Here is a 57,671-nt window from a genome sequence, read left to right on the forward strand (position 1 = left end):
GGTTTTGCATGACCGCCTATCGACTGACTACCGCAGCCTTCGCACCAGACGGCGATATCATGTGGGGGCTTGGAACAGGAGTATGTGCGGCAATTCTTGCGGTTTTCATGCTGAAAGCCCTATTTTTCACGAAACGAAATGAGGACGATGCCCGGGTTGAGGTCAGCGAGACAGACGAGCCCGTATTGTTCGCGTTCCTAAATCGTCTCGCCGACGACGCCGGCGCCCCAAGGCCCCACAAGGTCTACATCACGCCCGAAGTTAATGCCGCAGTCTTTTATCACCTCACTTTCTTCAACCTGCTGTTTCCGTCAAAAAAGAATCTGGAGGTCGGACTGGGGTTAGTCAATGTACTCAATCTGTCGGAACTGAAGGCCGTCCTCGCCCATGAGTTTGGCCATTTTGCGCAGAAATCGATGGCCGTTGGCACTTGGGTTTATGTTGCCCACCAGATCGCTATGCACCTTATCCACCAGCGCAATGCGCTGGACAGCTTTCTCGACGGACTCTCAAGATTCGACCTTCGGGTGGCCTGGGTTGGCTGGATACTGAAGCTCATCGTGTGGAGTATTCGCTCACTGCTGGACACTATTTTCCTGCTTGTTGTCGCAGCGCAGCGCGCACTTTCGCGTGAGATGGAGCTACAGGCAGACCTTGTTGCGGTATCAGTGACTGGTTCAGATGCTCTCGTTCACGCTCTCCACAAGTTACACGCAGCAGACGAAGCGTGGGAAAGAAGCCTCTCATTTGCCGCTAAAGAGGCGGCAGATGGACGAGCCGTCGGCGATATGTACGCAGTTCAAAGCCGGATCATCGAACATCTCGGTGTAATACTCGATGATCCTGGATTCGGTCAGATACCACCGTTGCCTGATCAGGAGCGCGAGCAGCATCGGGTATTTACCCGCGCCATCGCCTCACCACCAAGAATGTGGTCGACCCATCCGGAAAATGCCGCACGGGAGGAAAATGCCAAACGGCATTACATCGCCGGAGTGATCGATGACCGCAGTGCTTGGATAGTTTTCGCCAATCCCGAAAATTCTCGTTCGACACTGTCTGCGCAAATCTATCGCAAAGGTGAGCTCGAAACCGTTACCACAGAGCAAACTCTTGAAAAACTCGACGCGCAGTTCAACCGAGCCTACCTCCTTCCCCGGTTCCGCGGTGCATACCTTGGCCGGACGGTGGTGCGGCACGAGGAGAGTCCGGAAGCACTCTGCGACACCAGAGCGATCACCGGTGACCTTACAGAAATCCTGAAATCCCTGTATCCGGAGGATCTTTCCAGAAATCTGGATACACTGGGAAACCTGCGTGAAGAACTCGAAGTTTTGCAAGGCATACAAGAGGGCTCGCTATCGCTAAACGGTGCTGTAATTCGGCATCGCGACCGACAATTGGAACGGCATGAACTGCCAGACGCTATCACGGAATTGAAGACCGAGATCCTCGAAGCCGAACAGAAAATATACCTGCACGACAGTCTCTGTCGTGGCGCACACCGCTTGGCCGCGCGCCAGATTGGTGGAGATTGGGAGCAGCAACTTGCAGCCTTGTTGGCGCTGCTCCATTACGCCGACCATACCGAAGCCGAATTACTGGACGTTCACGGTATGCTCCGCAATGTGGTTGCTGTTATTACGGCAGACGGTCACGTAAGCAGTGGTGAACTGAATCGGCTGATGGGTGCCGCGAAAGAGGCATTCAAAGCCCTTGCACAGGTATATGATCAGGCAGAACAGGTGGACTTGGGTCAGTTAACCGCGACAGCGATGGACGCCGAAACTTGGAAAAGTACTCTGGGAGAGTTCGAATTACCGGCACCCAGTAATGACAACATCAACAACTGGATGCGGGTGATCGATAGCTGGCTCGGCAGTACAGCCAATGCTCTCGCCACACTGAAGATGGCCACTCTGGAGCAGCTGCTTGAGACAGAGAGCCGGGTTACTAAGCACTTCCTTGAGGGAACCTCCCCCGACGCAGCACCGCGCCCGCCATCGGTTCCCGAGAATTACACCACAAGAGTCACCGGAACCGAACGCAAGCTCCAGACACGCCTGGACTTTTGGGACCGATTCCAGACTGCCACCGGGCTCTTCCCCGCCCTGCTACGCTTTGGCGTCGCTGCGTCCATTATCGGTACGGTGATCGTGGCCGGTTACTTTACAGGCGGTGCGAACATCAGTGTCTACAACGGTCTGGCAACACCTGTACGGGTGGAAGTCGACAAAAAAGTGGCTCACGTCGCACCTTATGCAACTAGTTCGCTGCGCCTTCCCCACAGCGGGGAGATCGAGGTATCGGCTTATGATCTCAGTGGCACCCGCATCGAGACTTTCCGCGCAGACGCCTCTCAGCAGTTCGGTCGCTATGTTTACAACGTGGCAGGTGCTAGCCCTCTGGTGCAATGGACCCAGGTCTACGGGGAAGGTGTAGATAAGCCGCCCCTAGAGTTGGGGACCCCGCGCTGGGCGTCAACCAGAGCCGACATTTTGTTCGAAGAGCCTCCAGAAAGTGTGACTATATCCGACTACTCACGAGGGACTGTGCGTACAGTGCTTGACGGCTTCGGTGGGCTGAATCCCTTCCAGCAAGCCAGCATGGTCGAGGACCAGCAACAACTTTCGAACATGGTAAGTAAACATGTCGAGTGGGATAGTCCAGACTCCCCAACTATTGCTCTCTGGTTGGAGTTGGCCAGAAAGGTCTTCGATGACGACGTCATTCAGGACCTCAACGCAAGACTGACACACTATCCCAATGATGTTTTTGCCTTACGGTTACAACAGGATATTGCCAGGGGATCGCCTGAATATGCTCAGGTATGCACGAGGCATCAGCAGCTGGCCGCGGCCGTTCGTGATGACAGCAATCTGCATTACATTGCTGCACGCTGCTCCGAGAATGATGCCGACGCGGACCAGAAAATGCTTGAAGGCGCCGAACGCTGGCCAGAAAACCCCTGGTTCAACATGGCCAGTGGTTACGTGCTGGCAGAGCACGGACAGTGGTTTGAAGCCACTGCGGCGTGGAAAAAAGTTCTGCAGAGCAGCAATGCCTTCGATGACTGGGTCAGCCTAGACCTTGCGCGTCTCCTGCGCCTCGATAATGCAGAGCACCCTGACCTCGACCAACTTGTAAACAAATCAGAGCAACTTGGCTTCATGTTAGCTTTGGAACAAAATCAGGCACCGGAGCAACTTAAAGCCTACACCGAGCTGTCACAAGGCAACTTGGAAGCAGCCAAGTCAGCATCGCACGCGCACAAGCAGCCCCGGGTACTTCGCCTCATTGCCGCATCCGATGGAGCGGATAACGCCATCAAAAGTGAAGCACTGTTACTTCCTGCACTGGAAGGTCTGGACCATGACACGGTGTGGCTCGCATGGAGCCAGGCTGTGCTTGCGGGGCAAGACCCCGCACCGTTCGAGGAATGGGGCAAGCAGGAGTACCGACATGGTGAGCGCGCCCTCGCGTTCCTGCGTCAGATACACCAACACGGAAACACCGGCAGAGTCTCAGACGAATTGAAGGGGTTTGGTCCTCGCGAACGCGGGCAACTTCTCGCCGCCAGCCTGGTGCTACTGCAGGATAAAGCACCCAACGAATGGCGAGAGCAAGTAAGAGCACTGCTCTTTGCGACGGAGCGACCCTATTTTGATCACTCGCAGAAAACATCGCTCCCTGCCGGCTAATATCAAGAGCCTAATTCAACACCCCAGCGAACACCTTGGGGAGTTGGACCCTCAATAGTTCAAAGAAAAAGCCCCAGGATTTTCCTGGGGCTTTTTGGTTACACAGTAAAGGGCTCGGGAAATTTCCGAACCCTTTTTCTAGCGGCGCTAGTGTACGCCGTGCCGTTACGCCGAGATCGTTGGACTTAGTGCAGCACGATCACCTCATTGGCATCCAGGTTCAGTACTGCGGAGCCGCCGCTCACATTCACAGAGTCTCCGCCCACCAGGCTGCTGTACTGGCCATCGGCCAGTACCAGGTTGCTCACATTGATCGAAGTACTGCCACCGCGGTTGACCGCCACAGTGACCACATCGCTTCCGGAAACACGCTCGAATACCAGCACGTCCTGGTTGATCCAGCGCTGCTGGTAAGCCCCTGACGCCAAGGCCGGGCTCTGCGCGCGCAGGTTGGCCAGTGCGCTGATCATGCTGAATGCGGACGTGGTCTGGCTGAACGAGGGCATGCCTTCACGGTTGTAAGGGTCGTGCCCTACCTGGCCGTCGCCATTGGCGGTAAACCAGGTGCTGTTCTGCTCGGTGCCGTAGTAAATGGTGGGAATGCCCGGCAGGGTCATAACCAGCGCCATCCCCAGGTTCTGGCGCGCATCCGCCAGAGACTTGGCAAAGCCCTTGCCAGTGCGGCCGTTGTCCACCGGGCCGGTGGTCTGCAGGAACACACTGGTGCGGGTGGCATCGTGGTTGTCGAGGAAGATGGGCTGCCAGCTCTCGCGGCCGTTCATAGCCGTCGCGCGCGATTCCACATGGGCGTTCAGCTGCACCATGGAGATATCCCCGGCGATAGTCTGCTCGATATGGTTGCGCAACTGGAAGTCCAGCAACTCGGAACCGCGGCCCTCGTTCAGGAACTGCATCGACAGGCTCTCGCCGGCGCCGGCGCCGTACCACTCACCGAACACATACACGTCGGGGTTCTGCGCGCGCACCGCGCTGGTGAAGCGATTGATGAAATTCGGCTCGATATGCTTGATGGCATCGATACGGAATGCATCCACACCGTGGCTCATCCACTTCAGCGCCGCGTCAATCAGGTACTGGTCCGCCGCGCTGTTTCCGTTCACACCGTGGTTGAAGTCGGTGAGGTTGAACAGGGTCTTGTTGCGGAAGGCCCAGGGATCATCCCACTCACTGCCACAGGTGGTCGCCGGGTTACTGTCATAACAGTCGGCAATCGCGCCGTTGTGGTGATACCAGGTGCCGTTGTCCTGGTTCACGTTGGTGAGGAAGACTCCCTCCTTGTACAGCGCGCCGAATTCGTACTGGTCGTCCTGGTTGGAGTGGTTGAGGGCGATATCCAGCACTAGCTTCATGCCGCGCGCCTCCATCGCCGCATCGAGCTGGTCCACCAGCGCCCAGTCACCCAGGTGCTCGTCCACTTCATAGAAATCGCGGCCCCAGTAGCCATGGTAGGCGCCGTCGGATCCTGAATTGTCGATATTGTCGTTCAGCGGGGTAACCCAGATGGCGGTGACGCCGAGAGCTTGCAAATAATCGAGCTTGTCGATCAGCCCCTGGATATCGCCGCCCCAGTATTTTTTCCACTCGGACAGACCGCCGGCGGATTTGCTGCTGGAGGTGGCGGCGGCATTGTTGCCGTTGTCATTGCTGGTGTCGCCATTGCTGAAGCGATCGACAAACACAAAGTACATACTGCGATTGCGGAAATCGGACAGCGGCGGCTGTATTACTTCGCAACCTTCGGCGTCGACACTGGCACCTGCGGGCGTGTTGGGGCAACTGTCCTGGCTGTCAGGCACACCGTCGCCATCCGTGTCGGGCTCAACGGCACCGCAGTCGCTTCCGAGATTGGCGATAACGCTGACCAGCACGCCGCTGTCGGCGTCGACGACGATGTGAGTCCAGCCATTCGCGGGTTCATCCTGGGCCGGGAAGGCATCGCTACCCCAGCCACCGTTCGGGTCAATTTTGAAGCGCGGGCCTCCGTTGGCATCACCACTGGTAAAGTTGCGGCAAGCCTCATATTGGTTGGAGGTGCCGTCGACCAGTGTCAGCAAGTCGCCCTGGGCCCAGCTATTGTGGGTGCCGCGCAGATGCAGCGCAGCCTCAACCACAACCGCGCAACCATTGGCATCGACATTGCTGCCGGCGGGGGTGTTGGGGCAGAGGTCGAGGCTGTCGGGCACACCGTCGTTATCGGCATCCGACACGCCGGCACCGCAGTTGGCAGCCAGATTCTGGGAAGTGGAAATGGCGTTGCTCGCGGCGTTGAAGGTGATTTCTACCCAACCGGCGGCAACCGTGTAGTCCTGCACGGGTACCGCGTCGCTCCCCCATCCACCGTTAGGGTCGACCTTGAAGCGTGGGTTGGTATTGCCGGTGAAATCCTGGCAAGAGGTATAAAGGTCGCTGGTGCCCTGCCTGGTCATCAGAGTACCTTCTGCCCAGCTGTTGAAGGTACCACGCAAGTGGTAACTCACCGAAGGCGTGGTGGCAGGCAGTATCTGGTAGTTATGGGTATCGGTGTAGAACTTGATATCCCAGGTACCGGCGGCGACCGGGATATTGGCGCCACCTTGCGCGCCATTCAGACCGAAATTCTCACTCCAGTCTCCCCAGCGGTCGAACTTGATCTCACCGGCACTGGTAAAGACCACATCGTCGGCCAGCATGGTGTTGCTGCCCAGATCCTGCATCTGGTCGGCCTGCCAGTTGTTATGGGTACCGCGCAGGTACCATTCAGCCTGGGCGGACGCGCTCGCACAGAGCAGCAATCCGGCCAGCACCAGAGTTTTCTTCAACATTTTCATCATCTCGCGGTGGATTATTTTTATGTACATCGCCAGGCCAGAGAATGACCCTGTCCGGATGGTCGCGAATTCCGATGGGTCACTGCCTCCTCCCCGGGTGGGGCGTGGAGGAAATACGCGCCAGGCCAGAAGCGGGAATTACTGCAAGCACTCCCCCTCACCGGAGGGGGATAACAGCCGCCACGGCCTTGGGCACAATGGAGAAAATAACTGGAGACCTGCTCTCCTAAATGGCTCCAAACCGGTCAAACAGGTGCCCGCCATGTCCAAGCCCACAAGCCGCCTGGCCGCCAGCCTGATGTTTACGCTGACGTTCACCCTCCACCCAGCCTTTGCAGAGGCTGTACCGAGCCCGCAACTGGAGCGTGCCGAGCCGCCCTTCTGGTGGACCGATATGGCGGAGCCCAACCTGCAACTGATGCTGCACGGGCGCGATCTCGCCGGTGCTGAGGTCAGCCTCGATTACCCCGGCGTGACCATTACGAGCACCGAGCGGGAGCAGAACCCCAACTACCTGTTTATCAACCTCGCGGTGGGCGAAGACGCAAAACCCGGCACCCTGCAGATCCAGCTGCGCCAGGGTGACTGGCAGCAGGTACTGGGTTACGAGCTGAAACCGCGCGCCGCCGGTTCCGCCGAACGCAAGGGCTTCGATACCAGCGACGCCATCTACCTGATCACCCCGGACCGCTTCGCCAACGGCGACACTGGCAACGACCGCACCGCGGATACCCTCGAGGGCCCCGATCGCGGCAATCCCGGCGGCCGCCACGGCGGCGATATTGCCGGCATGCAGCAGCACCTCGACTACATCGCAAGCATGGGTTTCACCCAGGTCTGGCCCAACCCGCTGCTGGAAAACAACCAGCCCGCCTACTCCTACCACGGCTATTCCGCCACCGATTACTACCGCATCGACCCGCGCTTCGGCAGCAATGAAAGCTTCCGCGCATTCGTGGCGGCGGCGAAGAACAAAGGCATTGGTGTGATCCAGGATATGGTGCCGAACCATATCGGCAGTGGGCACTGGTGGCTCAAGGATCTTCCTGGCAACGACTGGCTAAACGGCAGGGGGATTCAACCGGGCGACTTTGAATACACCAACCACGCGCGCACCGTGCATATTGACCCCTATGCCAGCCACCGCGACCACCAGCTGTTCACCGACGGCTGGTTTGTGGATTCCATGCCGGACCCCAACCAGCGCAATTCGCGCATGGCGAACTATTTGATCCAGAACGCCATCTGGTGGGTGGAGTACGCAGACCTCTCCGGTATCCGGGTGGACACTTATGCCTACTCCGATGCGGATTTCCTCACCGACTGGTCCGCGCGCCTGATGCGGGAATACCCCAATTTCAATATCGTTGGCGAGGAGTGGACCCGTCAGCCCGCACTGGTGGCCTACTGGCAGGCGGGCAACAAAAACCGCAACGGCTATGTCTCGCATGTGCCGAGCATGATGGACTTCCCTCTGCTCTACGGCCTGCGTGACGGGCTGGAATTGCCGGAAAGCTGGAATACGGGCCTGGTCACTCTGTACGAGGCGCTGGCCAACGATGTGCTCTATCCCAACCCCAACAATCTGGTGATCCTCGGCGGCAACCATGACATGAGCCGCCTGTACAGCCAGCTGGATGAGGACCTGGGCAAGTTCCGCATGGCGGTGACCTATATCGCCACCATGCGCGGTATCCCGCAGTTCTATTACGGCGATGAAATCCTGGCGACGAGCCCGAAACAGCGCGACGACGGCACAGTGCGCAGCGACTTCCCCGGCGGCTGGGCCGGTGACAGGGTGAATGCGTTTAACGGCAAAAACCTGAGCGGCGAACAACAGCGCGCACAGGACTTTGTACGCACCCTGTTCAACTGGCGCAAAGACAAAGAAGTTATCCACCGCGGCCAGCTCAAGCACTTCGCCCCCATCGACGGCCTGTATATCTATTTCCGTTACGACGACCGCGACACGGTAATGGTCGCGATCAACAAGAGCGACAAACCGCGGGAGCTGCCGCTCGCGCATCTCGCGGAAATGCTCGGCGACAAACGCACCGCCACCGACATTGTCGGCGGCAAACCCCAATCCCTGAAAAACCTGGTGATCGCCGCCGGCGATGCGCAGGTGTTCGAAATCCAATAACTCCAATTACCGAAAAAAGTTCGACGATGAAAGAGAAAGCCAACACAAAGCCCACCGCACTGGTGAAAAAACTCGGCCTCGGCCTGTTCCTCGCCGCCGCGCTGCAGCCCGCTATTGCGAGCGAAGTGCGGGAATACCGCCAGCACCACATGCAGGACGGCGCGCTGGTAATCGACACCAGCGACAGCCAGGTCACCCTGACGCCGCTGAACAGCGCTGCGCTGGAAGTGCACTATCAGCGCGATGGCATGAAGCAGTTGCCGTCCTTTGCCATTGCCCCCAAAAACTCGACTAAAACTGCGCAACTCAAGGCGGATGTGCAGGCGCAACTGAGCGTATCCGAAGATGCCCTGCGCCTGGCGCTCGGCGACCTCACTGCGGTTATCCACAAGTCGCCCTTCGCCATTGAATTCGAGCGCAACGGCGAACCGCTGCTGGCGGAAGAACACGGTTTCTTCGCCAACCAAACCATGCGCGGTTTCCGCTTTGCGCTGCAGGAAAATGAAAAACTGATCGGCGGCGGCCAGCGGGTGCTGGGTATGGACCGTCGCGGCCAGCGCCTGCCGCTCTACAACAAGGCCCACTACGGCTACACCACCGAATCCGAGCAGATGTATTTCGGTCTGCCAGCGGTGATGAGCAGCAACAAATACATTCTGCTGTTCGACAACAGTGCCACCGGCACAATGGACCTCGGCGCCAGCGAACAGGACGTGATGCAGTTCGAGGCGGTGGCCGGGCGCAGCAGCTACATCGTGGTCGCCGGCAACACCTATCCGCAGCTGATCGAGAACTACGTGGACGTCACCGGCCGCCAGCCGATGCCGCCGCGCTGGGCCTTCGGCAACTTCGCCTCCCGCTTCGGTTACCACTCCGAGCAGGAAGTGCGCGACGTGGTGGAAAAATTCCGCGAAGAGGATTTCCCGCTGGACGCGCTGGTACTGGATCTGTACTGGTTCGGCCCGGATATCCAGGGTCACATGGGCAACCTGGCGTGGGACAACAAGGCGTTCCCCACCCCGGTGGACATGATGTCGGACCTGAATCAGCAGGGTATCAACACCATCCTGGTTACCGAGCCGTTCGTGCTCTCCACGGCCGAGCGCTGGGACAGCGCGGTGGCCGCCAATGCCCTGGCCAAAAACCTCGCCGGCCAGCCGAAGAAATTTGAATTCTATTTCGGCAACACTGGCCTGATCGACGTGTTCTCCGAAGACGGTCGCGACTGGTTCTGGAATATCTACAAAGATTTGAAAGAACAGGGTGTTGCCGGCTGGTGGGGCGACCTGGGCGAGCCGGAAGTACATCCCTCCGACACCGTACACGCGGTGGGCATGGCGGATGAAATCCACAACGCCTACGGCCATCGCTGGGCGCAGATGCTGTTCGACAACGAAAGGGCCGCGAGTCCCGAGGAGCGCCCGTTCATCATGATGCGTGCCGGTTTCCCCGGCTCCCAGCGCTTTGGCATGATCCCCTGGACCGGCGATGTCTCCCGCGAGTGGGGCGGACTCAAACCACAGGTGGAACTGTCGCTGCAGATGGGCCTGCTGGGCTTCGGCTACACCCACTCCGACCTCGGCGGTTTTGCCGGTGGCGAAAAATTCGATCGCGAGCTGTATATCCGCTGGCTGCAATACGGCGTATTCCAGCCGGTGTACCGCCCGCACGCGCAGGAGCACATCGCTCCGGAGCCGGTATTCCACGACCTCAAGACCCGCAATATCACCCGCGAGTTCGTCAAGCTGCGTTACCGCCTGCTGCCCTACAACTACACCCTGGCATTCGAAAACAGCCAGACCGGCATGCCGCTGATGCGCCCGCTGTTTTTTGACAATGAAAACGATCTGGCGCTGATGGACAACAAGGATGCCTACCTGTGGGGCAACGACTTCCTGGTGGCTCCGGTAACCGATGAAGGTGCCAGGGAAGTCGCCGTACAACTGCCCGGCGGTGTGTGGTTCGATTACTGGAACGACAACCAGTACGGCGGTGATATGGCACGAGTTAAGGTCGATCTGAAAACCATTCCCGTGCTGGTTCGCGCCGGTGCATTTATCCCCACCGTGCCGGATATGCGCAATACCCGCGAATACTCCAGCCGCAACCTGCGCCTCGATTACTACGCCCACGAATCCGCGGCGCAATCTTCCGGTTATGTCTACGAAGATGACGGTGTAACTGCGGACGCGTTTGCCAAAGGCCAGTATCAGAAACTGATGTTTGCCGGTGAGCGCAACGATGAGGCCACCCGCTTCACCTTCACCCGCGAAGGCGACGGCTACACTGGCGCACCGGAAGGCCGGAGCATCGAACTCGTATTGCACAACTGGCAGCAGGTACCGACCGCGATCAACGCGGGCGAACAGCCACTCACTATCGTGAGCAGTGAAAAGCAGTTGAGCAATAACGCGGCCTGGTTCGACAAGCGCGCTAAAACCCTGCACGTGAAATTTGCCTGGGACGGAAGCGAGCTTCCTCTCACCGTCAGCCACTAAAACAGAACGACACTGACCATGAAAAAATTTTCCCGACTGATTCTGGCATCGAGTATTGCCACTGCCCTGCTCACCGCCTGTGGCCCCGAAGCTAATGCACCGGCGCAAACCAGCGCGCCGGCGACATCCACTGCCGCTGCAGAGAATGCAGCGAGTGTTGCACAGGTCTTCGGCAAACCGGTGATCTACCAGGTGATGACCCGTCTGTTCGGCAACACCAACCCCACCAACAAGCCGTGGGGCACCATCGAAGAAAACGGCGTGGGCAAGTTCAGCGACTTCACCCCGCAGGCGCTGGCAGAAATCCGCGCTCTGGGAGCGGATTACATCTGGTACACCGGTGCCCTGCACCACGCGCTGGTGCGCGACTACACCGCTTACGGCATCGCCAACGACGACCCGGATGTGGTCAAGGGCCGCGCGGGTTCCCCCTACGCGATCAAGGATTACTACAGCGTGAACCCGGACCTGGCCAGCGATCCGTCCCAGCGCATGCAAGAATTCAAGGCGCTGATCCAGCGCTCCCACGATGCGGGACTCAAGGTCATCATCGACGTCGTGCCGAACCACGTAGCGCGCAACTACCAGTCCCTGGCGAAGCCCGAGGGCGTGCGCGATTTCGGTGCCGATGACGACACCAGCGTGGCCTATGCGCGCGACAACAATTTCTACTACGTGCCCGGCGAGCCCTTCCAGGTGCCGGTGGCGGAAGACGGCTACCAGCCACTGAACGGCGAAGCCAATGCGCTGGTAGACGGGGAATTTTCCGAAATGCCGGCCAAGTGGACCGGCAACGGTAGCCGTGCGCCACAACCCGAGCAAGGCGACTGGTACGAAACGGTAAAAATCAATTTCGGGGTGCGCCCGGACGGCAGCCACGACTTCGCGGCACTGCCGGCGGAATATGCGCAGAGAGACTACCGCGCCCACGCCGGGTTCTGGGCCGACAAGGTTGTACCGGACACCTGGAAGAAATTCCGCCAGATCACCGATTACTGGCTCGCAATGGGCGTGGACGGTTTCCGCTACGACATGTCCGGCATGGTGCCGGTCGAGTTCTGGAGCTACCTCAACTCCAGCATCAAAATGCAGAAGCCGGACGCCCTGCTACTGGCGGAAATCTACGAGCCGGAGGTGTACCGGGATTACATCCGCCTCGGCAAGATGGACTACCTGTATGACAAGGTGGGCACCTATGACGCCATTCGCGCGGTGATGGAAGGCAAGGCCGGTACCGATCCTCTGGTGGAGATCCAGCAGAGCCTCGACGGCATCGAAGACCATATGCTGCGCTTTATGGAGAACCACGACGAGCAGCGCATCGGCAGCCCGGAGTTCGCCGGTAACCCGCGCGCCGGTATCCCTGCCATGGTGGTCTCCGCCACCATCAGCGGCGCCCCCACCCTGGTCTACTTCGGCCAGGAACTGGGTGAGCCCGGCTCTGGTGACGCCGGCTTCGGCAAAGCCAGCCGCACCACCATTTTCGATTACTGGTCCGTGCCCAGTATTCGTCGCTGGAACAACGACGGCCAGTTCAATAGCACGCAGCTGAGCGAAAGCGAACAGTCACTGCGTGCGTTCTATAGCAAGCTGCTGAACTTCTCCCACCAGAGCCCGGCGCTGACCGGCGAATATCTGGACCTGCACCGCTACAACCGCGAGCACGGCAAAAACTACGCTGAGCAGCAGTACAGCTTTGCCCGCTGGAACGGCGACGATCGCCTGCTGGTGATTGCCAACTTTGAAGATGCCGACACTAACAGCACCCTTAAGCTTCCTGCAGAGCTGACCAAGTCCTGGCAGCTCGCGCCCGGTAAGTACACCCTTACCAACCAACTGCAGACAGGCAGTGTGGAACTGACCGTAGCGGAAGATCTCACCGGCTCCATCGAACTGTCGCTCCCCGCGCTGTCCGGCCAGGTGCTGAAACTCACCCGCTAACAATCTCTCCGAGAAGGTGCTGATAGTGGGTGCCACCTTGCGCGACCGTCTGCGGCCAGGACGGCCGCAGCCGAGCCCCCAGGGATGGGTTTACGGCGTGTCGCGCAAGGTGGTACCCGCTAGCTGCACCGCCACCAAATTCTCCGAGCACTATCCCAAACCCCCATCTACCAGAAACCTTCCCAGACTGATACTGTCTTAGACCTCACGGTCAGTGCATTACACTGACTTTTTTGACTTGCGGGATCAACGGGAGGAAATCGACGATGGGAAGTACGTTCAAAGACTGGCTGCTCGCCTTGGTGGTGTTGGCGGCGGTGATATTTGGTCTCTACTGGTTTGTAGTACGGGAAGCCCCCAAACCCGAAGCGCCCGCCCCCATTACCGAACCGGCGCCGCAAACCAAACCTGCCGTCGATCTCGAAGAACCCACCGAGCCGGTCATTCCGCCGACACCGGAGCCCGCCGCGCCCAAAGAAGCCCCGCGCAAACTGCCCGACCTCAACGACAGCGATAGCGAAGCCCGCAAAGACATCATCAGCCTGTCCGCCGATGGCGCCCTGGCCAATTGGATCGTATCCGATGAAGTGGTGCGCAAATGGGTGGCTGCGGTCAACACCGCCACCAAAGGCGACCTGATGCCAAAAAACCGCCCGTTCAATAATCTTGAGGGCAACATCGCGGTCAAGGAACTGGAAACCCGTGCCGACGGGCAGAAGGTGTATGTGCTGTCGCAGGAAAACTATCAGCGCTACGACCAGCCCGTGCGCCTGTTCGCGATGGTGGATACCGACAAGGCGGTTGGGCTGTATCAGTTCTGGTACCCGCGTCTGAAACAGGCTTACGGCGAACTGGGCCTCAAGAACAAGAACTTCCACGCCGCCGTAATGGCCGCCATCGACCAGGCTCTGGCGGCACCGGAAATCGAAGGCCCGATAAAGCTGGTGCGCCCCACGGTCTACTACAAATTTGAAGATGAGAAGCTGGAAAAAATGCCCGGTCTGCACAAACTGATGATCCGCATCGGCCCGGATAATGCAGCGCGGGTGAAAGAAAAACTGCGCGAGCTCAAGGCCAGCCTGCAGAACCTGCCTAGTGACGAATAAAGTAAATGAGATAACAAAATGGATTCCGGTGGCGTTCGCCACCGGATTTCAGAAGCTAGAAAAACTCGTATTCCCACAGTAACCGCAGCGACTGGTCCGGGCTTTCATCGGTGATCCCGAAAATCAGGCCGGCCTCCCAGCGAAACTGGCGTCCCTCCCCTAACCGCCAGGCACCCAGCGCCACCGGGCCTATCCCGAGCAAATCCTCCGCGGCATAGAGCTCCACCGCCGGCTCAAATTTTTCGGTGTAGCGATAGCGTATCTGGCCGCGAAATTCTGTTTCAAATTCGTCTTCTTCCCGACCCCACTCGTAGATAAGCGCGAAGTTTCCGGTACCGGTCCAGCGACCCCACTCTTTCGCAACAAGTACCGTTGCTGCGGCTTCCCACTGGTTTTCCTCATATTTGCGCTCGAGTTCGAACAGCATGCCCCAGTCTGCAGAGTACTCACCCTGTTCGCTCAGCTGCCATTTTGCTTCGAGCTCTGCCGCTTCTATGTCGAAACCCTCACCCGGCCTTTTCTCGCCGATGGCATAGATTTCGCCAAACCAGTGTTCGGAAAAACCGTAACCGACACTGAAGTGGTGCTGCCACAGCCCATTCAACTCTTCCTCGTCGGTATCTCGTGTGCGCACGGCACGCCATTCGATTTCCGTTTCCTGGTATTCCACGTAGGGGTCATAAACCTTGTCTACCAGTTTGCCGTCCGCCAGCGCCGGAAGGCTGGGCAAAAGTGCCGCCATCCAAATTAGCCTTCGCAGAATCATCCATTTAATCCTTTTCTGGCAGCGAGCGTGATTTGGCCCAGGCCGCAAACAAGAGCGTCGCCATCAACAACATTCCGCCGAGGTAGGCCGTAACAGCTATACGTGTGGGTGTGGCTTCATAGCCAAGCAGGGAATAGAACAGCTGGCCCAGCAGGGAATTTTCCGACAACAGTGCCGAGGTATCCCACAGAGGTGATTGCGCCGGAAGCCAGTCCGCCTGCTCGAGCAATTGTGTCGCCTGCAGGCACAGTCCGGCCCCCACCAGGGTGAGCAAGACCAACACAACCAGCAGACGCCGGTTTTTCGGCAGCCCCACCAGCAGATAATAGAACAGTGCGCCGATACTAAAACCGATGCCGCCACCAATCAGGGCGCCCAGCAGCACGCTTTGCAGAAGGTCGGTCTGGTGACGGAACGCCATCAGATACACATAGACTTCCGACCCTTCACGCAATGCCGCCAGCGCCACCGCCAGCACCATGCTCCACTGCAACAGCGGCAGAAACTGCTGCCTGCCGGTGCGATTCCAGATCAGCAGAATGCCCACCACCAGCAGCAGCCCGTAAATGGCAAACTGCATCGTTGCATTCATCAGTTCCTGGCCCATACCGTCAAACGCTTCCGAAACCACGCCAATTCCGGCCCCGTAGGCAATGGAACCGAGAATCCCGCCAGCCAGCGCCATGAAAATCCAGCGCATCTGCAAGCCCAGGTAATGACTCATGGCGAGCAGGATACTGAGCAGCAGCGCCGCCTCCAGTACTTCGCGCAGCACCAGGATGACACTGGTCAACAGCATAGGCTTTTCCTCCGCATCATCATTCTGCAATCACCTTGCCCTGGGCGGTCTTCGGATTGAACTCGCCAAAAAACGGGTATTCACCCGGGGCCAGCGGTCCGATAAAAATGACCGCCTTCTGTCCGCCCATGATCACTTTCTCGCGGTTGAGCTCGTAACTTTCAAACTCTTCCGGGGTGGCATCGCGATTCACCACGATCAGTTTGATTTTGGTATTGGCGGGCACTTTGAGTACCGACGGATAGAACAGGTGATCGCGGATTTCGAGTTGCAGTTCCGGATAAGCGGCATTTACCGGCAGCGCCGACGCCAGCGCCAGCCCAGCGATAATTACGATCGCGAGATTACGAAACCAGGTTTTCATCAGCGACCCTTTCATGCTTGATTCCTCGCTCAACGCTTTTTTGCACGGGAAAACGCACCGCTACCGCGAGCCCCGGCGCCTGTGCATCGCGAAGGGATGACGGCCCGAGTTCGACCTGTGCATGATGCAGCTCGGCAATGTGATGCACGATGGAAAGCCCGAGGCCACAACCGGGCACGCGGCTTTCATGGCGGTCGCCACCCACCCGGTAAAAGCGCTCGAACACCCGCTCGCGCTCTTCCTGGGGAATACCCGGACCGGAATCCTGCACCTGCAGCACCACCGCATCTCCCTGCCGCTGCACATCCACTGCGATCCTGCCGCCCTGCGGTGTGTATTTACAGGCGTTGTTCAGCAGGTTCTGCAGCAACAGTACCAGTGCGAACTGATCGCCATCGATATACGCGGTATTTCCCTGCAACTCTATTTCCTGCTCGCGGCGGGCAAATGCCGGATAGAGTTCGGCAATCACGTCCCGTGCCAGCCGGTGCAGGTCAATGGATTCGAAACGCGCCGGGTAATGCTCCGGGGTCATCCGGAACAGGTTGAGCATCTGCTCCACCAGGTGCGCCATGCGCGCAATGCTGTCCTGCAACTGTTGTAGGGACCCGGGCGCCACCACCGCACTGTTTTGCAGTTGTGTCGCCAGATTGTCCGCGTGTACCTGGATTGCGGCGATGGGTGTGCGCAGTTCGTGGGCGGCATCGGCGGAGAAGCGCCGCTCGCGGTCAAACGACGCCTGCAGGCGTTCGAGCAGCGCGTTGGTGGAACGCACCAGTGGCAACAGTTCTTCCGGTGGCGCCGCCAGAGTCAGCGGGGCCAGGTCTTCGGCGCGTTTGTGGCGCAACTCGTCGGCGAGTTTCTTAAGGCTGGCGAGACCGTGACCAATCACCAGCCAGATCAACAGTCCTGCCACCGGCAGGCCGATCAGGATCGGCATCACCGACTGCAGCACCACCTCATCTGCGAGGCGAAAGCGCAGGTCGACCCGCTCGGCCACCCGGATCGAGCGGCCATTCGCGGAGGGACTGCTGTACACCCGCCAGCGGAACCCGGAAAAATTCTGCTCGCTAAATCCCTCCTGTGCGTCACCAATGGGGGTTGCCGGTGCGTTGTCGGAGCGCATCAGCAATTGCCCGTCGGCGGACCACACCTGGAAAGCCTGCAGGTCGTTTTCCTCTACCACCTGGGGCGCAGTCTGGTCTATGGGGATAGCCGCCAGCAGCAGTGCGGTACCCGCGACCTGGCGATCGAACAAGCGCTCCGCCTCTTCCATACTGGCGCGATAGCCGTGCAGCGCGGCGATAAAGTTCACCAGGGTAATGGTGGACAGCAGCGCGATCAGCAGGAAGATACGGATGGATTTCAACGGCTAGGCCCCAGCTTGTAGCCGACGCCGCGAATGGTGTGGATAAAATCACTGCTGATTTTTTTGCGCAGGTTGTGGATGTGCACATCCACCGTGTTGCTCGCGACGGACTCGCCCCAGCTGTAGAGCTTGTCCTCGAGCTGTTCGCGGCTGAGGATATGTCCGGGACGCTCGGCAAGAGCACGCAACAGGCTGAATTCACGGCGCGAAAGGCGTACCGGATTTCCCCCGTGGGAAACCGAGTGGGTGGCGAGATTGATGACCACATCGCCGATGACCACTTCGGCGGAACCGCCACTGGCACCGCGGCGTTCGAGCGCGCGCAGGCGCGCCAGCAACTCATCCACCGCAAAAGGCTTGGTGAGGTAGTCGTCGGCACCCGCGTCCAACCCCTGCACTTTCGACGGCAGGTCGTCGCGGGCGGTGAGAATCAGTACCGGGGTTTTTATCTGCTGGCCGCGCAGGGCTTTCAGTACCGCCAACCCGTCCATATCCGGCAGGCCGAGATCGAGCACCACGAGGTCCGGCTGCGCCGCCACCGCGAGCGCGACACCCTTGCTGCCGGACGGGGTGTGGTCAACGGCATAACCGGCGTGACGCAATGCGGTGGTGATTCCTTCCGCCAGGGAATGATCGTCTTCAATCAACAGTATCCGCATGCATCACCGTCGGTCGCTATTCCTTTGTTAATGCAGCTTCTGCTGGATTTTCGCCTGCAGTTGCTTGATCTGGCCGAGACGTCCTTCGCTCGCCACCGGGCGCTCCAGGTCCGCGGGACCATGCTCGGCGCGATTCGCGTAGGCCATCGCCTGGGCGTAGTCCTTCTGCTGGAAAAGATAGTCCGCATAAAAGTAATTTGCGTCCATATCGTCGGCGCCGAATTCCAGCCCCTTCAACAGCAAGGTCTGTGCCTTTTTATCATCACCAAAGCCAATGGGCCAGCCAGGCACCTGATAATACAAGGAGCCGAGGCTGGTGTAGGCCGCGCCATCCAGCACACTGCCATCCAGCGAGATGGCCTTTTCCAGGTCCGCCTTCGCCGCCTTCACGATCGGCAGCGCACCGATTCCACCCTTGGCACCGGCGTGGGAGGCGCGAATGATTCCACTCCAGGTCCACACCGCTGCGTTATCCGGGTAGCGGGCCGTCACCGCACTGGCTTTTTCAGACAAAGCGGCGAGTTTGTCGGCGCGCTGCTTTTCCGGTGTGCGGTACTGGATTTCCGCCCAATGGCGCTGTAAATCGTGAACTTCCTGCTCGGCGGTCTGCGCCAGTGATGGCATCGCCACTGCGCCGACCAGTAAAAACAGCAGGCTGCGCAGACAGGTGGCGAGATTCACTCTGATCCCGGTGAACTGAGTCATCATGGAGTTTCTCCTTGTGGATGCTGTAGATGGTTTTGCTCTGCGAACCGGCGAATTACCGGCATTTTTTTGACAAGTGCACTGTCTACCAGCGACGGCAGCAGCGCATTGACCTTGATAAACAAACGCTCCGGCCAACCCATAAAGCGACGCGCACTGCGCCCGCCCTCGAGCAGTGCCACACACTGCTCGGCCACCAGTTGCGGGGAGTCCGCGTGATTGCCCAATGCGCGGTTGAGGCCTACCACCGCGTCCGTATTCAGTGAGGTATCCACCGCGCGCGGGGCAAGATAGTGAACCCTGACGCGGCTGTCGCCGAGTTCCCTGCGCAAAGCTTCGGTGAAACCGTGCAGGCCGGATTTACTCGCACCGTAGATGCTGAAGCCCGGGTGGCCGATATGGCCGAAGGCCGAACCGATATTGATAACCGCCCCCTGTTTACTCTGCTGCAGCAGTGCCAACAGATCGCGGGTGAGCGCCATCGGCACCAGCAGATTGGTTTCGAGAATCGAGCGCATGGCGGCATCGTCGGTATCGCCAAGCAGCGCAAAGCGCGCAACGCCCGCGTTGTTGATCAGCACATCCACACCACCGGGCAGGGAACGGCAGGTGCGCAACAGTTCGAGGCGCTGTTGCGGATCGAGCAGGTCTGCGGGCACCACCAAATGTCGGTGCGCATCGGGCAGCGAGTTGCACAGCTGCTCCAGAGCCATTTTATTGCGCCCCTGCAGTAGCAGGCGGTGTCCGCGCGCGGCCAGGCTGTGCGCAAGCGCATGGCCAATACCGCCACTGGCGCCGGTGAGCAGGATGTTCAATTCGTTACTGGCTTTATTAGCGGCACGCATATCAGGCGACCTCCGCCAGCGCGCAGTTGGCCGCGACTTCGCGGAAAATTCCCGCGTACAGGCGATAGATGGCGCGCGCGCTGTGCACGATAGCCTGCTGGTCTTCGGGGTTTTCGATCTTGTTCATCAGTCCCTGGAAAAATGCCACGTGCCCCACATCCAGTGCGCCGTGGGAGCTCAGGTAGCTGAATGCCTTGCTGGGCAGGTTCAGGGATTTCTGGATGGCACCGGCCGCCATATCCGCGAGCTGGATACTGGTGCCTTCCAGTACATTGACCATGCCGAAGAAACCGAGGGGGTTGCCGCGGGCGATGGTGTCGTAGGCATAGGCCACCATCAGTTCGGTACTGAAATTCGGCTTGCTGCGACGCACCGCTTCGGCGTCGGCGCCACAGGCAGCGATGTCATTCAGGATCCACTCCTGGTGGCCGATTTCCTCCTCGATGTACTCCGCCAGCGCGACCCGCAGCCACTCCTGACGCTCGGTCAGGCGACTGCCGCAGGCCATCATCAGCGGGACCGTGTGCTTCACATGGTGGTAGGCCTGGGAGAGAAATCCGACATACTCCTCGAGGGTGATTTCGCCGCGCGCGCCGCGCTGGATCACGGGAAGACTGAGCAGTTGCTGACGCTCGGATTCGGTCTCACGCTGTAACTGGTCGAAAAAATTCATCAGGCAACTCCTGGGTTTTGATCACCGGGAATAGACGCCGGTGCGCTAGAGAAAGTTTTTTGTGCATTTGCTTGATCGCGATCACCGCGATAGAGGCCTTCGATCACCGCGGCATAGCGCTCGGCGATGCGATCGCGGCGCGGACGACCATTGGCGGTGAGCAGGCCATCGGCAAAGGTGAGCGGTTGCGTAAGTGGGGCCCAGCGGCGGATGCGGGCGTAATCCGGCAGCACGCGGTTGACCGACTCGATCCATCGTTCGATCTGCGTTGCGTCGGTACCCGGTCGCGGCAACAACAGCGCGCTGCAATAGGGGCGCGCATCGCCGACCACCACGCACTGCAGTACTTCCTGCGCGCGCAGCAGTTCGCTCTCGATCCACTCCGGGGAAATGTTGCGGCCGTAGGAGCTGATCAGAATGTTTTTCTTGCGCCCGGTGATATGCAGGAAACCATCGCTATCGCGGGAGCCCAGATCGCCGGTGGCGAGCCAGCCGTCACGGCTCCCACTATCGTCTTCTGTCCCCCCCAGATAACCGAGATAGCGCGGACCGCGCACCACGATCTCGCCATCCCGCAGTGCAATTTCACAGTGCGGCAGCGGTTTACCCGCGGCGCCCTCGCGCACCGCGCCGGGAAGGTTCAGCGCGACCACCGAACCGCATTCGGACAGGCCATAGCCCTCGTACACCGGCAGGCCACGACTGGTCGCTTCGCGCAGCAGATCGGCGGAGACCTTGCCACCGCCCACCGCCACAAAGCGCAGGGTGGGCGGCGGCTGCCAGCCGAAGTTATCCACCTGATCCAGCAGCGACTTCAGAATCTGCGGCAGCAGGATCAGGCTGTCGGGCTGGTGTTCGTCGATGCAGGCACACAGGCGCTGCATATCCAGTTGCGAGCTGCCGGAGAAACCGAGCCTTTCCAGTCCCGGCACCAGTGCGGTACCCCCCAGCAGCCAGCAGGTGTAGGCTCCGGCGACGTTTTCCAGCAGGGTCGCCAGCGGCAGCAGGCACATGTGGGTGGCACAGCGCAGCGGTGCCAGACTCACCGCCAGCGCCTCGGCGGTGGCGAACTGGGTCGCATTGGAAAGACACACGCCGCGCGGGGTACCAGTGGAACCGGAGGTGAAGGTGATCTTGGCGGTGTCCGCGGGCAGTTTCGCCGGTTGAACCTGGGTACAGGGCAGCAGGGTCATACCGGCAAATGCCTCACCCGCGCCGAATACCGGGGCGTCGGCAAAATAACCGGGCATGTCCGTCAGCAGTGCCTGCAGGCCACTGGTACTGATGGTGTGCTGCAGCTGTTGCGGGGAAAAAAAGCCAGGCAGCGGCACCAGCGTAACCCCGGCCAGCTGGCAGGCGAGATCCACCAGCAGCCAGCGGGGACCGTTGTTGGCAAACAGGCCAACCACCTGCAAGTCGCGGGCATTCAATGCGGCGGCGATGGCGGTCACTTCCTGCAGCAGCTCGCCGTAGGTAAATCCCTCGTGGTCGCCGAGCAGCGCGGCGCGGCCGGGATAGGCTTCCGCGGTAGCGCGCAGGCTCTCAAGCAGCGGGGAGTTGGTCTTCGAGATATCGGTCATACGCTCGCCTCCACCAGCTGCCGGGCGAAGGCGGCAGCCTGCGGCCGGCACACCTCCAGCAGCTCGCTGATCAGCGGACGCTCCAGGCGCCGCTCGCGCTCGGCCCTGACATTGACGGCGACTACCGCGGGGCGGGTGTTGTAGTAGGTCCCCCAGTCCGCCAGTTCCGCGCCCAGGCGGGCGCCATCGGCACGGCACAGCACCAGCTGGTCGTCGGTGAGCTTTTGCAGCAGGTGCTGCACTTCGGGAGTGGCGGTGAAGATGGCCCAGGTGAGGTCGGCGGCGGCAAACAGCTCCGCCAGCATCAGAAACAGCAGGCGGCTGCCGCCGCGGGCCGTGGCCACCAGGTTGCCGATCTCGACGATATCCTCACGGTTTACCGGTACACCCGCGCGGGATTCCAGCAGGGACTCCACCGGCTCGTCGAGATACTGCTCGAGGAACAGCGGCTCACTGCCTGCCCGGCGCATGCCGAGTACCCCGTGTATCCGCTGGCCCTTACCGTAGGAGAGTAACCAGGGCATGTAGTGCCGCAACTGGGCGCCATAAACCTGCTGGAACTGCCCGGCAATACAGGATTCCACCGCGGCGCGCCCGGCAGCGCCAGTGCCGCTGAACTGGAACGCGAGGGGGGAGCTGGCCTCACTGTCCTGGCTGTCGGGGCTCACTTCGCCATTTGTGCCAAAGCGCTCGGAAACCACCGGCTCGGAACCAAAGGTGTTGAGATAGCCAGCAAACTCACCGGACCGGGGCTGGAGTGCATACTGCGAGCGGACATCCACTGCCATTTCCTTTTCTCCTGGTAGAAATCGGATATGAGCAGTCTACGGGGGCTAAATTAAGACAAACTTAAGATTCCCAATCTGGCGCCGGATCCCGCCTACGCTGTGGTCCCGAGCTAACCCGCCGGCTCCAGCAACACCAGGTCGTAGCCGGTATCCAGGGTCACCGTGTCGCCGGCTACCGTGGCCTCCGCCCCGGAATAGGCGTCCCGTACGGCAGTGCCCTCGTCGAATACACCGGATACCGGTATCACCTTTTCCCCCGAAGCTAGATCCAGCGCGACCAGTACCCTGTCGCCCTCCAGCGTGCGCGAGAAGATCAGCGGGGCCTGCCGGTGAACCCTGTGCTCACCGGCGCCTATGGCGGGATGTGCGCGGCGGAAATGCAGCAGTTTCTGCCAGTGGGCCAATACTTGCTGCGTCGCCGGATCGGCAAGTTCGTCCCAGTTCATAGGCGAACGCAACTGTGCATCGTAAATCGCCTGCGCGTCCGTCAGCCTCCTGGCGGTCTCATCGCCGTAATAAACCTGCACTGCACCGGGCGCCAACAGCAGTTTGGTGGCGGACTCAATGGTGCGGCTGCGATCGCGATCGAAGCTGTCGAGATCATCGTGGGAACTGATGTAACTCAGTATCCCGGCCCCTTTCAGATCCCCGTCGATCAGGTCGACCGCATACTGCTGAAACAGGTCGGCGGGAGATTGCTCCGCCTGATGCACGAAGCCCATATTGATCAGGCTGTCGAAACCGTACTGGTAAAAATCTACCTTGCGGTCGCCGAAGTCGTACTGGCGACCATCGCTGTTCCAGAAGTTATCCACACCGAAACCGTACACCTCGCCGAGCATAAAAAATGGCTTATCGTCGATTTTTTTGTCCGGGTATTGCTGCCTCCACTGGGCCAGCGCGTCCTCCGCTTCCAGCTTCAGCTCCGCCCAGAATTCCGGTTCCACATGCTTGGCGGTGTCCACGCGAAAGCCATCGACGCCGTATTCCCGCACCCATTCGGTGAGCCATTTCATCAGATGATAGCGGGGCGCACGCGGGTGTCCGGTGCGGGCAAAAAAACTGTTGAGCTCCGCAAGCTCCTGTTCCAGACGCCCTTCCTGCTGCCATTTTTGCTGCAGGAATGGCGGAACCTCCACGGTAGCATCGCTTTCCGTGAGTATGTCCGGCAGGTGATCGGTCAGGGTGCAGGTGACATTGCCGGCAAACCCGGACCAGTCGCACACGGGTGCCGTGCGCACCCAGTCCGATGGCCACAACGGGTCCTGGGATGTTTCCGGGCCGGTGTGGTTAGCGATCACATCGAGCAGTACACGAATGCCCTGACTGTGGGCTTTGTCGATCAATTCCTGCAAATCCGCCTCACTGCCGAAATTGGCATCGACGGCCGTCCAGTCTTTTGGCCAGTAGCCGTGGTAGGCGTAGGTGCGCCCGGAGCTTTCCAGGTAACCGTGGATATTCTCCACAATCGGCGACATCCAGATGGCGTCGATGCCCAGCGCGGAAAAATAACCTTCATCCAGTTTGTCGATCACGCCGCGCAGATCGCCGCCGAGAAATCCCCGCAGCGGCGCGCCATCGGCCTGGCGGCTGTAGGCGAGATCATTGGTGACATCGCCGTTACTGAACCTGTCCGGCAGCAGGAAATAGATACTCGCATTGCGCCAGTAGGGATCGATGGAAATTTCCGGGAGTGGTGCGGGCGCCGGCGCAGGCACGGGCGTTGTAGGTGCGGACGCTGAATTCCCGTCGCCTCCGCCCGAGCCACAAGCGGCGATAAAACAGCAGCAGAGCAACAACAGCCATCGTTCGATTCTCATCACGTAACCCTTCCTTGACAGATTATTTTTAAAATTTTGGCGATGCGCGGGCAAAAAAAAGCCGGTATCAGGCCATATCTGATACCGGCAAGCCTTTCGACGAAGAAAGATAAGGTTGGGGAGTCACATGCAGCCAGCGGCTGCCATCAAGAGATCATTACCAGGTAAATCCGTATTACTGATTCGCACTCAGCTCGGTTTGCTCCGGGGCACCCAGCAGCAAGACATCGAACTCGGTATCGAAGGTCAAGACGCCGTTTTCGACTCGCGCTTCAACACCGGAGTAATAGTCTTTTACCAGTGCGCCTTCCGCAAACACATCAGCGGCCTTCACCACCTTTTCCCCTGCGGGCATATCCACAGCCACCATCACGCGGTCGTTATCCAGCGTGCGGGAAAAGACGTAGGGCGCGGCACTGATCTGCTGATGCACACCCGCGCCAACCGCAAGATGAGACTGGCGGAATCGCCCCAGCTTCTGCCAGTGAGCGAGAATATCGCTGGTGTTGGCGTTTTGCAGGCTGCTCCAGTCCATCGGCACACGCATGGAGGCATCGCCGTAAGCCTGTTCATCGATCATCGGGCGCGCGATCTCATCGCCGTAATAAATCTGTGCCGCGCCCGGTGCCAGCATCAGTTTCAGCGCGGCACTTTTTACCTGCTTACGCTCGCGGTCGTAGGAACCCTGGTCGTCGTGGGAGCCGAGGTAATTCAGCACTGAAACGCCTTCCAGGGCGCCGCCGTGCAGGATGCCGGAGTAAGTACTGAAAATACTTTCCATATCCTTTGCGGCGTGGGAGGCGAAGCCCATATTGATCAGGCTGTCGAACCCGTAATTGAAGAAGTCCACCTTGCGATCGCCGTAGTCATAGAAACGGCCATCGCTGTTGGCAAAATTATCCACACCGAAGTGATACACCTCGCCGACCATAAAAAACTCGCGGTCGTCGAGCTTTTTGTCGGTATTGGCCGCCTTCCACTCCGCCAGCGCGACGCTGGCCTCTTTCTTCAGGACCGCCCAGATTTCCGGCTCGGTGTGCTTCACGGTATCCACGCGGAAACCGTCCACACCGTACTCGCGCACCCAGTCGGTGAGCCATTTGACGATGTAGTACTTGGGCGCGCGCGGGTAACCGGTGCGTGCGAAGAAGGCATCCAGCTCCGCCTGCTCCTGATCCAGGCGGCCTTCACCGCGCCACTTTTCAACCAGCTGTGGCGGCAGCTCAACCGGTGTTTCACTCTCGGTGAGAATGTCCGGCAGGTTGTTGGTCAGTGCGCACTGCACATTCTGTGCGAAGCTGCTCCAGTCGCACTGGGGATTGGTGCGCACCCAGTCGGCGGGCCACAGCGGGTCTTCGCTGGTGACAGGGCCGGTGTGGTTGATGATCACATCCATCAGGATGCGTACACCCTTGTTGTGGGCCTTTTCAATCAGCTCTGCGAGTTCGGCCTCACTGCCGAAGTTCGCATCCACATTGGTCCAGTCTTTCGGCCAGTAACCGTGGAAGGCGTAGGTGCGCTTGTCACCCTCATCATAGCCGTGGACGTTTTCGATGATCGGCGACATCCAGATGGCATCCACACCCAGATCGGTGAAGTAGCCCTCTTCCAGCTTCTGGATAACACCGCGCAGGTCGCCGCCGAGGAAGCCGCGCATATGGGCCGCGTCATTTTTGCGGCCATAGGACAGGTCGTTGTCCGGGTTACCGTTGTAGAAGCGGTCCGGCAACATGAAATAGATTGTGGCGTTGTTCCAGAAGGGGTCCGCAGAAAAATTATTGACCTGGGTCAAGGCGGACTCGGCCACCTCCGGTGAAGATACCGCGCGAGCCTGATCAGCCGGGCCTTGGGATTCACTGTCGGAACAGGCGGCCAGGGCAAGTGCGGCCGCGGACATGACGGCACTCAGGCCGAACATTTTTCTCATTATCGTCTCTCCGCCGTTATGGAACGGTCATCACTGCAACCTAATGTACGCACCTGCGCCAGAGTTTCCTCCTCCCGCCACGGGGCGTAGATGAAAGAAGGCGCAGATGAAAAGAGCAGCGACCGGTGACAATCTCGACCCTTGGGTCACAAAACCCTCCACGGGCCGCGACTCGGCCATTAAAAAGAGGGTGGCAACCGAGAGAGCCGCAAGGCAGAGAGAAAACTTAGGGATTGGATTTCCAGATAAATAAGGAGTAACCATGCAGGACAAACCCGTCGTATTCGTAGTCGTCGACCCCAATGACGATCGCCACGTAGCCCTGGAGCGCGCACTGACCACCGCCCGCGAGCGCAACCCGCAGCCGAAACTGGCGGTATTCGTCGCCGTGGATGGCGAAGCGGTAGACACCCGCGCGGTAAACGATCACCTGTTCCGCGATGAATTCTGGTTTCGCGACCAGATCCGCACCCCGATCAAACAGGCCGGCGTCGAGTTCGAGATTACCGTGTGCTGGTCCAGTGACTGGCAGGGGGCCATTATTCAGGAGGCCAAACGCTACAACGCGGAAATGATCTACCTGCCGGTACACGCCAAAACCAGCCGCCGCTTCACCTTTGCCGAATCCAAGTGGCAGGTGTTGAAGCAGGCCAAATGTCCGGTGGTACTGATCCGCCCGGGCGCCAGGGATCGCCGCAAGGTGGTGCTGGCAACGGTCAACTACCAGGCCCAGAGCACCCAACAGCGCCAGCTGAATCGCCAGATTACCGAGCGCGCCAGCTACATCGCGGAGGTGTACGGTGCCGAACTGCACCTGGTAAATGCCTTCCTCGATTCCATGCGCTATCCGGATCGCGGCCAGCTGGCAAAACTGGCGGACAAAACCGGCGTGCCTACCGACCGTATCCACGTAATGCACGGCTACACCAACGAAGTGGTTGCCGAGATTGCGAAAGAAATCGATGCGGACGTGGTGGTGATGGGCACCCTGAACCAGTACGGCGAAACCGGTTCGCTGCTGCGCGGCAATACCGCGGAGCGGGTGATCGGCTCTCTGGATATCGACGTGATGGTCTGTAACGCGTTTACCACCACGGCACACTGATACGCCTGCCCGGGCCCCGCAGTGCGCGGGGCCCCTCCCATATACCCCTCCTCCCCAGCCAAGGCTGAGGCTCTCCCGCGCGAGTCGCTGGATACTGGCACCCTACCCCTGCCACGGAGAGCCATAACAATGCACAAGAAACTCGCGCAGGCGCTGGTCATGCTACTCGGCGCAACGGCACTACACGCTGCCGCATCACCTACTGCAGCATCTACCGCACAATCCAATGTACACGTGATGCCGGCGATTGCGATGGACACATTGCAGCGCGAGCGTACCTACCGCATCTACCTGCCCACAGATTACCAAGATTCCGATAAGAGCTACCCGGTGCTGTATATGCACGACGGCCAGAACCTGTTCGACGACGCGACCTCCTACGTGGGCGAATGGGGTGTGGATGAGAGCCTCAACCTGCTGGCACAGACCTGCGGCCTGGAAGTAATCGTGGTAGGCATCGACCACGGCGACAAGCTGCGCATGACCGAACTGAATCCCTACGACAACGAGCGCTTTGGCAAGGGCGAAGGCAATGCCTATGTGGATTTCCTGGTGAAGGAATTGAAACCACGTATCGACCGGGAATATCGCACGCTGGCAGACCGCGAACACACCGCGATCATGGGAAGCTCCATGGGGGGACTCATTTCCAACCACGCCATCAATCGCTATCCCGATATTTTTGGCATGGCCGGTATTTTTTCTCCCTCCTACTGGATTGCGCCAGGTGTGTTGACCGCATCCGCGAATAATCCGCAGCTGGACAATACACGGGTATACCTGTTGACCGGCGCGCGCGAGGGAGACGAGATGACCGAAGGTTTTATGGAAATGGAAAAGATCCTGAAAAGCCGCGGAAAACAGCACTTGTGGCAGGCAAAACTAGACGGCGAGGGAAACCACAGCGAAACCTTCTGGCGCCGTGAGTTTCCCATTGCCATCAACTGGCTATTTGGTGCCAGCTGCCAGCAGTGAGGACAAGAATTCCTCGTGGGTCGGCAGCTGCCTGACCGAGCCCTGGATCAGGGTTTTCAGGCTCTGGAGCAGATCATCCAGTTGCGCGTCACTCAGGCCATCCGCAATCACATGATGATCCTCCGGCAGCACACCCTGACCGATCAGTACCTGCTGCCAGGCAACTTCGGTGAATAAGTCATCGTAATCCCGGAAAACCTTGCCGGTCGCGCGGAACAGCTCGATTTTGTGCTGCAGGCTTTCCGGCACATCCATGCTTTCGCAATGCCGCCAGAAGTCGCTGTCGCGTCGCTGGTTGGCCTTGTAGTGCAGAATGATAAAGTCGCGGATACGCTCCATTTCCACTCGTGACTGGCGATTGAATTCCGCCACTTCTTCCGCGCGAATGCCGCGATGCGGGAAACACTTGACCAACCGGGTAGCACCGGATTGCACCAGGTGGATGGAGGTGCTTTCCAGGGGCTCCAGGAATCCGCTGGCAAGCCCCAGGCTTACCACGTTTTTTTTCCACTGTTCACGCCGGTGACCGGTGCGGAACGGAATCACCCGCGGCTCCGCGAGGGGCTTACCCGGTAAATTACCCAACAAGACCTCTCGAGCCTGCTCGTCGCTCCAGTGGCTGCTGGAATACACCAACCCCTTACCGGTGCGGTGCTGCAGCGGAATCTGCCATTGCCAACCACAGGCGTGGGCAATAGAACGGGTATACGGGGGAATCGAACCAGCCGATTCGCTGGGAACCGCCATGGCGCGATCACAGGGCAACCACTGACTCCAGCTTTCATAATCACTGCCGACCGCGTTATCGATCAGCAAGCCGACAAACCCCGAGCAATCGACGAAAAGATCACCCTCAACAACCTGGCCGTTTTCCAGAACCAGATTCTCCACATGGCCGCTGTGATGGTTGCGGCGCACATCACACACCTTGCCCTCGACACGCTTAACGCCTTTGGACTCGCTGTAGCGGCGCAGATATTGCGCATAAAGCCCAGCGTCAAAATGATAGGCGTAGGAAAGCCCCGGCAGGTTGGTATTGGGAATATTCGCCAGGTGCGCAAATTTGTTTTGCTTGGCCGCCTGATAATTCAGGGAAAAATCCCAGTAGCTGTCACTGTGACCGGATGCGCGGCTGCGCAACCAGAAATGATGAAAATCGCAGAAGGGGAAATTTTTGCCGACGTTACCGAAGGCATGCATGTAACTCTCGCCCCGGCGCGACCAGTTTTCAAACTGGATACCGAGTTTGATGGTGCCGTTGGTGGCTCGCAGGAATTCCGCCTCGTCGAGACCGAGCGCGCGGTTGAAATTCAGAATCGGCGGAATCGTGGCTTCGCCTACACCGACAGTGCCAATCTGGTCGGACTCCACCAAGGTGATATCCACTGTGCCTGCCAGGCTTCTGGCCATCATCGCCGCCGTCATCCAGCCGGCGGTACCGCCGCCGAGAATGACGAGTTTTTTTATTATTGTATTTTCCAATTTTGATACCTCTGCCTAACTGTATGCGGAAGCTAACACCTGTATTTATAGTCTTTTCTGAGAAATAAAAAAGCCCTTGTAACCGGAGATTACAAGGGCTTTACGCCTGTGAGACTAACTACAAGAAATTACAGCTTGTAGTTGAAGCCCAACAGGTAGGTGCTGCCGTAGCTCTGGTAGTCACGTACCTGCAGCGAATTGTCGCCACTCAGGGTAGTGAACGGCTCGTCTGTCAGGTTTTGGCCCTGCAGGAATACGGACAGACCTTCCAGGCCACCGATACCGGATTCCGCGAAGTCGTAACCGATCTGCGCGTCAACCAGGGTTTCACCCACTACGTCAACCTGCTGGCTGTCGAAGCCGATTCCGTATACCTCGCCCTTGAAGTCAGAACGCTTACGCAGGCTGGTACGTGCGGAGAAGCCAGACTTCTCGAAGTACAGGGTCATGGTCTGGATGCTGTCAGACAGACCCGGCAGTTCGTAGTCGTTGCCGTTAGGATCTTTGATGTCAGAGCTAACGCCAGTGTGGCTGGCAATCAGGCCCAAGCCATCCAGGTTTTCGTTGAAAATGTGGAAGGGCAGAGACAGGGCAACTTCGTAACCCTGCAAGGTTCCGCCACCGCCGTTGACCTTACCGGAACCGAATGCGATCGGATTTTCAGGCACCTGGCCGCTTACCGGATCGGTAACGCCAGACAGGTCAACTTCGTAGTTGCCATCGAATACCCAGTTGTTCAGGTCTTTCCAGAACACTGCTACAGAGAAGTAACCGTCGTCTACGAAGTAGTTTTCGTAAGACAGGTCCACACCGGTGGCTTCCTTCGGCTCCAGCGCCGGGTTACCGCCGCTGATGGTCCAGTTGTAGCCTTCAGCGTTCGGGGTTTCGCTGTAGTTTACGGACAAAGAGGAGTTCATCTCGTCCATACGTGCACGAGAGATGGTCTGAGCCGCACCGAAACGCAGAGTTTGCTGCTCATCCAGTGCCAACGCCAGGTTCATGCTCGGCAGGAAGTGGCTGTAGTCGTGCGAAAGGTTGGTCGGAGAAGTCTGGATCAGACCATTTTCGTCCGGACGACCGGCCGCACCAGAAGACTGCTGCTCGGTGTAAACATAACGCAGGCCAGCATTACCGGTCAGTGCCAGGCCGGCGACTTCAGTCGCGAAGTTAGCCTGGGCAAATGCGGAAGTCACAGTTTCGTTCACGGACCAAGACTTGGTCAGGTGGCTGCTATTGGTCAGAGACTCGGCCAGCAGGCTGTAGTAACCATCTTTCAACAGCGCCGCAGCGTCATAAGCGATCATGTCGCCCATGCCGATGAAGTCCAGGGATACGCTACCCAGACGATATTCTTCCGGCACTTCTTGCATTTCCGGGAAGGAAGACAGAGTCATGAAGTAACCTTCAGACTTCTTGGTCTTTTCGCGGTCGCGGTAGGAAACACCGTAGGAGATTTCGTTGATGATGCCCACTTCAACCATCTGCTTAGCAGCCAGTTTCAGAGAGGTCAGCTCGTCATCGATCTGAGGGGCATTAAGGAAGCCGTCCTGGCCGGCATTACAGTATGCATCGTCTGCCTGGCCTTCAACGCCACAAGAGAGCCCCAGGCTGGCGTTCAGAGCGCTGCTCCAGCCCCAGGTCAGTGGGCCACCCAGCTTGATCAGGTCGTAGTCGCTGTAGTCCAGGTTGTGCCCGAACTGCGCACCGGCATTACCACCGGCAAATGAGTAGGTCAGGTCGTCTGCAACGCCTTCATCGTTGCCGCGGCCGGTACCGGAGTAGCTCTCAAAGCTCCAGATCTGGCGCTCTACGGAAGAGTGGCTCGCATCGAATTCCAGCTGCAGAGTTTCGGAAGCATCAAACTTGGTGTTGAAGCCGAAAGAGTTCAGCTCTGCATCACGGTTTTCCATGTCGTTACGCACAACAACACGCTGGCCTTCAGTAGTAGCCTGAGTGATGAAGCCGGTTGCCGGATCAACCACAGCGGTATCCGGGCTGATGGAACCCTGACCCCATGCAAACGGAATTTCGATACCGCGCAGGATTTTTTCGTCAGAGAAATCGACATAGAGGGCGTCGAAAGTCATGTGCAGTTTGTCGTTCGGCTGCGCCTCAACAACCAGCATGGCGCTGTCGCGATCCAACACAGAAGAACGCACGAATGGCTTGGCACCACCGAGGATGGAGTAGTTTTCACCCTGATAGGTGAATTCCGGGTAACCCCAGGAGTTCCAGCGCTCTTCCTGGTTCGGAGAGCTCATGGTGTTGTATGCGAACGCAACACCGATGGTGTCATCAGCAAACTGATCGATGTAGGAGAAGGTAGCGCGCTTACCAGAATCTTCGCCATCCGGGTTCAGCTTGTCGAAGCTGGTCATCTCGTACTGACCGTTGAACTGGATAACACGCTCGCCGCGCTCCAGAGGCTTCACGGTCTGCATGTCGATTACGCCGGCAATACCTTCGGCGTCGATGCTCGCAGTCGGAGTCTTGTAAACGGTAACTCCGCTCATGATCTCAGACGGATACAGGTCGAACTCAACACCGCGGTTGTCGCTGATGGAGACCTGCTCACGGCCATTGAAGGTGGTGGCGCTTTCGTTTTCACCAAAACCACGGATGGTCACGCGGCTTGCACGGCCGTCCAGGCGCTGAGCGGCCAGACCAGGCAGGCGCGCCAGAGATTCAGCAATGGAGGAATCTGGCAGCTTACCAATATCCTCGGCAGAGATAGCCTCAACTACGCCAGTGGCATCGCGCTTGGTACCGATAGAGTCCATCACACTCTTGCGGAAACCGGTAACGGTAATTTCTTCCAGCTGGGAATTACCCTCTTCCTGGGCAATAGCACCAACGGAAACAGCGGACGCGGCAATAGCTGCAGACAGCAGTGCCGGTCGGAAACGTTTGTTTGTCAGACTCATCATCATCTCCCTTGGACTTATCGTTATGGTGAGTAATGCCATCCTAGGCCTACCCGAAGTCCATATCCTCCACCCCCTGGGGGGGAGGAGGGGGGAGAAGCCGGGGCCGGCGAAGTAGGAGGACCGGCCCCAGGTCACCATGGCGGGGAATTATACGCATCGAACAAAAATTGTTCAGCCCCTGCGGAGATATTCAGAATTGTGGAAACGCGGCAGTCAGCTTTCCAGCCAGGCGGCGGCGCCGACCAGGGCCGGATAGCCGGCCTTCAGTACATCCACCCGCACCCCCTTCAGCCAGCTGCTGAGACGCCCCTTGGTGGTAAAGCGCTGTTCGAACTCGCTCTCCGGCAGCAGGGACTCGATCCGGGGCAGCACGCCGCCACCCAGGAATACACCGCCGCGGGCCACATAGTAGAGGGCGGCATCACCGGCGGCGCTGCCGAGAAAGTTGAGGAAGTCGACCAGGGTTTCCCGGCACAGCAGGTCCGAACCATCAAGACCGCGACTGCTGACGTCCGGCGGGGTCAGCGCTTCGGCCGTACGGCCGTGCAACGCGCATACCGCACGGTACAGGTTAACCAGACCGCTGCCGCTCAGCACATATTCGTTGTACACCGGCATCTGGTCGCGGGCGAGGATGCGCAGCAGCTCCAGCTCGCGCTCACTGCCCGCAGACAGGTTGGCGTGACCGCCCTCCCCCGGCACCACGCGGTAGTTGCCGCCGTCGTGTACCAGCGCCGCCACACCGAGACCCGTACCCGGGCCGAGTACCACCATCGGGCCATTGGGCTGCGCCGGAACATCGCGCAGCGCCCACTTGTCCTCTTCCTGCAGCCGCGGCAGCGACAGGGCCAGGGCGGCGAAGTCGTTCACTACCAGCGCGCGTTCCAGGGAAAAGCGCTGGCACAGCTCTTCGGCACGGATTTCCCACCCCAGATTGGTCATGGTCACACGGCCGCCCTCGGGGGTCTTTTCCACCGGGCCGGCAACCGCGATACACGCCTGGGTCGGCCGCGGCTGATCCAGGCCTTCGACCCACTGACCAAGAGCGGAGTAGAAGTCATCAAACATGGCGCAGTTCACCACCTGAATGGCTTCCAGCCGATAGCCGCCCTGATGTGGGTGGGCGACGGCGAAGCGGGCATTGGTGCCGCCGATGTCCGCAACGATTCTGGTCATGGCAATTTCCTTAAACGTTCCTTTATATGGGCCGTATCGATTGACCGGAGACTGGAGCCGAGCCCACGTCTGAATGTATAGCCCGGAAACGCATGCCCCGAACCATCCCCTGTGCCCAAACACAGCCCTGAAAAAATGGCGCTCTAAGGTAATGATTTGCCAACAAAAACTCTACCCCTCCCCCGTGTGGGAGACACAAATATGGAGGGATGAGGCGCCGGCAATATCCTGCGACATCCGGGTTTCCGTTTAAGTGGCACCCACAGGGAAGAGAAAAAGTTCCGGCAGGTTTAACCTGCCGGTCCCAGAGGTCGACGAGAAATGACCTATATCGGCGGGAGAAGAGAGATGATGTCGGGCGCCTGCGCGTCGAATCGCCGAGGAGTCCAGCGTGAACACCTCTCGTCGCACAGGGAACGGGAAACCCGATGCTGCCAGTGTGCGGTGCAGCCCCAATCCCGTCGCCCCACTTTGAAAAAATCCCCAAACTGGGCGGTGTCACTTTAAGAAAATCCGCAAACGGGATACTCAATGGACGATATGGTCGTGGCCCGCGCTCCTACCCCTGTGGGAATTCTCTTATACTCGCGGCTATAAGAGCGATAAAAAACCATAAAAACGCAATTTCTCGGCGATGGTGCAATGAAACAATACATATTCAATATCCACGACGTGGTGCTGCTGATGACCGCGGCGGAGTGCCTGTTGCTGGCAGTATTCCAGTCGATACTCCCCACGCGCGCGCGCCACGATGGTCGTCTGCTGACGGCTTTCCTGCTGATTATTGCGGTGGCCTCCGGTTGCACACTGTTGCTGTGGAATGATCAGTTCACCGTGGCACCATGGTTCGAACAAACGCTGCTGCCCTATCTGCTGTTCGCGGCGCTGCTGTTGAAGGGACCAGCGATCTATCTGTACTTCTGCTCGCTGACCCAGCAGAAAATCCAGTTCAATCGGCACCAGGCCTTCCACCTGATTCCCGCGCTGGCGGTGCTGATGTGTATCACAATTTTCAGTATCTCCAGCAGCGACCTGCGTCAGGTGGCGGATGCGGGGCAATCCCTGCCAGACACCGCGATCGAATTTATCTGGGACCTGGCTTCTCTGGTGCCCTTTGTCTACGCCGTGGCGGCACTGTTGCAGATCCGCCGCTACCGCCACGCGCTGAAAGACGAGTACTCGCACTATTCGGAAACGGAACTGCACTGGCTGTCGGCGCTGGCCTGGGGTGTACTGATCTCCTGGAGCTGGACCATGGTGGTACACGTGGTGGCGAAGTTTTCCAGCGATGTAGTCGCGGATTACATGGGGATCGCCGACAACTACCTGGCATTCATCCTGATCAATGCATTCTTCGCCTACAGCCTCACCTACGCCCACCAGTTGCTGGTAACCCAGCCGCAGGAAGAGGCCCGCGAGACCGCCGTGGAAGAGGAACCCTCCGAGCCCGCGATCGAGAAGGTGCGCAACGCCATGGAGAGCGACAAGATTTATCTGAAGAAGAACCTGAATCTGGAACAGTTTTCCGAACGGATTGATTTGCCGGCAAAAGAAGTCTCGGCGGTAATCAACAAGCACTTCGGCACAAACTTTTTCGAGTATGTGAACAGCTATCGGGTGGAGGCGGCGAAGGCGCTGCTGTCCGATCCAGACAAGGCCGATATGACCGTGCTGGATGTACTGCTGGAATCCGGCTTTAACAGCAAATCGGCTTTCCACCGTTTTTTCAGCCGGCTCGTAGGCATGTCACCGACGGAGTTCCGCAAGCAGGCACTGGCAGCGGGCACCGCGACCCAATAAAGCGTTTACCAGTACCGCTATTTCGCCTTCGCGAACTCCGGCTGCCGATGATTGGATATTTCGACAGCCGGGACTTCATCAGTGTGGACTAATAAGAATCACACTCTCACATTGGTCATCAACCTTAACCGCAGGTGATGTCCGCATCCGCTTTGGATGCGATATGGATATTGTGAATCGTCATATCCAGCGCGCCCGCGGTGCGCACATAGAAAGGTGACAACACCATATCCAGCTTTGCGCCGGCGTCAGCCAGGCATTGCAGGTCTACCGCCACGGTTTTCCACTCGCCCGGCACAGCGCCTTTCAGCAGTGCGGTGATGGACTGTTCGGCACCGCAATCCATACCGCAGTAGATACCGAGATTCACTGCATCGCTCGGAGCCGCGTCCACTTTCACATCGAACACCAGCGCGCCACGGTTACCCAGGTAGCTGGAGAGGTCGGTGCGGCTGTTGGCAAAGAAACCGGCAATGGCATTGCCCTCACCATTCCACTGCAGGCGACGGCTGTCTTCCTGCACATTGCGGTCCACGGACTGCACACTGATGCCCTGCAGTTTGGCCACACTGCTGGAAATCACCGAGTGATGATTGCCCGCATCGGTCACCTGGAAGCTCCACGGATCCAGCGCGCGGCCGTTGAATACCGCCAGCGCCTGCTCCCCGTCGGCAGCCTTCAGACCGCTCAGCTCGGAAAGCGCAGCCACTTCCACACTGTCCCCGTAATTCAGGCCATAGCCATAGCTGAACTGGGCCTGCGCGTCGCTGTCACCGCGGTTGCGCAGAGTGGGCTGCGCGTCGTTTGGCCAGGAGAAGGTCAGCTTGCCTTTGAAATCGTGATTCACCTCGCCTGCGGCATTGCGGAAAATTACATCCGCCACACCGGCGCCTTCGCTGCCTGGCTGCCAGATGGTCACGAACGCATCGGAGGCGTTGATTTCGGGGTTCACCCACAGCGGGCGGCCGGTGATGAACAGGGAAACCACCGGGATATTCTGCGCGCGCAGATGCTGTAGCAGCGCCAGATCCGCATCGCCCTTGTAGTCCAGATGGGATACATCGCCCTGCATTTCCGCGTAGGGATCTTCACCGAATACCACGATGGCGACATCCGGCGTTTGCTCAAAGCTGCCATCCACAGACAGCTCGGCGACGCCGCCGGCCGCCTGCACCACTTCGGCGATACCACCGTAAACGGAAGTCGCACCGGGGAAATCACTGTTCTGGTTGCCAGTGCCCTGCCAGGTAATACTCCAGCCACCGGATTGCTTGCCAATATTGTCGGCGCCCTCACCGGCCACGAGTACCCGCTGGTTGCGCGCGAGCGGCAGCAGGTTGCCGTTGTTTTTCAGCAGCACCAGGGATTCGCGCACAGCCTGGCGAGCGATGGCGCGATGTTCCGGTGCACCGATCAGGGATTCGTCGGCGGCAAACGCGCGCTCGGAGGGTGCGCCGTTGTCGAACACACCCGCACGGATTTTTACCCGCAGGATACGGCGCACCGCATCATCGAGGCGCTCCGGGGAAATCTCGCCGCTCTTGGCCTGGGCCAGGGTGTTCTGGTACAGCTCTTTCCAGCTGGGGTCCGGCGCCATAAACATGTCCAGACCGGCGTTGACGGACTGCGGGCAGCTCACATTGCTGCAACCATTCACAAACTGGTGACCAGCCCAGTCGCCGACGATGAAACCGTCGAACCCGAGGCGGTTCTTCAGCACGTCGGTCATCAGGTATTTGTGGCCGTGCATCTTCTCGCCATTCCAGCTACTGAACGATGCCATTACCGTTTGCACCCCGGATTCGATTGCCGAGAAATACCCCTGGGCATGCAGGCGCACCAGCTCTTCCTCGCTGATCATCGCATCGCCGCGGTCGATACCATTGAGGGTGCCGCCGTCGGCCAGGTAGTGCTTGGCGGTGGCAATGACATGCTTGCCCTGCAACAGGTCTTCGGCACCCACGGCACCCTGCATGCCTTCCACCATTTTGCCGCCGTAGTCGCGGACCAGCTCGGGATCCTCGGAGTAAGACTCGTAGGTGCGGCCCCAGCGGTCATCCCGGACCACTGCCAGCGTTGGTGCGAACACCCAGTCGATACCGGTGACAGAGACTTCGGCCGCTGTGGCAGCGCCGATCTCGCGCAGGAGCTCAGGATTGTGCGCCGCACCGAGGGCAATGTTGTGCGGGAACAGGGTCGCGCCGATCACGTTGTTGTGACCGTGCACCGCGTCGGCGCCCCAGATCATCGGGATGGCAATACCACCGTCGCTGGTGTCCATGGAGGCGTTGTAATAGGCATCCGCCAGTGCGACCCAATTGGCCACAGAGGCATGCTTGTTGTCATTGGGGAAGGCGCCGCCACCATTCAGGATGGAGCCGATGTGATACTGTTTCACATCTTCGGGCGTTGCCGTGCGGATCTCCACCTGGATCATCTGACCCACCTTTTCCTCGATGGACATCTTCCCCAGGAGTTCGTCGATACGGGCTTCTACCGCGGGATCTTTGGCAATGCCACTGTGCAGCTGTGGCCAGTGCGCGATGGCGTCGGCACTGTAACCGGTGTCGGCCGGAGGTATTCCGGTGGCCATTTTCTGATCGCTGGTTTGTTCGGTGCAGCCGGCGAGTCCCCCGCCCGCAATCAGACCGGAGATGACTCCCAGCAAAATTCGCTTTTTCATCACCGCACTACTCCCATTATTTTTGTGAATTGCTGCAGCCGGCTGGTCACCAAATTGTTGCTCGGTACCCGGCTTATCCAGCTTCCGTTGTACGGGTTGTGCCGAAAAGGGTCGTCCCACTTTGGATCCCGGGCACAAAATGGTGCAGACCACCTTGCCACCCAGTGTGGAACGCAAAAATGGGACGGCTTTTCCAGGGAATTATTTGACCAGTCTCACATTGTCCACCTGCAGCACCGCCCCCATCTGGTTATCCCAGGCCGGCGAAAGAACAAACGGCGTATTCACGCTCGCGGTGTTGAGGCCACCCGCGGCCAGTTCCATCATCGGAATCTGGAAATGGGTCCACTGGTCCAGCGCGGGCATGTCCAGCGGGTAGTCGCCGGAAGAACACGGGTGCCCACAGTCGGCGCGGAAGGTCAGTGACGCACTGCCGGCAACTGCGGGTTCCACCAGAACCTGCAGGTCGAATTCGATATACGTGTAAGCACTCAGATCATATGCCGCGGCGGACTGGAAATAGCCGATCCCCTGATTGGTGTTGTAGGTGATCTGCCCAACGTCACCGTAGTCACCGCCGGCGTCCACCACCTGAAAATCCACGGTGCCGGAAGCGGTCCATGTGTACCACTGGTACGGGGCCTGGGCGGCACCATCGAATACCGACAGTTCGTCGCCCTCGGCGTCCGGTGCCTGCGGCGGGGCGACACCCGGGTTGTGCACAAAATCACCATCGGTTGTGCCGCACCCCTTGCCGGTGTCGAAATCCTCGGTGCACTGATACACGCGCACATAGTCCACCTGCATTTCCTGCGGGAAGGCACCTTCATCGATGCCGCCGTCATTCACATTGGCGGACCAGTTGCCCCCCACCGCCAGGTTTAAAATCAGGTGAAAACTCTGGTCAAACGGCGCGTTGCTATTGCCCAGTGCCGCGGTGGTGTACCAGCCGGCACTGGTTTGGGTGGCGTAGTGGTCACCGTCCACATACCAGCGGATCTCCCCTTCCTCCCACTCCACCGCGTAAGTGTGGAAATCGTCCGCCGGGTTCAGGCCACCGGGAAGCTGGTAGCGCTCGCCGCTGTATTTGTTGCCCGGCCAAGAATCACCGAAATGCAGGGTGCCGTGCACATGGTCCTCGCCACCGACCTTGAGGTTGACCGCCTCGAGAATGTCGATCTCCCCGGACAGTGGCCAACCGCCGTAAACCCAGTCGCTCGGCAGCATCCAGAACGCCGGCCAGGTTCCCTGCCCCTGGGGCAGTTTTGCGCGCATTTCAAAGCGGCCGAATTTCCAGTCGCCGAGCCCCTTGGTGCGCAGCCGCGCGGACGTGTAAGTGCCGCTGCCAGACACATCGTCGGGATCGTAATTGGGATCGTCGTCCACCAGGTTCGGGCCGGTGGCATCCTCGCGGATCGCCTTGATGTGCAGCACATCGTCCGCGACCCAGGAATTGTCCGCCGCGTCCACATAGCACTGCGCCTCGTTATTGCCGCCGCCGGTGCAGTTTTTCTCATGCGACCACTTTTCGGCATCGATGGCAGAACCGGAAAATTCATCCGCCCACACCAGGCAGTAACCGGAGTTGAGTGCGTCTTCGATACAGCGCGCGGGGCGCTCGTTCTGCGGCGGGTCAATCGGCCCGCCGACATCCCCATCGTCATTGGCGCCACCGCCCCCGCCACAGGCGGTCGCGGCCATTGCCAAACTGAATACAGAAGTGCGAAACAGATTTGTGGACATCGCTGTCTCCTCATCGCGAAATTATTGTTATTCGTATGAATGCTCGGATTCGAGCGGAATTTTTTAGCCTCGGCAGCAGACCGCGTCGCCCCACCTTGTGAAAACAGGCAAGGTGGAGTGCGCTTTGATACTGCGGTTACTGCAGTAGTTGCTTACAGTGAGTTGAGGAAATTCAGCAGGTCCTGCTTCTGCGACGAAGCCAGGCCCTGATAGGCATTACTTGCGGCCTGCCCTTCACCTCCGTGCCAGAAAATAGCTTCATCAATGGAGCGCGCGCCCGCGGCAAGATTATTTTGTTGTGCTTGAGAATCGATACTGAATGAAAAAAATGTCGAGTAAGATATTAGGGAAATGGCGGGCGCCAGCAGGGCTCCCCGCAAAGAAGGAATCAGACGCATGGATGAACCTCGTATTAAATTATTGGTTATTCGAGTTTGCGAGGGCTATTGCTCTCTCATCTTTCGCGTCTGCGAAACTAGTCTTTTCTAATCCGTGGCGTCGTCCCACTTTATAGTTTTCGCCAATCTGGTGCCTGAAAAATCAAGCACCAGAGATTTAGGCGCCAAGTCAGCGCACGGTAGAAACCTTTGTGCGCATTAGCATCTCTGCGAGATATTCATTGTGTCCCTTCAATTTAGAAAGGGAGCTGTCGACACTGTGTTTTATCTGCGCAATAAAGTTTCTGAGTTCGTCTTCAGGCATAACATCCACCAGCAGATGATACCTTTTTGGCATCAGCCCTTGCCCAAACATAACCTGCTGCCATGAGTCCACAAACAGCTCATTGCCATCACGGTTCACGTGCCCGGTTTCCGTAAACAGATCAATCTTCCTTGCCAGGGTGTCGGGAATACTCATATTTCGGCAATAGCGCCAAAATTCAGTATCCGTTCGTTCGGTGACTTTGTAATGTAAAATGATGAAATCGCGAATTCGCTGTACATCAACCTCTGCTTCCCGATTGAATTCATCAATTGCAACCGGACTGATTCCCTGATCAGGAAAAAGCCTGAGAAAGCGGACAATATTCTGCTGAATAAGATGGATACTGGTAGATTCCAGCGGCTCAAGAAAGCCGCTGGATAAACCAACAGCCAAACAGTTTTTATGCCACTGCTTGCGCCGACGCCCCGTTTGGAATTTAATTAATTTGGGTTCCGTCAGGGCTTGCCCGGTTATATTCCCCATCAATTGCTGTCGAGCAGAATCATCACTCTGATAGCTACTCGCAAAAACAATTCCATTGCCCACACGGTGTTGTAGTGGTATCCGCCATTGCCACGCACTTTCCCGGGCTATGGATCTCGTGTAGGGCACCGGAGGCGCAACCGCTTCGGTCTGTACCGCCACGGCACTATCACACGGCAACCAGTGCGACCAGGACTCAAATCCGGCGTGCAGGGTCTTTTCAATCAACAGTGCCTGCATGCCGGTACAGTCAATGAAAAAATCCCCCTCGATTTCACGACCGCCATTGAGCCTTAACGAACGGATATGGCCCGTTTCCGGGTGAAGAAGCACCTGCTCGATTTTCCCCTCGACGCGTTTTGCTCCATAAACCTCACTAAATTTCCTTAAGAACCTTGCGTAGAGACTGGCATCAAAATGAAACGCGTAATTCAATCCATTATTTGGCAAACGCGAAAATTTTTCTGACTCCGCCGCCCGCCGTTCAAGACAGTATTCGCCAAAATCGCCAGCAAACCCCATATCTCGTGCGCGCAGCCAGAAATGCTGGAATCCACAAGCCCAGCAGTCTCTACCCGTTACACCAAACGCGTGAGTATAGTCTTTACCGATGTCACGCCAATTTTCAAACCGAATACCCAACTTGTAGGTACCCTGGGTCGCAGCCAGGAATTCCGCCTCATCAATTCCCAACAACCGGTGAAAAAAGACAAGCGTTGGGATAGTGGCTTCTCCAACTCCCACCGTGCCAATTTGCTCAGACTCAACCAGCGTGATCTCCAGGTCACTACCCATCAACTTGGAAAGTGCCGCGGCCGTCATCCACCCTGCAGTTCCGCCACCTGCAATAACAACTCTTTTTACCGCTTTATTCATGATTTTTCTCTCCTCTCGCTCCCGAGTTCTGGCTCAGGTTATTTTTTGCAGCTTGTCGATGAGCAAATTTCTGACATTTGCAGATGTATTTCTATCAAGATCTGCCAGGATCCCGCGGCATCGAGCGGGTATATGCGCCTTTGCCTGCCCGCGGTTTACCACAAAATGCTGAAACAGTTGCCCCCAAGCCTGGCGTTGCTCGTCTGGTAAACCACCTATGGAAAGCAGCGCATGTATCAGAGCATCTTGAGGTAAACCGGACCAGGTTGGTGTAGATCGCCACCAGTAATTGATAAGGACATTAATGTCTTCCAATCCTTCAACCTGATGCCACCACATACTCGGTAAATAGAGCACGTCGCCAGGCTCCATTTCCGCAACCAGAGCGCTTCGCAATGCTTCTCTATAGCGGGGAAATTTCGCGAAGTCAGGATTATAAAAATCCACCATGCTGATCGTCTGGCCCGCGGGATTAAAATCCAGTGGTCCCGGGTAAAGGTTGGCAACCTGATCTGGAGGAAACAAGGTGAAGCGTCGGCGACCCGATACTACACAGGCGAGGTTTTCAGGCAAATCGAAGTGCGCAGCAATTCGCGTCCGGTTTCCAAACCACAGCGAAACAAGTTGCCCTGTAGCATCAAGACCCAGGTCATTTTGATCTCGTAAACCTGGTAGATAGTGATCTACCGGCGTCGATCCGACATAGCAATAATCATCTGCAAATTCGCCCGCTTCCAAGGCCCGCAAGGTGGACGTTAGCGTTCCCGAGGCACGCTGGAAATTGAAACCATCCATCGAATCATTGTAAAAAATGCGCCCGCCGGTCTCAGCTTTTGCACGAAACACCACCAGCGCTCGCCCACAATCAAATTGCGCCAGATAATCGCTCAATTTCCCCTCTCGGCTGGCTTTCACGATGGGCCAGTGAGCAACGGCTTCTTTAATCAGCAGAGGTTTATTTCGCCCTTCGATGATCTCCGAAATTTTCTGGGATTCATTAAAATTGAGGGTTTCTACCGTGGGAATTTCTTCTGGATAAATCATGCTGAGAACCTCTAACCTAGCGGCCGGCAATTAACTGGGAGATCAGTTGCCGATTGCCTACCAGGCCTCGCCTATACATTTCCGCCTGCTTTTTAACTTCTTCTTGCAATACGCTGGCCCGGTTATCGTCCCGGTCTTTTCGCGGCGCACGGGCCCAATCACACCCATACCCCATGCCATTCAACACATATCGATAACTGGCCGCGGGAAAAAGGGCCTGAGCCAGTGGGAAATCCTGTTTTGCCGGCGACCGATGGCGCCATAGTTCAAGATTTTCCTGTAGGGACTCGGGAATACTTGCTGCATCCCGGTGTTCAGTCCAGTATTCGGAATCCGAGCGCTGCGACAGTACATAGTGCAATTTGAGAAAATCAATAATATCGCTCCAGTGGCGGAGCATCTGGCGATTGTAACGCTTCGCAGAAAAAGCCATGTGTTCAACACGCGCAGGCAGGAGGTCGCGAATAATTCCTGCAGCATGTTCGATCAGCGCCAGCGCGGATGCCTCTAACGGTTCGATAAAACCTGCAGACATCCCCACTGCCACGCAGTTCGATTTCCACATTTCCGAGCGATACCCTGGGAAAAACTCGAGCTCGCGCACCTGCAGATCTGCCAACTGGTTTTCACTCAAATATGGCCGCAAAAACTCATCAAAATTCCGCCTTACCGTCTCGGCATCAGAGAACCGACTTGAATAGACATACCCCATACCACGACGGGTGGGCAGTCCGATATCCCATATCCATCCGTGAGAACGTGCTGTAGAACGTGTTACCGAAGCAATCGGTGCATCCGGTGAGTCATAGGGAATTTGTACAGCCATCGCACGATCATTGAATAGAACGGAAGATTGATCAATGAATGGAACTTTCAGATATTTATCGATGAGCAATCCCCGGGCCCCGGAGCAGTCGATAAACAGATCGGCGGCCAAGCGCTCGCCGGCATCTGTTTTCAAGGCTGCGATACTTCCATCGCAAGCAAGCTCGACTTCTGTAACTTCGGCCGGCAAATAGGTCACACCCAGTCGACTGGTACAGTGGTCGCGCAGACAAACACCAAATTTGACGGCATCAAAGTGATAGCCGTAATTCAAGACTCCAGCGTATTCCGGTGTTTGTAATTGTTTGGGAGCGAGATTGGCGTCGCAGATAGTCGGCTGTGGACTTACCGCATAGGCGTATTTTCTGTCGGCGCTTCGGTCGGCGCTGTGGTGAGCCAAATCCTGCTCGAAATAACCATGTGGAAGGGAGAATGGATGGTAGTAGGCGTCCTCTTCTGCTGGTGTGCGCCACCCCACAAACAATGAGCCCTGCTTAAACGAAGCTTCGCAGTCAGTAAACAACTGCTTTTCTTCGAGACCGATGCGGCGAAGTGTTTCCCGCATCGATGGCCAGGTCCCCTCACCGACCCCCACGGTCGGAATACCGGGAGATTCCACGACCACGATATCGCATTGCCCACCGCTCGCACGCCCGTGCTCGGCCGCCAAAATCGCTGCGGTAAGCCACCCGGCGGCACCGCCGCCAAGAATTAAAATGGAAAACGGAGCCGGATTCATTTATAAGCTCTCCCACTTCAAGGACGTCAAAAACACAAAGGGCGTGATTGCTCACGCCCTTTGCTTCCTGCGAGACGTGAGTGGCGTTTTACCGCCACTCCAGGCGTTACATTAGAAACTGTAACGCACACCAAGATTATACCGGGCACCGGACTGAATAGCCCCAATCACCATGTTTTCATGACGACCGTACAAGCGCTGAGTTTCACTGGTCAGGTTGATCCCCTCAGCGAATACCGTCAGATTATCCTGAACATCATAACTTACGTTGGCGTCCAGCTGGCCGTAAGCTTCGGTATATACCGGGTTACGCTCGCCGTTGCCATCGAAAGTACTATTCAAGAAATCATCGCGCCAGTTGTAAGCAAGACGCGCCTGCAGTCCATCACGGTCATAGAAACCAATGACGTTAAAGGAATCACTCAGACCGAGCAGCGCAAACTGGTTTTCAACACCTTCGCCTTTGTTGGTATTGAAATTGTCGTACGCAATATCTCCGTTGACGGTGGTGAAGTTGATGATGCCACCAAAACCGGAATCGCCAAACATGTGCTGCACGGCGAATTCGAAACCATCGATTTTGGCATTCTTGGCATTCACAGGAGCCAGTACGGTGAATTCGGCCAGCGCATCACCTTCAGCTTCCGAACCGATAACAGTGCCATACTGCTCCTGCATGTAAGCGAGGATTTCCGCAGAGGTAGCACCTGCACCCAGTGCAGCAACGGCATCGTCGTAGCGGGGACCTTTCGCCGGGTGTGCCAGACCGAAAGTGGTTTCGATGAAGGAATCCGTACCGATGAAATTATCTACATCCTTTTTGTAGTAGCCGGCAGATACATAACTACCTTCGCCGTAGTACCACTCAAAGGACAAATCAAAGTTGGTAGATTCGAACGGTTTCAAATCCGGGTTGCCACGAGAGGCCGTACCGCCATTAATACGCACACGCGGATTGATTGTCTGGCCCCCCTGAATATCAGCATATCCCGGGCGGGTAATCGTTTTGCTCCACGATGCGCGCGCAACAACATCTTCAGTCAGGGAAATATTGAAGTCGATATTCGGCAGCAGGTTGCTGTATGCACCCTGTTGCTCGCTGTAGCCAACACCACTTTCATGCGCGTCAAACTCGTTATCTGACACCCATTCAATGTAATCGTACTGCGGCACTAGTGCCTGAGCATCGACATTGGTTTCCTCGTAGCGCAAGCCAACCGCAAGACCCATCGGCATCGGCAGGTCTTCCCATGCCAGATTCACCTGGGTATACGCGGCCTGCTGCTCTTCAACGGCGATGCGGTCGGTGGTGAAGTTGTCGTCCACACACAGTACGGTGCCGCAGGGACTGATTGTCTCGCCATTGGCCTGGGCAATGGCGGAAATCGCATCCAGCATGCCCTGGAAATCAGAGGCATAGTAATAGGGAGTCATTTCAGCGCTATCTGCACTGCCGAACTGATCCAATGCATCCGCCATGCTCTTTTGTACAAACAGAGCATCGTCATAATCGTCTGGCGTTCCGTATCCACCCCAGGTACCGCGCTCAGCCACCGCATATGCGGAGCGGTTGCTGGACTCGAGGTAGGCCAGGCCGAAATCGATGCTCTTGACCGCGCCAAAGTCCAGATCAAACGTTCCATCGAACCTTGCCTGCTCGATGTCATGCTTCATATAGCTGTTGCGGAAGCTGGTACCGGAGGTCAGCATTTGTGCAGGGTCAAAGCCCTGGCCATCGATAAATTCAAAAGTGGCTGCCGGCAGGTCGTAGCCGTAATTTACCGTTGTCCCAGCCCGGTTGAACTGCACCCCTGCGATATTGTTGTTGCTACCGCGGCCATCCTTTGAACCGTTCTCGGCGGTGGAATTGTGATAGTCAAATCTCAGGGTCAGGTCATCGGTCGGGTTCCAAACCAGATTCAGGCCGACAGAGTCGTTTTTATTTACCGTGCCCCAGTCACCCGCATTGAACGTCACGTCAGAGCCGGTGGCATCGGTGTATTCAATCGGTGCCACCACGCTGCCATTACCGGAACCTTCGGTAAAGGAGCCGGAAACCGGCACGCCATTGAACCAGGCGCCCATAGAGTTGTACTGCTGCTCTACGTCCTGCTCTGCATAGGTGTAATCAAGGGTGGCCTGGAAGTTGTCCTGCGGCTCCCACTGCAGGGTCACTTGCGCATTCGTGCGCTCGCGCTGCACCTCACCAAAGGTGTAACCGATGCCACGGGGAACGGCATAGATGTCACCTTCCTGCGGCGCATTTTCAAAGCTGGTGCTATCCGGTGCGATGGATCCCCAGTCACCCTGGCCACCGGGAATGGTGTACCAACCCGGACCGGTTTCCGCTTTGGAGTACCCGCTATCGCGCTTGGAGTAGGAGCCGGTAAACGCCACACCCACAGTGTCGTCGGCAAACTTGGTGCTGAAGATACCGGACACATCCGGTGTCCAGGTGTCACCCTGCTTGTTGGAGGTGTCATTGGTGGTCTTGGCGCTGAGGTTCAGTACCAGATCGTCCATTTCGAGCGGACGGGCGGTGCGAATATTGATAACAGATCCGATACCGCCGGTGGCGAGATTGGCCTGTCCAGTTTTGTAAACTTCTACGGCACTGACGCTTTCCGCCGCCAGGTTCGCGAAATCAAAAGAGCGGGAAGCGGAAGCGCTGGTCCCTTCGATATTGGCCGCCGGCATATAGCGACCATTCAACGTTACTACGTTGTAGTCTGGGCCAAAGCCACGCACGGTGACTTTGCTGCCCTCACCGTTCTGGCGGTCAATGGAAACACCGGTGATACGCTGGAGTGATTCGGCCAGGTTGGTATCGGGCATTTTGCCGATATCTTCGGCAGAGATCCCGTCGACAACACCCTGCGCGTCGCGCTTCATATCCATGGATTTTTCGAGACTACCACGGATACCCAGCACCACCACTTCTTCCAGTGCTGCATCCTGTTCGCTCTGTGCATAGGCGGCGCCACTGACACCGGCCAGGGCGGCGATCGCCACCGCTATGGAATTCTTCTTGAATCCGGTCTTTCTGTTCATGGAGTTGTCTCCCCATCGTCACGTCATTTTCGTTATTGATTTCGCCGGATGCCGGGTACCTCGAGACCACGCGAGGATAACCCGATCTGGCGCCACGCTATACTCCCGCCGTGCGTCAAACCGAGTCGTCCCACCTTAGGGAAATGACGAAAAATGGACTATCCCACCTTGAAAACCACAAAGCGGGAACGAAAAATTACTTAAAAATCAATTAGTTATAAGGTTGTCGCATTTTTGCACCAGCGCCGGGCAAACGGCATTCAATTCAGGTGCACGCGTTTAAAAAAGTGGGGACAGATTTGGGAAGCACTGAAGTGACCACGTAGACTGCCACTGAATTACCCGTCGCGCTTGCCCACTTTGGAGTGCCGAAGGCGCTACCCCTTAACTGCCCCGGCGGCGAGCCCGGATACCAGGAAGCGCTGCAGCGTCAGGAACAGCAGCATCACCGGCAGGGAAACCAGGATGGAGCCGGCGGCGAAAAGGCCCCACTCGGAGGCGTAGTCGCTGACAAAAAAGCGCAGGCCCACCGGCACGGTGTAAAGGGATTCGTCATCCATAAAGATGGAGGCGAGGATAAATTCGTTCCACGCGGTCATGAAGGCGAACAGGCCGGTGACGGCGATGGCCGGGCGCGCCAGCGGCAGGATGATGCGGGTGAAGATGGTCCAGCGGCTGGCCCCCTCCAGTAGCGCCGACTCCTCGATCTCGTAAGGCAGGGTGTCAAAGTAGCCCTTCAGCATCCACACGCAGAACGGCAGCGCAGTGATCGAATAGACCAGGATCAGCCCCAGCCAGGAATTACCCAGCCCCAGCCACTGCACCACGATCACGTACAGCGGGATCAGCATCAGTACCGCGGGAAACATCTGCGAAATCAGGAACAGCATCATGCCGCGCCTGCGCCCGGCGAAACGGAAGCGCGAGAAGGCATAGGCGGCGGTGCAGCTCAGCGACAGTCCCACCAGCGTGGTGGCAAATGCGACCACCAGGCTGTTGCCCAGCCAGCGCAGGAACGGCTGTTCGGTGAGCACCGCGCGGAAGTTGTCCAGGGTCCACTGCTCCGGCAGCGGGACCAGCGCCAGTAACTGCTGGGCGACGCTGGCATCATCCGCCAAGCGCACCAGGGTCAGCGACTGCTGGCCGGAAAATGCGAGGCTCACCACCCACAGCAGCGGGTACAGCACGATCAGGGACGCGAACATCAGCAGGGCGAAGCGCCAGCTGAAGATATCCCGCAGTACCCGCGCCAAACGGGAGGGAACGGCCCGTTTGATCCCGGCGATGGCAGTTTTCATCGCGCCACCTCCAGCGTCCGGCTCAGCCGCATCTGCCACAGGGCGTAGCAGAACAGCAGCGCCAGAATCACCATGGAATAGGCCGCCGCATAGGCGTACTGGTATTTTTCAAAGCCGATACGGAACGCCTTGGTGATCAGGATATCGTTGGCCCCCGCCGGAGCACCGTCGCTCACCAGGTAGATCACGTTGAACATATTGAAGGTCCACACCACCGACAGGATCACCGCGGGGATCAGCACCGGCTTCAGCAGCGGCAGGGTGATGGAACGGAACTGGAACCAGCGCCCGGCCCCTTCCACCCTGGCGACTTCATACAGTTCCCGCGGAATCGACTGCAGCCCCCCCAGAATCACCACCATCATGAACGGGATACTGAGCCACACATTGGTCACCAGTCCGGTAAAAAAGCTCGCGCCGATGGAGTCGAACCACGCCACCGGCGCCATGCCCAGTACCTGCAGCGCCTGATTGATGACACCAAATTGCGGGTGGAACATGCCCTTCCACACCAGCGCGGTGATGTAGTTGGGGATGGCCCAGGGCAGGATCAGGACGAGACGGAACCACGCGCGGCCGAAAATGGGCTTGTCCAGCGCCAGCGCCAGCACCAGCGCCAGTCCCACCGCAAGGGTGACATTGCTCGCGGTCCACAAAATCGTGATCAGCAGGGTCCAGTAGAAGTTGTCGAAGTCGATGCTGCGATCACTGCCCTGCCCTCGCCACAAATGAAAGTCACCAAGTATCGCCGCGTAATTATCCAGCCCGACAAACCGCGACCACAGGGGCGTGTACTCATTGAATACGGTGGTGTCGGTAAAGGACAGCAGCAGACCGTACAGCAGTGGAAAAAATACCAGCACCAGCATCCCCAGCATGGCGGGTAAGACGTATAGATACGCGGTGCGGTTCGCCTGCCAGCCGGCAGCCAGCGGCTTGCGATAGCGCCGCCACGCCCACAGGGCCAGCAGTACCAGTGCGAGCGGAACCAGCCACAGCCACGCGGGCATCTGTGCGGGAATGTTTCCGCGTGTGCGTGAGCGCTCCAACCGCGCGAGATCCAAACTCAATTGCCGCTGCAGCTGGTGCATCTCAGCTTCCGGCTGCGCCGCGCCCTTCACCACTTTTTTCAGGGCGTTTTCCAACGGAACCCACACCAGCGTCATGGCGGGCAGATTGGGGATGGGCACCGCCACTTCCAGCTGGCGGCGGAACGCCATTGCGGTGTCGTCGGTGGCAATACGCGGGTGCTCAAAGGCGCTGATATTCGCCGGCAGCTGCCCGCCCTCAATCCCCATTTTTTCCGCGGCGCTGCGGCTGGTGAGGTAGTCCATCACCGCCACCGCAGCGGCGGGATGTTTCGACCAGGGTGAGAGGAACAGGCCCTCCACTGCCACCCAGGGTGCCAGTGGCAAGCCACTCTGGCTGTTCACGGGCAGCGGCACCACGCGGTAATTCACTCCCGGCGCAATTTCACCCAGCATCCAGGGGCCGCTGATCACCATGGCCGCGCGGCCCTGGTTGAACAAGCTGGTGACCAGAGTACTGCTGGGCTCGTCCGGCAGAATCCGCTCGTCCCGCACCCAGTGCACCAGCATTTCCACGGATTCAATGTTGGCGCGGTTGTCGAGATCCAGGTTGCCAGCGCGATCGAAGGGGCCGGCGCCAAAGCTGTTCATCAGCGCGCCGTGGAAAAACGGCTCGGTATAGCTATAGGCGAGTCCGAAGCGCCCCGCCTTGCGGTCGGTGTGGCGGCGGGCCTCGGCCACCATGGCATCGGTAGAGACAGGCGCCGTTTGCACCAGGTCGGTATTGAGGATCAGCGCCGGGCTTTTGAAGGCCAGCGGCAGGCCGTAGAGCTCGCCACCGAAGGTCATGGCGGCAATCAGGTTTGGCGGGAAGCGCCGCAGCACCCCGTCGCCCACATAGTGGTCGATCGGTGCCACCGTGTGCCCGGCACTGGCCCAGCCCCCCAGGCGGTCGTGAGCAAACACGAATAGGTCTGGCCCCTGGCCGCGGGGAAGTGCGGCGGAGAGTTTGTCGGCGTAGCCGCCAAATGGCACCGCCAGCGCCTTTACCTGGACATCACTCTGGCTGCGGTTGTAGTCGTCGATCAGCTGCTCGAACGCGGCGCGCTCGGCGCCGCGGTAGCCGTGCCAGAGGTTGAGGATTTCGCTGGCATTGGCCTGGCCGGCGCACATCATTAGCAGGATGAGCAGGCGCAAAAAATGCACGGGCCTCAGCACACGCCCACTCCAGCGCGGGCTCCGTCCGTGCGAATACGCTGCTGGCTGTCTGCATCAAACAGATACACGGCGGCGGGATCAAACGCGAGCTCCAGAACATCGCCGAGAGTGAATGCCCGCAAACCGGGGAGCCGCGCGATCACCGAGGACTTACCTGCGCGCAGATGCACCAGCATTTCCGCCCCCAGGCTCTCCACCAGCTCAATTTCGCCGCTGAGGCGCGGCCAGTTGGCAGGGGCGCTGGCGGCGTACACCAGTTTTTCCGGGCGCAGCCCAAGCAGCAGCTCCCGCTTCAGCCCCTGTAGCTGAGAGTGCGGCGCTCGCGGGTGATAGAAGGCAAGCAGGTCACACACCAACTGTGTGCCGTCATTCGTCACCGGCACCAGGTTCATCGGCGGCGAGCCCATAAAGCCGGCGACGAAGGTGTTATCCGGATCGTTATAGAGTTCCAGCGGTGTGCCCACCTGCATCAGCGCGCCGCGATTGAGAATGGCGATACGGGTGCCGAGAGTCATCGCTTCGACCTGATCGTGGGTGACGTACACGGAGGTGGTCCCCAGCTGGCGGTGCAGGCGGTGGATCACACCGCGCATCTGTACCCGCAGCTCCGCGTCCAGATTGGACAAGGGCTCGTCAAACAGGAACACCTGCGGATCGCGCACCATGGCGCGCCCCAGCGCCACCCGCTGGCACTGGCCACCGGAAAGCTGGCCCGGCTTGCGCTCGAGCAGGTCGGCGAGGCCGAGGGTGTCCGCCGCGTCGCGCACCCGGCGCTCGATGCCCAGTTTGGGGAAATTCCGCACCCGCAGGCCGAAGGCCATGTTCTCGAACACGCTCATATGCGGATAGAGGGCGTAATTCTGGAACACCATGGCGATGTCCCGGTCTTTGGGGGGCAAGTCATTGACCCGGTGCCCGCCAATCAGCAGTTCCCCGGAGGTGATGGACTCGAGCCCGGCAATCATGCGCAGTACGGTGGACTTACCGCAACCGGACGGCCCGACCAGCACCATAAATTCGCCATCGCCAATTTCCAGGTCCAGCCCCGGCACCGTGGCCGGGCCGTCGTCGTAGCGCTTGCTGACACCTCTGAATTCAATACTGGCCACGGGGGCGGGTCTCTCTCATCGTCGGATTCGCTCAGTTTTTATTATTGCTTTTGTTTTTGCAGGCCGGATTAGACCGGTACTGGATTGTGCCCGGATTGTCCTCCGGCCACCTCCCCCTCCCCGTACTGGAGGGAAAAAAACTTGCGCCCCAGAACAATAATTAATCACCGGCAGGAATGCAAAGCACCCACGCAGTAGCGGCGTTCCCGGCTATACGTTCTGCCGAAGCCAGCGGATGCCGCCGCCAATAACGCAAGACGCAAGACGCATGACGCAAGACGCAAGACGCAATATGTCAAAAGCCTGACCAGTTCGGTCAATTCCCGCTGCGGCGGATGACGTATGCTGCCGCAGAGGGCTTGCCGTATGTCGAAATCCGTCCGCAAAAGTCCTGAGTGCGGCCGTATACTCCCGTACAATCGACCGTCATAGCAGAACCATAACCACAACAGTCAAACAGCCAGTCGAGCCAGAAGCATGACAGAAACCGCCGCCCCCATAGAGATTCAACAGTCCCCGGCCCTGAAGTCACTGCTGGACAAGCAGCGCCAGGCCTATCTCGCCAACCCCACGCCGAGCCGTGAACAAAGGGTCAACGACCTGCGGGCGCTGGCGCGAATGATCCGCGAGCATCAGGATGAACTGGTGCAGGCGGTGAGCAGCGATTACGGCAACCGCTCCCACCACGAAACCCTGTTCGCGGAGATTTTCCCGGCGCTCGACAGCATCAAGGACACCATCAAGCGGCTGAAGAAGTGGATGAAACCCCAGCGGCGGCATATCGATTTCACCGCCTTCCCCACCTCCTCCACCAAGGTCATTCCGCAACCGCTGGGTGTGGTGGGCGTGATCGTGCCGTGGAACTTCCCCATCAACCTGTCCTTCGGACCACTGATCAATATCTTCGCCGCCGGCAACCGCGCCATGGTGAAAATGTCGGAAAATTCACGCAACCTCACTGCACTGCTGCAGCGCATCTGCGGCGATTATTTCCCAGAGGACAAGCTGGTATTCATTGAGGAAACCGGCGGTGTGGGCATCGAGTTTTCCACCCTCAAATTCGATCACCTGATCTTTACCGGTTCCGGCGCCACCGGCCGCAAGGTGATGGCTGCGGCCGCCGCCAACCTGACACCGGTCACCCTGGAGCTGGGTGGCAAGTCCCCGGCCATTGTCGGCCCGGATTTCGATATCGACAAAGCGGTCGAGCGCGTGCTGTTCTGGAAACTGTTCAACGCCGGCCAGATCTGTACCACCGTGGACTACCTGCTGCTACCGGAAGACAAGGTGGACGCTTTTGTGGAAAAAGCCAAACAGGTATTCCACAAGCGCTACCCGGATATCCAGCACCCGGACTACACTTCGGTGATCGATGCCCGCTCCTTCCAGCGTATCTGGCAAACCCTGGATGACGCGGTGCAGAAAGGTGCAACCGCCATCGACCTTACCGAAGGCCAGGGCCAGCGCGACGACCCGCTGAAAAAATTCCCCGCGCACCTGCTGATCAACGTCAGCGAAGAAATGGATGTGATGAAGCGGGAAATTTTCGGTCCGTTGCTGCCGATCAAGACCTACAAAAACCGCGAGGAAGTGGCGGCCTACATCAACAAGGGCGACCGTCCGCTGGCGATCTATCCGTTTACCAATGACAAAGGCCTGCGCGATTACTACATCGACAACGTCATGTCCGGCGGGGTCAGCGTGAACAACGCGGTGCTGCACGTGGGCCAGCACGATATTCCTTTCGGTGGCGTGGGCGAAAGCGGCATGGGCCACTACCACGGCTACGAAGGATTTGTGACTTTCTCCAAAATGCGCCCAGTGTTTTACCAGGGCCCGCTGGACCCGCTGAAACTGTTGATGCCGCCCTATGGGAAGCTGGCGGACAAGATGATGAAGCTGATGCTCCGCCTGACCAAATAATTGGCCAAGCTATTCGCAAAAAATAAAAATGCGAAACAGGCAACAAATATACTACTCAACAAATGAAACTCAAGGATGCGCTGTGCCAATTTGGCGCAGCGCATCCAAATATAACAACGCACACTATAGTACGTCGTTATACCGCAGGATTATTGAAGGTTTTTATTCAGAAAGCTAATTACCGCCCCCATTGCAGCCTTTCGATTGCTGGACTCGTTAAAATGATGGGTACCAGTATCGAGAACCATAAGGTTCACATCCTTCCCTTCACTTTCCAAAGCCTTGGCCATCATTTTCGACTGCCCAACATCTACCCTACTGTCGAAAAGTCCATGAATGAGCAAAACCGGGGAAGAATATTGTTTAGCAAAGTTTACTGGTGAATTTGCCTTTACATCGTCCATCTCTTCTGCCGAATGGATATCGGCAATCTGCTGTTTATGGTAACGACGTAAACCGTTAAAACTCATCAAAGTCGGGATATCACTAACCCCGGCAAGACTCACGATACAGTCGAAGGCATCAGGAGTTTTAAAGCCAGCCGTGAGCGCGACGTAACCGCCATAACTGGCACCAACGACACACGATTTTCGAGTATTCGCAAGTTTGTTGCGCTCGACCCATTTAACCGCATCAACAACATCTTGCTGCATTGCCTTACCCCACTGCTTGTAGCCAGCAGTGAGATATTCAGCTCCAAAACCGGAAGATCCCCTAAAATTTACCTGTAATACTGCGTAACCACCATTCGCAAACATCTGTACCCAGGGATCAAAATACTGGGTATCCCTGGCATGAGGCCCTCCATGAGGAAACACTACCAGTGGTGCATCAGAAACACCTTCCGGGCGGGTAAGATAGCCATTCAACTGCATGCCGTCAGAAGCTTCAAAACTGAACGGCTCGACCCTTGCCAAACTCTGCGTCTCCAGTTTCGGGAACTGACTGAACCAAAAATCCAACTTCTTGGCCTTGCGATCAAACAAGTAGTATTTCCCTGGAGAATTATCAGACACCACATAAACTACCATCCGATCGCCAGCCTCATCGCGACTCACCACATGCGACTTCAGGCCTTGCTTCTGGAACAACAGTATCAATTGCTGCGAAATACTGATTTCGTCTCTATTTATATATTGATGTTCGACGAAGTTACCTACATAACTGAACCCGATGAACTCCTGTCGACCTTCCGTTCGCCAGAATAGTGGGCTATCTACATCAAGGTTATCCGGGGCCTCTCCGACCAAATCAGTGAACGCCGCTTTTTCAAGGTCATAGCGCCAGATAGCATCTTTACCAAGCTCACGGTTACTGACGACTAGTAGAGAGTGATTGTTCTCTTCATAAAGAAATGGGTAAAAACTAGCTTCCTTATAGGCGTCAAAACTCGCAACGCGCTCCCACTCTTCGCTGTTGTTTTTACGGAAGTAAACGTGCTGAACTGTTGATTCTCTTTTTGTATCCCGACCAAGAGCAAAACGTACCTCACCCTTGCGATCTACGCCCCAGCTGGTTATCTGCAATTTATTCGGCAAATATTTTTTATACTTCCCATTTTTGACGTTTACCTTAAATACAGATGAGTAGTAATCATCACGAGGATCAGCAACTTCAACAAGGATGTGATCGTCGTCCTCCGGTAACAAGCTGACCACTGAAGGATTCAAACGCGCTAATTCTAGATCATCTTTCGGAAAACCTCTTTTCTTCAAATCAACTGTGGATTTCCCATCAATCGAAACAGAATAGAGCGACGTCAAACGCACTCTGAATTTTCGATCACCAAGTTCGAGCTGCTGAGGTTGCGTGACAGTAACAAGCACCCGCTCGTTATTCAGCCAATCCGCCGATTCAATTCGATACTTACCTTCCTCTAGGCCAACGATATAATTGACGCTCTTGCTACCAAATGGCGCTGTTGCAACCAGGGTCTTACCACCCGAATTAACCACCGCCAACAGATGCCCTCCATCGGGAGAAACTGAAACCTCGCTAACCAGTGGAAGATCGCTAAAATCACCTGAATCTATAGCGTAAAGAGTCGAAGACCACATTAAATTCGCAGCACAGCAAATCGCTGCAACAATAAGCTGCTTCATGTTTACCCCTTTCTTAATTTTTGTATGCTTATATTCGGCCCGAAGGTAGGCGCGACCTACTTTATAGATTCCATTCGACCAATTCACTAAGCCATACAGTTTATTTTTATATCGACCAACTTTTTGAGTGACACCAGCCGACAAACTAACGTTTTGACAGCTTAGACAGCAATAGGGTTTGGACTTTAGCGAATGAAGGTATATTTTTGACAATTATTAATACCAACACTCTTTAAAAAATTTACCCTTAAGGATGCACACTACCACTCCACGCCCTTGCGTGCGGAAATACCATTTTCAAACGCGTGCTTGTGTGACTTCATTTCTGTCACCGTATCTGCAACATCCACAAGATACTGCTTGGCGCCGCGACCGGTGATGATCACACTCTGTTCCGGCGGACGATTTTCAATTGCCTCCAGTACTTCCGCTTTATCCAGCCATTTGTAATTGAGCGCATAGGTCAGCTCATCCATCACCACCAGATATACCGACTTGTCGGCGAGTGCAGATTTGAGTTTTACCCACAGCGCTAGTGCCGCCGCTTTGTCAGCCTCAAAGTCCTGGGTCTCCCAGGTAAAATCGGTGCCCATTTCAAACCACTGCAGCGGGTATTTATCCGGGTCCAATTGAGTCAGCAGGTTTTTCTCCCCGCACTCCCATACACCCTTGATAAATTGCCCTACCACCACCGTGTAGCCGTAGCCGAGTGCACGCGTGACGGTGCCTACGGCCGCCGTGGTTTTTCCTTTGCCGTCACCGGTATACACAATGACGATACCGCGCTCTTCCAGCGCCCTGGACACACCGGCATCGACAATCTCCTTGCGCGCCTGCATGCGTTTTTTATGGCGTTGCTGTTTATTG

37 protein-coding genes (2 of these 37 running past the window's edge) are annotated in these 57,671 nt (G+C 57.8%); 9 read left to right on the forward strand and 28 right to left on the reverse strand.

What is annotated here, in order from left to right; translation table 11 throughout:
• Window positions 1-3,701, forward strand: partial view of a M48 family metallopeptidase gene (locus R5R33_RS06920; RefSeq protein WP_318955292.1) — the 3' portion only. Its footprint begins 142 nt before the window's first position; the window shows 3,701 of its 3,843 coding nt (coding positions 143-3,843); its start codon lies beyond the left edge, outside the window; it ends in the stop codon at window positions 3,699-3,701.
• 185 nt (window positions 3,702-3,886) lie between these two features.
• Here the strand turns inward: R5R33_RS06920 and R5R33_RS06925 are convergent, their stop codons facing one another.
• A complete protein-coding gene (locus R5R33_RS06925) occupies window positions 3,887-6,529 on the reverse strand; it encodes an alpha-amylase family glycosyl hydrolase (RefSeq protein WP_404810394.1) in 2,643 nt (880 codons plus the stop codon).
• Between the two features lie 262 nt (window positions 6,530-6,791).
• Between R5R33_RS06925 and R5R33_RS06930 the strand changes: the two genes are divergently transcribed.
• The 4 genes from R5R33_RS06930 (at window position 6,792) to R5R33_RS06945 (ending at window position 14,217) form a co-directional block, all read left to right on the forward strand.
• A complete protein-coding gene (locus R5R33_RS06930; protein ID WP_318955294.1) occupies window positions 6,792-8,672 on the forward strand; it encodes a glycoside hydrolase family 13 protein in 1,881 nt (626 codons plus the stop codon).
• A 26-nt stretch (window positions 8,673-8,698) separates the two neighbouring features.
• Window positions 8,699-11,170, forward strand: a complete 2,472-nt coding sequence (locus tag R5R33_RS06935; RefSeq protein ID WP_318955295.1) for a glycoside hydrolase family 31 protein — start codon at window positions 8,699-8,701, stop codon at window positions 11,168-11,170.
• A gap of 18 nt (window positions 11,171-11,188) precedes the next feature.
• The gene (locus R5R33_RS06940; RefSeq protein WP_318955296.1) at window positions 11,189-13,111 is read left to right on the forward strand and encodes an alpha-amylase family glycosyl hydrolase; all 1,923 of its coding nucleotides are present in this window, start codon (window positions 11,189-11,191) and stop codon (window positions 13,109-13,111) included.
• Between the two features lie 266 nt (window positions 13,112-13,377).
• Window positions 13,378-14,217: a DUF3014 domain-containing protein gene (locus tag R5R33_RS06945; protein ID WP_318955297.1), complete on the forward strand. Its 840-nt coding sequence runs from the start codon at window positions 13,378-13,380 to the stop codon at window positions 14,215-14,217.
• Between the two features lie 55 nt (window positions 14,218-14,272).
• Here R5R33_RS06945 and R5R33_RS06950 read toward each other — a convergent pair whose 3' ends face one another.
• The 12 genes from R5R33_RS06950 to R5R33_RS07005 form a co-directional block, all read right to left on the reverse strand.
• Window positions 14,273-14,959, reverse strand: coding sequence for a hypothetical protein (locus R5R33_RS06950; RefSeq protein WP_318955298.1), 687 nt, complete (start codon window positions 14,957-14,959; stop codon window positions 14,273-14,275).
• 28 nt (window positions 14,960-14,987) lie between these two features.
• On the reverse strand, window positions 14,988-15,782 hold the full coding sequence (locus R5R33_RS06955) for an FTR1 family protein (RefSeq protein WP_318955299.1): 795 nt from the start codon (window positions 15,780-15,782) through the stop codon (window positions 14,988-14,990).
• 19 nt (window positions 15,783-15,801) lie between these two features.
• Entirely contained in the window at window positions 15,802-16,146 is a 345-nt protein-coding gene (locus R5R33_RS06960) for a cupredoxin domain-containing protein (protein WP_318955300.1), read from the reverse strand.
• Window positions 16,127-17,515, reverse strand: a complete 1,389-nt coding sequence (locus R5R33_RS06965) for an ATP-binding protein (RefSeq protein ID WP_318955301.1) — start codon at window positions 17,513-17,515, stop codon at window positions 16,127-16,129. Before R5R33_RS06965 ends, R5R33_RS06960 begins: the two co-directional genes overlap by 20 nt.
• Window positions 17,512-18,174: a response regulator transcription factor gene (locus tag R5R33_RS06970; RefSeq protein ID WP_318955302.1), complete on the reverse strand. Its 663-nt coding sequence runs from the start codon at window positions 18,172-18,174 to the stop codon at window positions 17,512-17,514. Before R5R33_RS06970 ends, R5R33_RS06965 begins: the two co-directional genes overlap by 4 nt.
• Window positions 18,175-18,201: 27 nt before the next feature.
• Window positions 18,202-18,882 (reverse strand): tetratricopeptide repeat protein, encoded by a 681-nt coding sequence (locus tag R5R33_RS06975; RefSeq protein ID WP_318955303.1) that lies wholly within the window; start codon window positions 18,880-18,882, stop codon window positions 18,202-18,204.
• Entirely contained in the window at window positions 18,879-19,724 is an 846-nt protein-coding gene (locus R5R33_RS06980) for an SDR family oxidoreductase (RefSeq protein WP_318955304.1), read from the reverse strand. Before R5R33_RS06980 ends, R5R33_RS06975 begins: the two co-directional genes overlap by 4 nt.
• A gap of 1 nt (window position 19,725) precedes the next feature.
• Window positions 19,726-20,397: a TenA family transcriptional regulator gene (locus R5R33_RS06985; RefSeq protein ID WP_318955305.1), complete on the reverse strand. Its 672-nt coding sequence runs from the start codon at window positions 20,395-20,397 to the stop codon at window positions 19,726-19,728.
• Window positions 20,397-21,977 carry an AMP-binding protein gene (locus R5R33_RS06990; protein ID WP_318955306.1) on the reverse strand — a complete coding sequence of 527 codons (1,581 nt, stop codon included), beginning with the start codon at window positions 21,975-21,977 and terminating at the stop codon, window positions 20,397-20,399. The genes R5R33_RS06985 and R5R33_RS06990 overlap by 1 nt, the downstream gene beginning before the upstream one ends.
• Window positions 21,974-22,765, reverse strand: coding sequence for a thermostable hemolysin (locus R5R33_RS06995; protein ID WP_318955307.1), 792 nt, complete (start codon window positions 22,763-22,765; stop codon window positions 21,974-21,976). The genes R5R33_RS06990 and R5R33_RS06995 overlap by 4 nt, the downstream gene beginning before the upstream one ends.
• 110 nt (window positions 22,766-22,875) lie before the next feature.
• A complete protein-coding gene (locus R5R33_RS07000) occupies window positions 22,876-24,585 on the reverse strand; it encodes an alpha-amylase family glycosyl hydrolase (protein WP_318955308.1) in 1,710 nt (569 codons plus the stop codon).
• Between the two features lie 175 nt (window positions 24,586-24,760).
• Window positions 24,761-26,512 (reverse strand): alpha-amylase family glycosyl hydrolase, encoded by a 1,752-nt coding sequence (locus R5R33_RS07005; RefSeq protein ID WP_318955309.1) that lies wholly within the window; start codon window positions 26,510-26,512, stop codon window positions 24,761-24,763.
• A 262-nt stretch (window positions 26,513-26,774) separates the two neighbouring features.
• On the opposite strand from R5R33_RS07005, the gene R5R33_RS07010 reads away from it, so the two are divergent.
• Complete coding sequence (locus R5R33_RS07010) at window positions 26,775-27,617, forward strand: universal stress protein (protein ID WP_318955310.1); 843 nt, start codon at window positions 26,775-26,777, stop codon at window positions 27,615-27,617.
• A gap of 129 nt (window positions 27,618-27,746) precedes the next feature.
• On the forward strand, window positions 27,747-28,592 hold the full coding sequence (locus R5R33_RS07015; RefSeq protein WP_318955311.1) for an alpha/beta hydrolase: 846 nt from the start codon (window positions 27,747-27,749) through the stop codon (window positions 28,590-28,592).
• On the opposite strand, the gene R5R33_RS07020 is transcribed toward R5R33_RS07015, so the two are convergent.
• The 3 genes from R5R33_RS07020 to glk form a co-directional block, all read right to left on the reverse strand.
• Window positions 28,566-30,074, reverse strand: coding sequence for a tryptophan halogenase family protein (locus R5R33_RS07020; protein ID WP_318955312.1), 1,509 nt, complete (start codon window positions 30,072-30,074; stop codon window positions 28,566-28,568). The two genes, R5R33_RS07015 and R5R33_RS07020, sit on opposite strands and share 27 nt — an antisense overlap.
• Window positions 30,075-30,202: 128 nt before the next feature.
• On the reverse strand, window positions 30,203-32,998 hold the full coding sequence (locus R5R33_RS07025) for a TonB-dependent receptor (protein ID WP_318955313.1): 2,796 nt from the start codon (window positions 32,996-32,998) through the stop codon (window positions 30,203-30,205).
• Window positions 32,999-33,214: 216 nt separating this feature from the next.
• Window positions 33,215-34,177 (reverse strand): glucokinase, encoded by a 963-nt coding sequence (glk, locus tag R5R33_RS07030; protein WP_318955314.1) that lies wholly within the window; start codon window positions 34,175-34,177, stop codon window positions 33,215-33,217.
• 642 nt (window positions 34,178-34,819) lie between these two features.
• On the opposite strand from glk, the gene R5R33_RS07035 reads away from it, so the two are divergent.
• A complete protein-coding gene (locus tag R5R33_RS07035) occupies window positions 34,820-35,977 on the forward strand; it encodes a helix-turn-helix domain-containing protein (protein WP_318955315.1) in 1,158 nt (385 codons plus the stop codon).
• Window positions 35,978-36,101: 124 nt separating this feature from the next.
• Here R5R33_RS07035 and R5R33_RS07040 read toward each other — a convergent pair whose 3' ends face one another.
• The 10 genes from R5R33_RS07040 to R5R33_RS07085 all read right to left on the reverse strand — a co-directional run bounded on the left by R5R33_RS07040 (window position 36,102) and on the right by R5R33_RS07085 (window position 52,779).
• Window positions 36,102-38,660, reverse strand: a complete 2,559-nt coding sequence (locus tag R5R33_RS07040; RefSeq protein ID WP_318955316.1) for a glycoside hydrolase family 3 protein — start codon at window positions 38,658-38,660, stop codon at window positions 36,102-36,104.
• A gap of 201 nt (window positions 38,661-38,861) precedes the next feature.
• Window positions 38,862-40,403: a glycoside hydrolase family 16 protein gene (locus R5R33_RS07045; RefSeq protein ID WP_318955317.1), complete on the reverse strand. Its 1,542-nt coding sequence runs from the start codon at window positions 40,401-40,403 to the stop codon at window positions 38,862-38,864.
• 152 nt (window positions 40,404-40,555) lie between these two features.
• Window positions 40,556-40,801 (reverse strand): di-heme oxidoredictase family protein, encoded by a 246-nt coding sequence (locus R5R33_RS07050; protein WP_318955318.1) that lies wholly within the window; start codon window positions 40,799-40,801, stop codon window positions 40,556-40,558.
• A 169-nt stretch (window positions 40,802-40,970) separates the two neighbouring features.
• Window positions 40,971-42,467, reverse strand: coding sequence for a tryptophan halogenase family protein (locus R5R33_RS07055; protein ID WP_318955319.1), 1,497 nt, complete (start codon window positions 42,465-42,467; stop codon window positions 40,971-40,973).
• 33 nt (window positions 42,468-42,500) lie between these two features.
• The gene (locus tag R5R33_RS07060) at window positions 42,501-43,511 is read right to left on the reverse strand and encodes a cupin-like domain-containing protein (protein ID WP_318955320.1); all 1,011 of its coding nucleotides are present in this window, start codon (window positions 43,509-43,511) and stop codon (window positions 42,501-42,503) included.
• Between the two features lie 16 nt (window positions 43,512-43,527).
• Window positions 43,528-45,075, reverse strand: a complete 1,548-nt coding sequence (locus R5R33_RS07065) for a tryptophan halogenase family protein (RefSeq protein WP_318955321.1) — start codon at window positions 45,073-45,075, stop codon at window positions 43,528-43,530.
• Window positions 45,076-45,186: 111 nt separating this feature from the next.
• Entirely contained in the window at window positions 45,187-48,126 is a 2,940-nt protein-coding gene (locus R5R33_RS07070; RefSeq protein ID WP_318955322.1) for a TonB-dependent receptor, read from the reverse strand.
• A gap of 377 nt (window positions 48,127-48,503) precedes the next feature.
• A complete protein-coding gene (locus R5R33_RS07075; RefSeq protein WP_318955323.1) occupies window positions 48,504-49,424 on the reverse strand; it encodes a sugar ABC transporter permease in 921 nt (306 codons plus the stop codon).
• Window positions 49,421-51,670, reverse strand: a complete 2,250-nt coding sequence (locus R5R33_RS07080; RefSeq protein WP_318955324.1) for an extracellular solute-binding protein — start codon at window positions 51,668-51,670, stop codon at window positions 49,421-49,423. The genes R5R33_RS07075 and R5R33_RS07080 overlap by 4 nt, the downstream gene beginning before the upstream one ends.
• Window positions 51,664-52,779: an ABC transporter ATP-binding protein gene (locus tag R5R33_RS07085; protein WP_318955325.1), complete on the reverse strand. Its 1,116-nt coding sequence runs from the start codon at window positions 52,777-52,779 to the stop codon at window positions 51,664-51,666. Before R5R33_RS07085 ends, R5R33_RS07080 begins: the two co-directional genes overlap by 7 nt.
• 477 nt (window positions 52,780-53,256) lie before the next feature.
• Between R5R33_RS07085 and R5R33_RS07090 the strand changes: the two genes are divergently transcribed.
• A complete protein-coding gene (locus tag R5R33_RS07090; RefSeq protein WP_318955326.1) occupies window positions 53,257-54,702 on the forward strand; it encodes a coniferyl aldehyde dehydrogenase in 1,446 nt (481 codons plus the stop codon).
• A gap of 149 nt (window positions 54,703-54,851) precedes the next feature.
• Here R5R33_RS07090 and R5R33_RS07095 read toward each other — a convergent pair whose 3' ends face one another.
• Together R5R33_RS07095 and cobO are read right to left on the reverse strand one after the other, a co-directional pair.
• Window positions 54,852-56,804 carry an alpha/beta hydrolase family protein gene (locus tag R5R33_RS07095; protein ID WP_318955327.1) on the reverse strand — a complete coding sequence of 651 codons (1,953 nt, stop codon included), beginning with the start codon at window positions 56,802-56,804 and terminating at the stop codon, window positions 54,852-54,854.
• A 260-nt stretch (window positions 56,805-57,064) separates the two neighbouring features.
• Window positions 57,065-57,671: the 3' portion of a cob(I)yrinic acid a,c-diamide adenosyltransferase gene (cobO, locus tag R5R33_RS07100; protein ID WP_318955328.1), read on the reverse strand. The gene runs 17 nt beyond the window's last position; 607 of the gene's 624 nt are visible here — the last part of the coding sequence; its start codon lies off the right edge, out of view; its stop codon occupies window positions 57,065-57,067.

It is taken from the genome of Microbulbifer pacificus (assembly GCF_033723955.1).
Classification (GTDB): domain Bacteria; phylum Pseudomonadota; class Gammaproteobacteria; order Pseudomonadales; family Cellvibrionaceae; genus Microbulbifer; species Microbulbifer pacificus.

Excerpts from the sequence above, each read along its gene's own strand:
- glk (WP_318955314.1), bottom strand. The coding sequence starts at position 34,177 with ATGACCAGAATCGTTGCGGACATCGGCGGCACCAATGCCCGCTTCGCC.
- R5R33_RS07060 (WP_318955320.1), bottom strand. The coding sequence starts at position 43,511 with ATGATTTATCCAGAAGAAATTCCCACGGTAGAAACCCTCAATTTTAAT.
- R5R33_RS06980 (WP_318955304.1), bottom strand. The coding sequence starts at position 19,724 with ATGCGTGCCGCTAATAAAGCCAGTAACGAATTGAACATCCTGCTCACC.
- R5R33_RS07015 (WP_318955311.1), top strand. The coding sequence starts at position 27,747 with ATGCACAAGAAACTCGCGCAGGCGCTGGTCATGCTACTCGGCGCAACG.
- R5R33_RS07025 (WP_318955313.1), bottom strand. The coding sequence starts at position 32,998 with ATGAGTCTGACAAACAAACGTTTCCGACCGGCACTGCTGTCTGCAGCT.
- R5R33_RS07005 (WP_318955309.1), bottom strand. The coding sequence starts at position 26,512 with ATGAGAAAAATGTTCGGCCTGAGTGCCGTCATGTCCGCGGCCGCACTT.
- R5R33_RS07065 (WP_318955321.1), bottom strand. The coding sequence starts at position 45,075 with ATGAATCCGGCTCCGTTTTCCATTTTAATTCTTGGCGGCGGTGCCGCC.
- R5R33_RS07010 (WP_318955310.1), top strand. The coding sequence starts at position 26,775 with ATGCAGGACAAACCCGTCGTATTCGTAGTCGTCGACCCCAATGACGAT.
- R5R33_RS06930 (WP_318955294.1), top strand. The coding sequence starts at position 6,792 with ATGTCCAAGCCCACAAGCCGCCTGGCCGCCAGCCTGATGTTTACGCTG.
- R5R33_RS06940 (WP_318955296.1), top strand. The coding sequence starts at position 11,189 with ATGAAAAAATTTTCCCGACTGATTCTGGCATCGAGTATTGCCACTGCC.
- R5R33_RS06995 (WP_318955307.1), bottom strand. The coding sequence starts at position 22,765 with ATGGCAGTGGATGTCCGCTCGCAGTATGCACTCCAGCCCCGGTCCGGT.
- R5R33_RS06945 (WP_318955297.1), top strand. The coding sequence starts at position 13,378 with ATGGGAAGTACGTTCAAAGACTGGCTGCTCGCCTTGGTGGTGTTGGCG.
- R5R33_RS07000 (WP_318955308.1), bottom strand. The coding sequence starts at position 24,585 with ATGAGAATCGAACGATGGCTGTTGTTGCTCTGCTGCTGTTTTATCGCC.
- R5R33_RS07070 (WP_318955322.1), bottom strand. The coding sequence starts at position 48,126 with ATGAACAGAAAGACCGGATTCAAGAAGAATTCCATAGCGGTGGCGATC.
- R5R33_RS06925 (WP_404810394.1), bottom strand. The coding sequence starts at position 6,529 with ATGAAAATGTTGAAGAAAACTCTGGTGCTGGCCGGATTGCTGCTCTGT.
- R5R33_RS07095 (WP_318955327.1), bottom strand. The coding sequence starts at position 56,804 with ATGAAGCAGCTTATTGTTGCAGCGATTTGCTGTGCTGCGAATTTAATG.
- R5R33_RS07045 (WP_318955317.1), bottom strand. The coding sequence starts at position 40,403 with ATGTCCACAAATCTGTTTCGCACTTCTGTATTCAGTTTGGCAATGGCC.
- R5R33_RS06935 (WP_318955295.1), top strand. The coding sequence starts at position 8,699 with ATGAAAGAGAAAGCCAACACAAAGCCCACCGCACTGGTGAAAAAACTC.
- R5R33_RS06970 (WP_318955302.1), bottom strand. The coding sequence starts at position 18,174 with ATGCGGATACTGTTGATTGAAGACGATCATTCCCTGGCGGAAGGAATC.
- R5R33_RS07075 (WP_318955323.1), bottom strand. The coding sequence starts at position 49,424 with ATGAAAACTGCCATCGCCGGGATCAAACGGGCCGTTCCCTCCCGTTTG.
- R5R33_RS07050 (WP_318955318.1), bottom strand. The coding sequence starts at position 40,801 with ATGCGTCTGATTCCTTCTTTGCGGGGAGCCCTGCTGGCGCCCGCCATT.
- R5R33_RS06955 (WP_318955299.1), bottom strand. The coding sequence starts at position 15,782 with ATGCTGTTGACCAGTGTCATCCTGGTGCTGCGCGAAGTACTGGAGGCG.
- R5R33_RS07090 (WP_318955326.1), top strand. The coding sequence starts at position 53,257 with ATGACAGAAACCGCCGCCCCCATAGAGATTCAACAGTCCCCGGCCCTG.
- R5R33_RS07040 (WP_318955316.1), bottom strand. The coding sequence starts at position 38,660 with ATGAAAAAGCGAATTTTGCTGGGAGTCATCTCCGGTCTGATTGCGGGC.
- R5R33_RS06985 (WP_318955305.1), bottom strand. The coding sequence starts at position 20,397 with ATGAATTTTTTCGACCAGTTACAGCGTGAGACCGAATCCGAGCGTCAG.
- R5R33_RS06950 (WP_318955298.1), bottom strand. The coding sequence starts at position 14,959 with ATGGCGGCACTTTTGCCCAGCCTTCCGGCGCTGGCGGACGGCAAACTG.
- R5R33_RS07055 (WP_318955319.1), bottom strand. The coding sequence starts at position 42,467 with ATGAATAAAGCGGTAAAAAGAGTTGTTATTGCAGGTGGCGGAACTGCA.
- R5R33_RS06990 (WP_318955306.1), bottom strand. The coding sequence starts at position 21,977 with ATGACCGATATCTCGAAGACCAACTCCCCGCTGCTTGAGAGCCTGCGC.
- R5R33_RS06960 (WP_318955300.1), bottom strand. The coding sequence starts at position 16,146 with ATGAAAACCTGGTTTCGTAATCTCGCGATCGTAATTATCGCTGGGCTG.
- R5R33_RS07035 (WP_318955315.1), top strand. The coding sequence starts at position 34,820 with ATGAAACAATACATATTCAATATCCACGACGTGGTGCTGCTGATGACC.
- R5R33_RS06975 (WP_318955303.1), bottom strand. The coding sequence starts at position 18,882 with ATGATGACTCAGTTCACCGGGATCAGAGTGAATCTCGCCACCTGTCTG.